The sequence below is a fragment of the Bacillus sp. AP8 genome, from assembly GCF_000321185.1.
GTDB classification, from domain to species: domain Bacteria; phylum Bacillota; class Bacilli; order Bacillales; family DSM-1321; genus Bacillus_AD; species Bacillus_AD massilioanorexius.
Genome location: NZ_CAPG01000029.1, coordinates 1 through 50,912, shown reverse-complemented (window position 1 = coordinate 50,912; position 50,912 = coordinate 1). Strand labels below are relative to the sequence as shown.

Below are 50,912 nucleotides of genomic sequence, written 5' to 3'. Positions count from 1 at the left end.
CTACTTGTTCATTATTAATTGTCTTTCTCTATCTACAGAATAGTGATAAGGCGAAAGACCATTTAACAGACCTTTTAAATAGACAAGAGTTTATGAAAGTATTGCAAAACAAGGTAAAAGATAAAAATAAAATTCCATTTACAGTGGTTCTTGTATCTTTAAAAGATTTAAAGTTTATTAATGAGCAATTTGGTTATGTTAGCGGAGATATTTTAATGAAAGAAATTGCATCTTATTTTAAAAAAATCGTAAATCCAGCTTCTCTATTTCGCTTTAGCGATAACGGTATTTCTATCATCATAGATCAAGAAGTAAATATAGGTAGTGTTATTGCAAGAATAAGAAATCGTTTTAACAATTCTTGGTGTATTAAGGAGTGTGATTATATACTTTCAGTTAGTATAGCTGCTGTTGCATATCCTAATATCGCGAAAAATATAGAAGATATAATTAATGGGATTAATCTTGCAATAGAGACTGCAAAAGAGAATAAAGATAATTATTCTTATTGTGATTTAAAGATGATACAACGAGCAAGAAGAAAAGGTGAAATATTAAAAGAAATTAAAGAAATCCCTATCGAAAAGAATTTTCAAATCTATATGCAGCCTATTTATTCTGTAAAAAAGAATCGATTTGAGATGGGAGAAATTCTCTTAAGAATGAATAACTCGCGGATAGGAACAATTAGACCTGACGAGTTTATCCCTATTTTAGAAGAGAGTGGTCAAATTATAGAAGTTACTTATTGGATATTAGAGGAGATATGTAAAACATTACAAAAGCAGCTAAAAAAGACTACCATTACTGGTGTTGCAATAAACTTTTCCTATATACAATTCTTACAAGAAGACTTATTGTTGAAGATTTTTTACATTATTAATAAATATAAAATACCTCCCTCAATGATTATTATTGAAATTACAGAAAGTACGCTTATTGAGGATATAGACAGGATGAAACAAATAATTAATCAAATGACTGAGAAGGGATTTAGATTTGAAATTGATGATTTTGGAACAGGTTATTCAAATATTTCAACAGTTATCGATCTTCCTGTAGAAACGGTCAAACTAGATAAGTATCTTATATGGGCGGCTGAAAAAATGCCAAAATCTAAAGTAATAGTAGAAAATATTAGTTTTGCACTTAAGAAAATGAATATTGATGTACTTGCAGAGGGTGTAGAGACGGAAAGCCAAAATAATCTTGCAAAAAAACTAGGTTGTGATTATATTCAAGGCTTCTTTTATGCAAAACCAATTCCACTTGATAAAGCGCTAGAATGTTTTATAACAAAGATAGATTATTAATTTGAGAGATGGAAATAAGACATTAAATAGAGAAACTGTATTAGAAGGTAGACTTTAAGTTTATTTTCAATTGGCTCAGCTTTTACAGAAAGAAGCTTATATCAATGCTAATAATACGAACGGGTGCTTTACTTCAATATCAAGAGCTGTGATCAGCTCTTTTTTGTTATTCCACAAATGGAGCAGGTTAGCTCCATAAGAAACAAATTTTGTATAAGGTATATTGTATATATTACCTGCAAATTGGTTGTAAGGTTGGATCTAGTTAACACAAAAAAGCCCTTTTATTGGTTAAATAAATAGGTGACTGACGAATATAAGGGCTATTATCTAAAAGTCAATCAATTTCAGTAATACAATTTTAAAAGAAAGAATCTAGTTGCAGTTCTTCCTACCTTGTAATGTTAGATTATGTAAGATAAATGAATGTGTTCTAGTTATTTATCGCATTTAAATACAGTAAACAAATATATTTATAAATATCCAATAGAGGTGATTATTTCGATAACAATACAGAGCTTAAGTACCTAGTAGAAAAATGCATATAGTTGTACCTTGTAGCAAATAAGGAGCAATAAGTTCAATACAATGTTCCAAATCATGGAGGGTCCTTTGACACCCATAAAAGCGATTATCAGACCAACTGAAGAAATAATAAAAACAATTTGAGCATTAAAGTAATACAATAAACCAAAGCTAATCGGGAATGTTGAAGCTTCCAAAAATAAAACTGCAAAATAAATTAGAAATGCTATTATACTAAGAATAAAAAAATATAAAGACAGATAAGTGAATTTAAGATTTTCCATTTACACACCACATTTTTAATAATTTTAAAGAATATAATATACATTATAATTGAATGATTTGCTAAATTTATAAAGATTAAATCAACAAAATGTGAAGTGAAAATTTGTTAGCTACAAGTCATATAACGTAGATTTTATGTAATAGAATCTAGTTTTCTTATGGAGCTAAAAGGACAGGTTAGTGCAATAAGAGAAAAAGAAAATGCAACTAAATGTTGAAAAATCAGAGGCACTATTTAGAGTTTACGCTAGTAATTCAAAGTACGAATGATGAGACATAAAAAAGGTTATAAAAAAGCAATGTGAGAAATGAAATCAACGAAAGAATATAGGGAGAACATAAATGAAATGATGAACTTTAATTGTCTAAACTGTAGGTAATAGATTCGATTTTATATCCAATAAAGTGTGATCATAGGACCTATCATCCATATACAAAGTGCCTAGCCATAATAATTGAAAGAATAAAAAATAGAACTAAAAATGACTCCTTTAGGTCTATTTGTCGTTTACTTGTTAAAACAAAATGGTGATTATTTCTAAAAATTAGTTTATTAAATTTATAAAATTCAAAAAACTAATTGAAATAATTTGGAAAGTAGTTATAATACAAAGTGAGAGGTGATTCATATGTCAGAAAAAATAATTCATGATGTTAAATCTTTGACTCAAAAAGGAATCGAAACAAGAGAGAAGCTATTATTAGCAGCGGAAGAAGTCTTTGGAAAGAAAGGATATTATGAAGCATCTATTGTAAATATTACACAAGCAGCTCAAATGGCTAATGGATCTTTTTATAATTACTTTCCATCGAAGAAAGATATATTCGATGAATTAATTCGTCAATATAGTCATGAATTACGTTTAACGATTAAAGATGAAATGGCAACTGGTTCTAGTTATGAAGATTCGCAGAAAAAAGGTTTTCAAGCATTTTTTAATTGGGTTAAGAATCGACCAAATTTGTATAGCGTTGTCCAACAAGCGGTTGTTGTGGATCAATCAATCTATCGCTGGTATTACGATAAATTAGCTGCTGGTTTTATTAAAAGCCTATCAGCAGGTATGGAAGCAGGTGAATTCAAGAAGATTGATCAAGAAACAGTCGCTTACTGTTTAATGTCTATTGGGCAGTTTATGGGAATGAGATGGGTTTATTGGGAAAAGCAAGACGTTCCTGAGGAAGCATTTGATGCAGCAATGATACTAATATTCCAAGGACTTAATAATCAATAAGGGGTGGTAAGCTATGCAAGGCATTGCCTATTGGATTGAGAAGAGAGCAGTTATACATCCAGAAAGCATTGCTATCATTACAGATAAAAAACAAATCACGTATAGAGAATTAAATGAGCAAATTAATAAAACAGCTACATTTATGAGAGCAGAACTTAGGTTGAATGCAGGAGAAAGGGTAGCGATTTTATCACAAAATCGTTATGAATATATCGTACTATTATTTGCTATTGCAAAGTTAGAATGTATTGCAGTGCCATTAAATATTCGTCTCACTATAAATGAACTTAGCTTTCAATTACAAGATAGTGAAACGAGGGTTTTATTTGGTGAAGAACAATTTAAAAAGGAAGCCACATTGTTAAAGGAAAATGGATCACTTCAAGTAATAGTAGATATAGATTCAGTAAATCATTTAGAGAATGAGCATAATTTTTTTGAACCTATAAATGAAAACGCTTCCTATTTGATTTGTTATACTTCTGGCACAACAGGTAAACCCAAAGGAGCGGTGTTGACGCAGGCTAATATGTTTTGGAATGCCATTAATAATACTACAGCAATAAACTTAACATCTAATGACCGAACGATAGTATTACTTCCATTATTTCACATTGGAGGAATTGGTCTTTTTGCTTTTCCAACGCTTTTCATGGGTGGAACGATAGTTATTCCAGGTAAATTCGAACCTGAAAAAGCGTTAACTATGATGGAAGAACATCAAGTTACTATTGTCATGGGGGTACCTGCAATCCATGATGCTTTATTGCATTCCCCGTCATTTGAATTGAGAAAATTAACTTCCGTTCGTTGGTTTTATAATGGGGGTGCTCCTTGTCCTCATGAATTAATAGATGCCTTTTTTGAAAAAGGATTTTTATTTGGGCAAGGTTTTGGCATGTCAGAAACATCGCCTACTGTGTTTATGCTTTTAAAAGAAGATGCTATGCGAAAAAAAGGGTCAATTGGTAAACCCGCTCTCTTTTGTGACTTTCAACTTGTCGATCAAGAAGGGAAGTTAGTTAAGCAAGGGGACGTTGGTGAAATTGTAATAAGTGGTCCTAATGTGATGAAGGGATACTGGAATCGACCGGAGGTAACGAAAGAAACGATTCGAAATGGCTGGCTTTATACAGGTGATTTAGCGCGTGTGGATGAAGAAGGTTTCGTATATATTGTTGGTAGAAAAAAAGACATGATTATATCAGGAGGGGAAAATATATATCCACTTGAAATAGAACAAGTTTTTAATAAAATATCAGGAATAAGTGAGGTCGCTGTTATTGGTAGAATTGATGAGAAATGGGGGGAGGTCCCAATAGCGTTTGTAGTTGCAGAGGAGGGTAGTTTCTTAACTTCTGAAGTGATTATCGAACATTGTAAGCATTATTTAGCAAAGTATAAGATTCCGAAAGAAATTATATTTATACAAGAATTGCCAAAGAATGCTACAGGAAAAGTCCAAAAAAATCTACTAGACCTTAAATAAAAAAAGAGGTGATTAGGTGTCTATATTTACAATTGGTCAGCATGCTTCATGCAGTAAAACGATTACAGAGTCTGATGTTGATGAAAGGAGTAGAAATATGAGTCATATTGGAATTGAAAAAACTGGTGTTTTTTTTCCGTCTGGGATTGAAACAGCGGCTAATTTAGCAGTGAAAACCGGTATACCTGAATCTATTATTGTTGAGAAGTTTGGTCTTTATCAAAAACATGTCGCTGATTCTTCAACACATGCTTCTGATTTAGCTGTTGAAGCAGCAAAATCTATATTGAAGCAAGTCGAGCCGATGTCTATTGATGTCGTCATTTACTTTGGAAGTCCTCATAAAGATTATTATGTGTGGTCTTGTGCTCATAAAATTCAACATGAAATTGGTGCTAAGAATGCTTATGCATTTGAAATAATGAATGTGAGTTCTTGTTTTCCAATAGCGTTAAAAGTTGCGAAAGATATGCTACGTTCAGATGATGGTATCAATAATATTCTCTTAGCAGGAGGTTGTAAGGAATCACAAATTCTTGATTATGATAATCCAAGATCGCGATTTATGTTCAATTTTGCTGATGGTGGAACTGCTGCTTTAGTTAGCAGAAATGCGAGCAATAGCGAAATTTTAGAAAGCGCTATCATTACAGATGGTTCTTTTTGGGAAGATGTTCGAATACCTGCTGGAGGGTCGAAACAATTTGCGAGTGTAGATTCTGTTACAAAACGTCAGCATTTTATCGATGTTGTAAATCCTTCAAATATGAAGGAAAGACTTGATCCGGTTTCCATCCCTAACTTTGAAAAAGTCATCCGTCAAGCTCTCCACAAAAGTGGGTTAACAACAAATGATATTAAATTATTGTTACCTCTACATACGAAACGCTCCATGTTAAAACAACTCTTACAATCCTTAAATTTATCGGAAGAAAACGCTATTTATCTAGATAACTATGGTCATATGTCATCACTTGATCCATGTGTTGGTCTTCATCTTGCAAACGAACAGGGAAAGTTAAAGGCAGGTGATGTTGCTGTCGCTGTTAGCGCTGGAACAGGTTACACTTGGGCTGCGACAGTTATATGTTGGAAAGGAAAGAGTTAAATGAAATATGCCAGGCATGTTATTCTTCTTATAGGGGAATGAAATTGATAATAATCAGTTACTACCATCGGTAGCATTAGTACAAGATTCAGAAGGTTACGTGTATATAGTAGATATGGGGAACCATATGATTTTAAAGTAAACTATTCTGGAACAATAATTGATACTTATGAATCAATTTAATAAAAAGCAAGGGAACTATGAATTAGTTTCACTTGCTTTTTAATCTATATGCTAATAATTTACCAAAATTACAAAACGTTACGAACTAAGTAGTTTAGCATACACTCACCTTTATATTAAAAAAAATAAAGCTGTATCTAAGAAAGCAAGGAGAAGCTCAAAATGTTAATTTAAGTTCTACTAATCTTTTATTCTGGTCTACGATGGACTATGAAAAAGGGTGAAATCCTGCGAATACATGAGTATTTAAGAGATATTTCTTATTTTTACGAGGGAGTTCAATATGATATCTATTAAAGGATTTCACATTCTTAAATCGAATTAGAATGGATATATATTTTTTGTGGAAGGAGTTTTTATTCCAGTAAAAGACCCTGAATTGTCAGCAAATTGGTATGAAGAAATACTTGGTTTTAAAGTACTTTACATTGAAGAAGAAGCTGCTGTGATGAAGATTGCAGAACAGTCTCAAACAGTAGTATTTCTTGTAAAAACCTTAAATCATCAACCAATGAAATTTCCAAGTAATAATTTTGGTGTGGGAAAATATTATAATTTTATCCCTCAAAATATGGAAGAAACTTACAATTTTTTACTTGAACAGAATGTCAAGGTGAATCCAATAGATGAAGAAGGAAAGACTAAATTTTTTACTTTCTATGACCCAGATGGTAATCCATTAGGGGTTTGTCAGTAAAAGAATTAAGTTGTTTGGTACTTAGGAAGATTGTTTCTAGCTGCTTTTCCTTATTCAACTACCGGGAGCTAGAGCTGAAGATCAAGGCTACTAATGAGTAGTCTTTTTTTGTTATAAAACTATTGGAGTAGTTTAGTGGAAGAATAATAAACTAAAAAATAGGAATATTATTTATAAAGAAGAAACTAATCGCATTTTTCTAGGCTATATTAATTAACGAACTCATTTTATGAAAGTTGGTATAGTTTTGAACTATAATACTAAACCTACTAGTCGATTAGAAATCAAACTCAAGTACAATATGTTATGAATTAGATAATATGAATTAGATAATTAGATAATTTGATTATTCCGAATGCATGGATAGAAAAAATGTCTATCGAAACATATAAATACTATTTTGACACAACGGGGACCTTTGAATAAAAATTGAGTATACATTTTTGTGTCACTAATCATGAAATAGGGAACCTAGTATTTTATTAATATTTTTCATTCTAGTTTACATAATATATATTATAGGAAGCAATACTAAAACAACTAAATCTAGTCTCAAACTACAAGTATACTTAAGAAAGTGAGACAAAATACAAATATTTAAATAACATTTGATATTTCTTTAATAACTCATGATTCCTCTAAATAAAAAAAGAACGTATTAATAACGTTCTTTTTGTTGGAAAAAAATTTAATTGGCATTTTTAAACTCATCAATTTCAATGATAATTTTTTTGAGTTCTTTTATAGATGCTATGACATTGTGATCATATTCTAAGCTATGATTTACGCCTGGTATTAGTTTTGTTCTAATATGTGAATTAGTTTTCAATGTATTAAATCTTTTTGTATTGTAATTTGGATCTGCGTCACCAATTATACAAAAACTCTTTTGTTTTCTATTTGTAATAGATTGGAAAACTTCATCTATTTTTAATAATGGAGTTAGCCAAATTAATTTAGCCTTTCTAAATATGTCCTTTTGTGAAATATCACTCAGAGCTATCGTACCAATTGATTTTCCAATTAGATTAAATTGTTCATAGTTATTCGTAGAATTAGCTAACAAATGTGAAATTGCTGCGTTTGTGTCATATTTAATGGCTGTTATGAATTCTTCTTTTGATTTTGCTTCAAAGTGATCTTGATCATATTTGTAGTTAACCTGTAGAACATCGTAATGACTATTTAAGTAGATTCCTGTAATGTAATGAAAAAGTGGTTTTTGAGTGGTGTAACCCCATCCAGGTAAAAGGATAGCAAGTTTATTTGACTTAGAATCATTTTTCAATAACGTATAAGTAAGATCAAAATCTTCGTAACCTTGAATATGATATGTTTGATTTTCAATCATATACCTCTTCCCTTCCCCGTTCTTTACATAAATAGTTCTTTTACAAATTTTAATCAAAAAAAGAAAAAAAATACGTTAAATAGCAAAATAATTACTAACATTTTATAAAAATTTGATAAATATGCGCTTTTTAAGTGTTGAGAACAAATGTTCTGGATGCTTACATTTTGTAAATAAGTGTATTTAATTTACATTTTACGGGTGTATTTTTATGTAAAAAACGTGTAATCTACCATGATTTTACATTCATTCTTGTTTAAAAATGCCCGTTTTTCACAAGTAGAACACATGTTCTTTTTGATGTTACTTTTATTTTTGATAATAAACCATTTGGTTAATTAGTGCCGGAATCTCACTTAAATCATCAATGCTATTATCTGTTTTGAAATCTGGATATTGAAAATCTTTTTTCCAAATTGTTTTCATTCCAACGTTTTGTGCAGCGACTATATCATTTTGTGGATGATCGCCTATATATATAGCTTCGTGTGCTTCTACAGAAAGTTTATTTAACATTCGTATAAAGATTTCAGGATTTGGCTTTTTGATTCCTTCCATTTCTGAAATCGAGATAACATCAAAATAGGTTTCAATTTCTAACGCTCTTATGTTGTTCATTTGAAATGAAGTATAGCCATTTGATATGATTCCAAGTTTATACTTGCTGTTTTTTAAAGTAGTCAACATATGATGAATATTTAGGAAAGGTACACACTGTTTAGAAAAATGCTCCATATAGTCTTGCAATAATGTCTTCCAGCTGATATCAATAGTAGGAAATTCCGCTACAATTTGCTGATAAACCTTGTCTTTCCAAACATATCCCCTTGCATCTAGTTCAATAAAACGTGTGGTATAACTTTCCTTCGATAGTTGTTTTAAATGATTGTAAAGCCGCTCAAATTGATTTGAAATAAAAAACTTAACAGATTCATCCCTGTTCAATAATGTTCCATCTAAATCAAATAATATCGCTTTAATCACATCGGTTTCCCCTTTTATGTATGATGATACTCATTTTATCAGTCCATAAAATAAAACACGATATCTTCTACAAGAAAATATCGTGTTCTTCACTATTTATTCTTTTTCTAATGTGTTAGTGATCTTGTATTCTTTCTTTTTCTTTTCTAACCAAGTTGGGTATTCTTCATTTAATTTACTATCAAATAAATTTTGTTTAATTTCTTTCTTATGGTCTTCATATTTAGCTGCTTTAGCCGCTTTTTTACCCGTTACTTTGATAATATGGTAACCATAGTCTGTTTTAACTGGATCACTAATTTCTCCTTCTTTTAATGAGAATGCGGCCGTTTCGAAGGCCTCAACCATATCTCCTTTAGAGAAATAATCTAAATCCCCACCTTTTTCTGCCGAACTAGTATCGGTTGAATTTTTCTTCGCTAGTTCAGCAAAATCAGCACCATTATCTAATTCTTTTTTAATTTTTTGTGCTGTAGCTAGATCATCAACTAGAATATGACTTGCTTTTACTTGTTCTTGTTCATCAAACGAATCTTTATTTTCTTCAAAATACTCCTTCATTTCTTCATCTGTTATCTTGATTGATGGTTTAAGAAGTTTTTCTAATTTTAAGAAGTTTTCTATATCTGTTTTAAATGTTTCTAATGAAATACCACTTTGCTCTAGGGAAGCATCAAAAGCCTCCTGACCACCATATGATTGAATGAAAGATTCTAGTTCTTTATCAATGGCTTTTTGCGAAATAGTAATGTTTTCTTTTTTTGCTTCTAATTCAATAATTTTATTTTTAATTAATGTATCAACTACAGATGAACCATATTGTCCAACCATCGCATCATATACTTCTTCTTTTTTTATCTTTTCTCCACCTACTGTTGCTACAACATTCCCTTTTGTTAAAAGTGGGCTAAATGCTATTGCTAAAGCAACGATAACAGCTCCACCAATTATTAGTATTGCTTTCTTATTTTTAAATTTTGCTTTTTTTGTTGGTGTTTGAGTTTCGTTTAATGTTTCTTCAGACACATGATCTGTTGAAGTTGCGGATTCTTTCTCAACATAATCCTCTAAGTTTTTGTCAAAATCTTGATTTTCAGTTGGTTCTAAATTTTTCATATTCTCGTTGTTTGTTTCTTTTGATTCTGTCATTATCATTTCTCCATTAATCATATTTTCTTTGGTTAGGTGAAACATTGCTTTTTAAGCGGATTCTTCGTCACCTTACATAATTTCTTTTTCAAGACATTGATAATAATAACGTGAAAATATTAACAAACTATTAACAAATCGTTAATAAAACAAAAAAATATATTTTAAGTAAACACAAAAATAGTATGGTATTCTGTTGCAGAGCTTAACAATTTCTACTTGGTTGTTTATTGTATCGATACTATTTCAGCTTGTATTTCTACTCCAGTCTAACGTTAATTGAATCTGGATTAACGAAAACACCATTCTCAATATGTTCAGGAAGGTTTTGTACATTGAAATTCAAGAATTTTTCTCTACCCTCTAGATATGCCCTTTCTCCTTTAACTTATTTCATAATTTTATTACTAATAGGTAGTACATCATAATTATGAAAAGCAACTCCTTAGATTAACAATGGCTACACTTTCAACTGTCGATTAACTCCGCTTTCGAGTAAGGTTCACCGAATATTAACGTAGACGTTTCGTAAATAAAAAACACGATATTTTTATATCGTGTTTTTCGTTATAAATTATTCAATTACTTTATTTTCTTTAACATATCGATAAAATAGTATACCACTTGCTAATAAAAGCATTCCAAATAAAAAGGTTTTTAGATCGGCCGTACCTGCAATTAGTACATATACGGAGTACAAGAACGCTAGCGTACCGACTATTATATCTGTAATTCTTCCCTGACCATTTTTATATGTTTCTCCAGTAATAACGAGTTTTACTTGGAATGTCGTAGCTATAAGATATGGAATTAAATAAGATAATGTAGCGATATAAATAATAAACTCAAAAGCTTGTGAAATAGAATTTGAAATCGTTGAAAAAATAAACATTTGGCCTAAAATATTCGTACAAATTAGTGAAAAGGATGGAAATCCTTTGCTATTTTCTTTCATAAATTTAGGAATGAATAGCCCTTGTTTTGCAGCTGCACTTGGCACTTCAGCTGTTAACATAGTCCAACCAATCGTTGAACCTAATAGACTGATCAATCCTAATGCTGCTAGTAGTTTACCGCCAATCGGACCCATAACCGTAATAATGGCATCGATTAATGGTTTTTCAGACATAAGTAATTCTTCTTTTGGTAGTAATCCCATAACTAATGAACTAATTCCAATATAAATGGCTAAGGCAATAAGTAATCCAAGAATTGTCGCTTTTTTTACATCAGTTGGTTTTTTCGCACGTGAGGAAAAGACTACTGCTGATTCAACTCCTACAAAAGCCCAAAGAGTTGCAACTGCAGCGGCATTTATTTGTCCTAATAGCCCAACAGAATGACCACTAGAATTAACATTTTCGGCAACGAAAGGTGTGATATTGGAAGCTTCAAATGCGGTTAAGCCAATGATAATGAAAAAGACAAAACCACTTACTTTAGCAATTGTTGCTAATAGGTTTAGTTTACCTGCACTGCCAACTCCTCGTATAACAATAAAATGTACACCCCATAGTAATAGACTACAAACGATAAAAGTTAAAGCATTTCCTACTTTTAGAGTAAAATTACCAATCGTAAATAGTTCAGCTTGGTTTGTTAATTGCGGGAAGAAAGTGGATAAATAACTAGCAAAAGTTGTAATAATAGCAATGTTTCCAGCTAAATTCCCAATCCAATAACCCCATGTTGCCATGAACCCGGATAATTGGGCCGCTTGTGATCCTTTTTTAAATAATTCTTTCGCGTATATTTGTGGACCACCATTTAGTTCGGGCTTTCTTTTACCTAAATTCCCAAAAACTAATGTTACAAAAAGAACGCCGAGTCCTGTAAATATCCAGGCTAGCATAACGCCTGCAGGGCTTGCCACCTCGGCTAATGTACGTGGTAACATGAAGATTCCCGATCCAACCATGTTTCCAACTACTAATGAAGTTAAAATCCAAAATCCTAATTTTTGTTGTTTCATCGTATACTCCCTCTATACTTTTATGTTGTAAAGTATATACATTAGTTGTTATTAATATAGAGTAGATATCCAAACATCAGTGGTAGAGTAATTGCTATTTTTACAATAAAAAACACACCAATAAGTTGGTGTGTAATAAGAGTACAAATCAAATGGACACCAGACTTTGTTGTGATAGCTCTTCATAGCATTTAAACTATGACAGTTCTACACCTATTATGATGTAGCCCCAGTTCACTATAGCCAGAAAACTATAGCACTTCGGCGATGGTTCCTTTCCATAAACGTCTTTGAGTTTTCTGTCTCTCTGTTTATGTACTATTAAACATCGCAACCTCTACCCCACCGTGATCTGATGGAGATTCTATCATTATTAATATAATAATATAGTAATTACTTAAGATGTATATGTCAACCATTTACGCCATATCCTTTATCTTTTTATTAATTTAAAACTATTCTGAATATATAGATAAGGTTAACTTGTTAAACAGTTTATCCGGAAAGTTATGAGTAGCCGCTAATTGCTTACTTTAATTGAATATTGTCTACTTTCCTTACAAAAGCTTTAAGGATATAATAAGTTAAGGAATTGAGAAAGGATGTTTAAGATGATTACTATTACAGAATATGAAATCCAATTGATTAACGATCAATTTGGAATTTTACCCGGAAATAGATATGAGTTTTTGTTATATTTAGATGTTCCTGAAGATGATGAATTACATCATGAAAACGGAGTATATGCTAAAGTGATTTTTCTTGTCGATGGAGACAAAGAAGAGATTCTTACATATGATTTGTTTGAACGTTCAGAAAATACGCTTTTGGATTTCGAATTAGAAGATGATGAAATCTCTGTACTGAACACATTTTGTAAAGATCATTATTCTGAAGAAATGTAAAAAAAGAGTACCAGACATTAATTCTGGTGCTCTTTTTTAATTTTAATTATAGATTTCGCATTTACAAAAATGATTCCTAGAGTTACTAATATCAATCCTATAATTGCTGTAATTCCTATTGCTTCATTTAAGAAAATCCCACTTAAGAAAACCCCGAATACTGGAATAAGAAAGTTAAATAACGTTACTTTCCCTACCTGATGATATTTCAAAATGTTGTTCCAAAGTAAGAAAGCAGCGGCTGATAAAAAGGCTAAATAAAGCAACATAATTAGATCTTTAATAGAAAATGTGAAAAATGTGAAATCGGTTAGAAACATACCTAATAGAAGGAGTAACACTGAACCAATTAACATTCCATAACCTGATAGATAATGTGCTCTCCAATTGGCCAATGCACGCTTCGTTACAATATTTCCATATGCAGCAATAACTATGGAAGCAAGTACCAGCCATTCTCCATAGCCAATTGTAAAACTTACATCACCCTTTGGAATATAAGTGATGATAACTCCACAAAAACCAACAAGTAGTCCAATTACTTTGGCAGGGTAAAGATGATCATCTTTTAGTAAAAAATGAGCAAAGATGATTTGGAAAAAAGAACTTGTACCAGAAATGATACTTCCTTGGATTCCCGTTGCATGTGACAAACCGATATAAAAGAAAAAGTATTGCAAAAATGTCATCAAAATTCCTAAAACGATGATGATTTTTACAGATGATTTTTCAAATCGTAATTCATTCTTTTTACCAATTATTAAATAGAATAAAAAGATTAATAGTGCTGAAAGAAAGAATCGATAGCCTGCAAATAAGATTTGTTCGCCGACATCTGCTGGACCTATACCTAATGATTGATAACTTAATTTAATAACAGGAAACGCGCTTCCCCATAGAAATGTTGCGGTTATGGCTGATAAAGCCATCCCCCACGGATTTTGAAAGAATTTTTCAGTTTGCATCTAATTTCATACCTCGTTATTCTTCTATAAAAATATTATATTTAGTATCACGAGATATATCATACAACAAAAATAATTATTCTCCTATACAATTGACTTTAAATATACAGATAAACGATTGTAAAGGATTGTTTTAACATAGCTTTTGCACACGTAAGAATGCTTTCCTATTTGGTTTATTTATAATCTAGTTGAAATCTTTTTTTCATATCACTGCATTGTCTAATAATTTTTTCAATATAACTTTTTACTTCATCTTCTGTAAATACATAACCTTCCTCAAATCCTTGTTTCCTAATCAAGAAGTTTCCAAATAACACATCTAATAATTCCATTTCATTCATTAGTTCACCGTTCACGTCACCTGGATATTTTTCATTATTTTTAAGGTATTTTTCGATATATAAGTCATACATTTTAGAATCAACATCAGAAACGAGTAAACTTGTTTGATAAATATACTTCATTGCTCCTTCTACATGTTTCACTAATTCTGGATCAAGTAGTTTTTTATCTATATTCGGTTTTTCTTCATCTAGTAATGCTGTAGAACTCTGATGTTCAAATGGTTTAGGTTCTTTTTTTCGTTTTTTCCAAAGACTAAATTTTTCTTTCATTTTTACTCCCTCCTAACACTTATATAATATATATATCCTTAAAATAAGCTCTCAAACTCATAATATGTAAAAAAAAGAACACCAAATAAGTATTTTAGAATAACTTTTGTGGTGTTCTTAATATAAGTTTCTTCTTGAAAGATCTATTAATCATTCGGATTGCTGACAAGCTTGTTTTGCTAACAAAGAAAGTGTCATATCATCCATTGGTGGATTATGAAGGCCAGCTCTTACATCACGGTAGTATCGTTGTAATGGATTATTTCTTTGTAAGCTCTGAGCTCCAACAATTCTCATTGCTTTGTCTACAATTGAAATCGCTGAATTTGTAACAGCTTTTTTTACAGCTCCTAATTGTGTTTTAATTGCTAGATGATTTTCAGGTTGTGCTTCCCACATCGCTGCGACACTATATAAAAAGTGTCTACTTTGCAAAAGTTCTAACTCCATTTCTCCAATTAATCTTTGAACGTTTGGAAGCTCACTAATGGTCCCTTTAATGCTATTTGGTGAGTACGTTGTAGCAAATTGAATGGCATAATTACGAGCCGCTCCTGCAATTCCAATATAACAAGCGGGAATGTGTAACAGCCAGCTGTCATCAAAGTTCACATCTTTTCTTCCTTTTTCAACAAGATATTTGTCTTCAATTTTAACATTTTCAAAAATAAAGTCCTCACTTGCAGTACCTTGCATAGATATGACATCCCAAGTTTTATTAATGGTAATTCCTTTAGTGTTTCGATCAATTAAAAACCAACCAAGCTCAGCATCTTCCGTAATCCACGCACTAACAATTAGTAAATCTAAAGCAGGTGCTAAAGATGAAAAAGTCTTTCTTCCATTTATAACCCAATGTCCATTTTCTTTAGTAGCCGTAGTAGCTGGCTTCCCACCACGAGTAGGACTACCTGTTTGCGGCTCTGTTGCCAGCCGATTTATTAGGGCTCCTTTTGAAATTTTTTCGAAGGTTTCTTTTATTATATCTTCATTCCAATTTCGTTTCTTATCTTGAATTTGTATAGTAATACCTACATGCCATCCGATGGATAATGCTGTAGGCCCACAGTGCATCGCTATTTTTTCTTGTCCTAACAGAAATTCATATAAGCCTTTTCCGCTACCTCCGTATTCTATAGGTAGGGTTAATTTGGTATATCCTAACTCCTTTAAATCAGCAATATTTTGAAAAGGAAACTCTCTTTTTTCATCTAATTCTTGAGCTCTCTTTGAAAAAGCATCAAGATTTTCAGATAATTTTTCTATAAACCTTTCTTCCCAATGGTTACGAATAAAACTCATCAAAAAACCCCCTGCAATGCCTGTTATTCAACTTCTTTATAAAATGCATACTACACATTATATGAAGGATAAACGGAAGTATAAAATATGATAATCCCTTCTAAATTCTTATAATTCCGATTAGTTTTGTTTGTTATAATAGTAAGCCTTTTGTTTTTATTTGTCAATATTATCAAATTATTCAGAAGTTATACGAAGTGATGCCGCCTTTTCCCTTTTCATTTTTGCTGTGAACAGAAATGGACTACCTACTAAAGTTATGATGGCTATAATAATAAAAGTGAAATGAGAGCTAATGGAACCGAACATACCAAGCATAAATCCTCCTAATACAGGTCCAATCACTTGTCCTATTGAGTTAAAGCCCATGGCTCCAAAATACATTCCTTTAAGATGCGTTGGAGCAATTTCATCTACAAAATAATCTGTTACAGTAAAAATCAATACTTCGCCTATGGTGAATACAATCATACAAGCATATAATACCCAAGCTTGTTGTGCTAAAGAAATTCCAATTAATCCAATGGCTATCGATATTAAACCTAAATTCATAGAAGTCAAAGCGGAATATTTTTTACAAATAGAGAGTAAAGGATATTGAACAACAATCACCGTTATCGCATTTAAGACGAGCATAAAAGTAAATATTTTAACTTCATCCTGAAAAAATAGGACTACTAGATAAATATTGTGGCAAGGTAGAACCAAATTGTGAATAACCTATTACACCGCAAATAATACCAATAATCGAAAGTGAAAATATTCGATCTTTTTTTAATACCGAAAGTGCTTGAGTTAAAGTTGTCGGTAACGACGATTTCCCTTCAGATTGAATAGGATATCGTTTAAATAACAGTACTAATGAAAGAAAATATAAAAAATACATAATTGATGTTATATAAAAAGGCGTTGTTGTTGATGAACTCCCTAGCAATAATCCTAGTAATGGTCCAACTGCTACACCGACATTAATAGCTGTATAGCGGAAATTAAATATCAAAAGCTTATTTTTTTCTTCAGTAAAATCAGACATCAACGCTCTTGATGAAGGTTCAAAAAAGGATCGACAAGCTCCATTAAGTGCGCTACAAACAAAAAACATAATGACCGAATCAGAAAGTGCAAAACCGATAAAAACAATTGAATGCATAAATAAAGACATAAGTAATATAATTTTCCTTCCAAATCGGTCAGATAAGTACCCTCCTAAAAAACTTGTAAACACACCAATAAGTGAACTAATGCCAATAATCGCTCCTGTTAGTACTGGCGATATTCCTTTTTCTTTCGTTAAGTAAATAGCAAGAAACGGCATAACCATCGAACTGGTTAATCGTGCAAAAAATGTTCCAATTATGATGTTAACAACAAATGGATGCATACGTAATACCTTCATTACTTCACTCCTTTCTTTCCGAATGATTACACATTATAGCATGAAAATTCAGAAAGAAAGGAGATCGTAAATAAAAAAAGGCAGCTGACTACTAGAGTGTAATCAGCTGCCTTTTCCATTTTATTGATAAAAAACTTTATCGATATTATATTTAGCATGTAATTTATTGATAATATATGTTTCGTAAATTTCACGCTCCATTGGATCATCAACAATACAAACATCTATAGAATAAATCTCATCACGATATTTCTTCATAGGTGAAACATTATCTTCAAGATGTTTTTTAATACGCTGTCTTAACTTTCTAGCTTTCCCAACGAAAAGGAGTTCATCATGAATGTTATAAAACATAAAGATTCCACCTTTATCTCTTGGAATTTGATGCAAATCAATAAAACCATTGATACTAGGAATTTGTATATCACCAGGTTTTAAAATTTGTTTACGTTGTGTAATGCTAACATCTACTTCAGGTATTTCAATTTTAATCATGTTCAATCACGTCCTCTATATGTGTAAAGGTAAATGTTATCATATTTATTTAGTAAATGCTATAGTTCTTATTTAAATGATTCACTATATAAATGTGTAGATTAGCTCGGAAACTTCAATCTTCTATGAGTAAATCTAGGATTTTGATTTGGATTCTTTTCCTTATAACTATTCCCTTTAGATATCATCCTAGTAACTAAAATCATGGATGCAACTAATGTTTTATTTTTTCTGTAGGTTAGATACTTTCCCTGCCACTGTGGGTGATATTTCTCTTTAAATTTTCTTAAGCCACTAAAACTATACATATATCGAACGTTATTAAATACATTCGCAGCAATTCTCTCGGCAAAGAATGCGTCATTTTGAGTTCCAACATTTGATAGAGGTGCCATACCTAAATTAAAATAGTGGAAACCTTGTTCCTTAGCGTATTGAAACAAGTAAATGAGCATAGCATCCATTGTTCCAACTGGAGCGTCTGGTAAATAACGCATTAAATCGATTGAGAATTTCCCCTTTTCATACATTGGCATGATAGTAGCAAAAGCAATAGCTTCATTGTTTGCATTTCGAAGTATGGCAATCTGTGAAGCGTTGATATACGGGCGATTAAATTCTCCAATAGAAAAACCTTTTTCTTTCTTTTTGCCTAACCATTGTTTCGAAATCGATTGTAATTCTGCATACTCATCATCGTTTATGCTATCCTTGATTTGTAATTGATAAGCTTCGCGCTCAAATCGATTGAATGTCGCTCTTAAGCCGGCTTTTTTCTTACCACTAAGTGAAAATTCATCGATATTTACGTATGCTTCTTCTCCTAATTTGAAAAATTGATATCCAAAATCATGGTATAAATGCATGTTTTTCTGATCAATTTGATAAAAAACAACTAAATATCCCATTTGATTAGCTTGATTCATAAACTCAGTTAATACGGTTACATATGAAGAGGGATCACCACTAGGGTCTCCCAATACAATCAAACGGTTTCTATATTTTCTAAACAGAATTAACGCTTTTCCATCGCTTGAAAAGAACATTCGTTTATCACCCATAAAACCTAGATATGTTAATGAATTACCAATATGAGTTGTAAGAAATTGTTTAAAGCGTTGGCAATCGAATTCTTCTCCTATTTCTTTCTTTCTCAATCTATTAAATAGATAAGAACCACCAATCATAATGAACGGAACAAAAATAAGACTAAATACAGTCGATTCTATTACTTCAGAAAAACTTCTGAAATCCTCTGTATTCTCTAATGTCGATAAGATTGTGCCGAAATAAAAATAAAGAGCTAAAATAAGTAAACCTAAAATTATTACACGGATATAGTAAAAAAACGTTACAAGCATATCTTCTACAATAAATTGTTTATGAACACTTAACAATACTGCCAAAACGATCCCCAATAATATCACTTCATGATAGTCCAAAGATTTTGCTAGATGAGCAATTATCGTTAAGGATAAAGCAAAACTGACAAATAAGAATGATTTTCTTGTGCGATGAAAAATTCCTTTTATATTTAAAATTAAAATAACTGAGCATGTTAGTATGATGTTATAGCATAGATCAAATATCGCTTTATTAAATAAAGAATCATTCACTGGGACTATTAAGACAGATGTTATATTGAGCCATGCAGCATAAAGTACAAGGATACTTAGTGCCCAGTATCCAATTTTAGAGAGAATATCACGATATATAGCCCAAACGACTCCTGTCGTTTCAATGGCAGGACCAATAATGGGCTTATCCTCAACTTTTCTAATGGTAATGCCCGTATATTCAAATACGGTAAATAATAAAGCGATTAAGAAAGGAATGATGTAATAAACAATTCGATACAATAAAATGACTGACAAGATATCTTCCTCGGCTACGCCGTAATAGCTCATACCTAAAAGATAAGTTAAATCAAATGATCCAAATCCTCCAGGAACAAAACTGATTACCCCAACAATAGCAGAAATAATAAATATCCCCATTGCTATCCGCCAAGATAATTGAATATCAAACATTTGTAAAAGAATAATTAAGATAATGGCTGCAAATGCCCACTCTATAATGCTAGCTAAAGTAAAACGAATATTCATAGAAAAAAAAGAAATTTCTTGATCCTTACTTTTTACTTTCTTTCTATTTATATAGGCAAGTATAAAATAAAATGGTAAAAATAATGCCATACCGATTATAACGAAAAACATCCATGGTTTATCCATTAACAACTTAGTTGCAGGAAATACATGAAGCAATATTAGAATAGAAAAAAATGATAATCCATTTAACGCAGATGTTGTCATCCATGTGATAGATTGCATTAAATCTTTATGATGATTTGTATAGGAGCGATACGTAACATGTCGTAAACTGGCCCCGGCTAATCCACCAAAACCCATAATAGAATTAATAGAGCTAGCTATAAAAGCCGTTTTAATATACTTTTTCTTAGGAATAGTTATCTTCATAGCACGAACTAATGTATCATCGTATAACGACATAACTAGAACCGAAAGAGTACCAAAGATAACGATTACAATCATGTCAAACCTATTCAGATTAGCTGCAGTTTGTAGCACTTCCTTAATGGATATGTTACGGAGTTCTTCCTCAGCTCGATAGATGATATAAACGATTACACATATCGGGAAAAGAACTTTAAATATTTTTTTCAATGATTTCATATGTATTAAAACTCCTCTGACGAATGTTTGCTGCATTTTATGTGAGGCCCTATATAAATTTAAACCAAATATTTAGTATTTTGAAACGAATTTTATGTGTATTTACATAATTTAACCTATTCAACGATTGCAAAGCTAGAAAATGATAGAGGAGTATCTATTAAATGATACTCCTCTGCTTTTAATCATTAGAATTGAAATACTAGTTCATTCAAATAAAAAAACCGCTGTCTAACAACGGTTTTATCTACTAAGCATTTTGTTTCAACGTGATTTTTTTTCTATAAATAACAATAACACATATTGCTAGAACAATTAAGAGTGGAAGAAAAACCATCCATAACTGCTTTACATAAAATTCAACGAGCATCCATTTACTACCTAAAACATTACCTAGAATAATAAAAGTAGATACCCATACAATTGCACCGGAAAAGGCAAACAACGAAAATCTTTTAAAAGAATAACCATGTACTGCTGCTAAATAGGCCGTTATATGTCGTACTCCTGGAATGAAAAATCCAATAAACAGTAAATATGATCCCATTTTTTTAAATAACTTACCTGAGTAGTGAAGTCTTTTTTCAGTTATATGAATTTTATGTCCGAATTTTTTAATAAAGGGTAAACCAAGTTTATATCCTAAAAGGTAACTAACTGTTATCCCTCCCATAGCCCCTAAAATCGAAACAATTAATGATGGGAATAATAATAAATGACCTTGGTAAACTGTATAGCCAACATATGTTAACAAAATTTCATCAGGAATAGGCAGACCAACCATACCACCTATTAACGCTATCACAATTCCAAAATACGCAAAATGTTCTATTAAAAATGGGATGCTTAAATTCAATATCGTAGCACTTCCTTTATGAGCGAATCCTAAATCAAAATTGTTCAAAGAACACTATTTTCAGAATACCATTTTTTTCTTAGAAATCCTAATAAAATCATTAGTTAACATAATATTATTATGTTACATTAGAGGTTTAAAGGGTTGTTTTCTAATACATGTCGAATCTCTTTGTCCTCAACATGTGTGTAAATTTGTGTTGTTGATACACTAGCATGCCCAAGAATGTATTGCAAACTTCTAATATCTGCTCCATTTTTATATAGTAAGGTTGCTGAGGTATGTCTAAGTTTATGTGGGGATAGTTTTTCCTTGTTTAACCCAGATTGTAGATTAATGCTAGCAACAATCCGCTCCACACTTCTTCTTGAAATTCTCGTTCTCTTTTGAGATAAAAAAACGGCTTTTTCATTTTCAATTCCTGTCAATTGATTTCGCTCATGATTTATATAGTCCTCTAGTGCTGACAAGCAAGATTGGTTTAAAAAAATCGTTCGTTCCTTATCTCCTTTACCTATTATATGAATGCTATCGCCGTGAATGGATTGTAAATTTAAATTACAGAGCTCTGATACTCGTAAACCTAAATTCAAGAAAAAAGTGATAATACAAGTATTTCGATAATAATGATTGCCTTTTTGTATTCCTTCTAGAAAAATTTTTGTTTCTTGAATATTCATATAAATGGGTGTCTTCTTACCGATCTTTGGACTTTCTAATTCATCTGCTGGATTATACTCTAATAAGCGTCGTTTGACCGTAACATATTTAAAAAAAGATTTAATAGAAGCCACTTTTCTTGCCCTAGAATGGGCGCTATTATGTCTCACCACTTCACAGTACTCCAAAAATCCATATAAATCTTCTAATGTTATTTCTTTAATTGTTTCAATCGTCACATCTTGAATACTAATTTGCTCGATATTTTCTTTTGTCATTTCTTCCATGTCTTCATCTTGAGATGCTTTATAGTATCGGAGAAATAAAATTATATCATACTGATACTCTTTTCTTGTACGGGGGGATTTTCCTTTAATTGTTGTTAAGTAAATTAAAAAATCTTTCAGTAGTTTTGGAAGTTTTACCTTCATGTCCTTATCCTCCGTAAAAATCGTGTCGTATTGTCCAATTATACCATAAAAAAACGTCGCCAAATAGCAATTTGGCGACGTTTTTAATTATTTTGGCATCAACATAAACTTCAAAATACTTTCTCTATAAAATTTTTGTCTTTTTTCTGTATAATGATTTTTTAAAATTTATTATCTTGATCTTGATGTTGGGATTTTTTAACAAATAATGGATGTTGCTGAGGGGCTCTGTAGCAAAATTACTTTTACTTTACACTACTAGTTGTATTTGATTGCAACCTTATTTCAACTTAATATCTTTCAAATCTACCCTTATCAAATCTTAATTCATGACCAAAATAAGATTTGGTAGTATGATTAATACATTATATATATTTCAAAATGGAAATGAGGTGAAAATATGGCACAATGTACAGAATGTTTTGATGGAAAAGTAATTGATGAAAAGCATGAACAATATGAAAACCTCGATAATGAATTGATCCGATTAATAGATGGTGGGCAATTTTCATATTATGAAGCATTCAAGCGAGCTACAAGATTATACCCTGCTATTAAAGATTGTGAGTCTTGTAATGGAACCGGAGAAAAATAAAAAGAAATGATTGGTATATGTAAAGGTGAAACAACAAATGAATAAAAATTATCCTTATGTCCTACTAGTAGTTGCAAATATATTTTGGGGTGGAAATTTTGTACTCGGAAGTATTGGTAAGGAATACTTTCCTCCATTCACATTCGCTTTTTTGCGTTGGTTGATTGCATTTTTGGTTTTAACTCCCTTTTTGTTTCAAGCTTTTTTAAGAGATCGACAAGTATTATGGAATCATAAATGGATTATCTTACTAATGTCTGCTACAGGAGTAGCTGGTTATAATACACTCATTTATATTTCGTTACATTGGACAACTTCTATAAATGCAGCGGTTATCAATCCGATAACCCCCATATTTATAGCCATTTTATCAATCATTATTTTGTCTGAAAAAATTACAAGATCTCAAGTGTTAGGAATTATCTTTTCTATTATTGGAGTTTTATTTACTATATCTAGAGGTTCATTAGATAATATCACTTCATTCACTTTTAACAAAGGTGATTTACTTGTTCTCATTGCTGTTTTAATTTGGGCGCTGTATTCAATCTATGTAAAAAAATATGCGAATATTTTGCCAACTTACACTAGTTTTTATATAACTACGTTTATTGGTCTAATCATGCTAGCTCCATTTTTCCTATATGAAATGGCTCGTTCAACTCAGCATATAATATGGAATCCTACATCCATAAGTATTATCTTCTATGTAGGATTTTTTGCAGCAGTTATTGCTTTTTTATGTTGGAATAATGGCGTTGCCAAAGTAGGTGCTGCTAAAGCTGGAATATATTTAAACCTCTTGCCTATTTTTGCAGCTATCTTAGCTCCTTTATTAACAGATGAAGTAATAAGATGGTATCAAATTGTAGGTGGAGTTATTGTTATTTTTAGTGTTATTATTTCTTCACGAACAAAGAAAAGTCAACATAATGAAGTGAAAATAGCCGAATAAAGTAAATTCGTAAAAGGAAGATGTTTTGTCTAATTCCTATTCTCACCAATAAGAAATATTAATATGATTAAGATCGTAAAAACAGCTTTTTTACAAAATATTTCTAATTAAAGTGTAGGGGCTGTCAAAAAAAGTGAATAAAAATCACCTTTTGAACAGCCCTTTTCATCATTATTTACTTGTTCTTACACGAACCAACTTTGCTAATTCCATAATAATAACCGTAAGTAAAGCTAATCCAGCAGCAATAGACCAATTGTTAAATCCGAATGACGAAGGGATAGAGAATACGCTACGGACACCAGGCAGTATTGTAATGGCATATAAACATAAACATACTGCCACTGCACCGAATACATATTTATTACTAAAGAAGCCTAATTGAATAGCTGTTTGCCTATTAGATCGAGCAGCAAAAGTTTGTAAAGTACGTGCTAAGATCAAAGTTGTGAATGCCATAGCTACACTTACTTCAGCAGATTCCTTCATACCGATATATTGAGAGATGATTACAGCAATTCCTATAAGAGCCCCCCTTATTATAACGGCCTGCATCGTTCCACCTGCAAAAATGCCTTCTTTTAAATCTCTAGGCTTTCGTTTCATAATATCTGGCTCAGCTTTTTCCATTCCTAATGCAATGGCAGGTAAAGAGTCATTAACTAAATTAATAAATAACAGTTGTAACGCTGTGAAAGGATTCACCCAATTGAAGAAAAGCGCAAAAAGGATGGCTATGATAGCACCTAAATTACCAGCGAATAGGTAGGCAATTGATTTTTTTATATTATCAAATACGGTTCTACCAACACCAACAGCATTAACGATGGAAACAAAATTATCATCAGTTAAAATCATTGCAGCGGCATCCTTAGCTACATCCGTCCCGCTACCCATTGCTATCCCGATGTCAGCTTGTTTTAATGCTGGAGCATCATTTACACCGTCTCCAGTCATAGCGGTAATATTTCCTTTTTTCTGCCATGCCTTAACAATACGAATTTTATTTTCGGGGGAAACACGAGCATAGACTGAAATATGTTCTAATTTTTGATTTAGTTCTTCTTCTGTCATATTATCTAAATCAGGTCCCGTTACTGCTACATCTCCGTCATTCATTAAGCCAATGTCTCTACCTATGGCTTGAGCAGTTGTTTTATGATCGCCTGTAATCATAATAGTTCGTATTCCTGCTTGTTTCGATTCCTCCATTGAGGCATATACAGCTTCCCTAGGTGGATCTATCATGGCTGTAAGTCCAACTAGAACAAGATTATCTTCATCTTCTATAGTTACTGATGTTTGGTTATTCGGTATCTTTTTATACGCATAAGCTAAAACACGCAATGCTTTATTAGAAAAATCTTCATTGGCTTGATGGAAAGTATCTAAAATCTGTTGAGTTATGGGAACTTCAGAATTTTCTATCAACGCATGTGAACAACGATTGAATAAAACATCTGGTCCACCTTTTACAAGCATTGTTTTTTGCTCATCAAATATATGTATCGTAGACATCAGTTTCCGGTCGGAATCGAATGGAATTTCAGCCTGACGTGGAAACGTTTCTCTAATAGAATTTGCATTCAAGTTATTTTTTAAGCCGTATGTGAGAAGAGCAACTTCTGTAGGATCACCTAATTCATTGCCCTCTTCGTTAATCGTTGAATCATTACAAAGTATTGCGATATGCAATAACCATCGTTCACTATCCGTCCATTTCTGTTGATTTAAATCAAATTTATTGGTTTTGTTAATAGGTAAAAAGCAATCAACGACTGTCATTTTATTTTGTGTTAATGTTCCTGTCTTATCGGTACAAATAACCGTTGTAGAACCTAGTGTTTCAACTGCAGGTAGCTTTCGTATTATAGCATTTTGTTTTGCCATTTTATTCATTCCTACAGCTAATACGATTGTCACGATTGAGGATAAAGCCTCTGGTATAGCAGCTACTGCAACGGCCACGGCGAACATAAGAGCTTGTAAAACGGATGTTGTTAAGTCAGGTGTATTATTTTCCATTAACACTCGTCCTACTTCTACTGCAAAAATCAAAACACATAGAATCAATATGGCAATGCCTAGCTTCTTACTAAATCTTTCTAGTTTTTGTTGTAGTGGTGTTTGTTTAGCAGCAGCACTTTCGAGTAAATTAGCAATTTTTCCAATTTCTGTGTTTTCAGCAATATCGGTGACTACAAATGTTCCTCTGCCATACACAATCATTGAGCCGCTAAATACCATGTTTAAACGATCTCCAAGTGGTACTTTATTTTCTATAACAGAGATGTTTTTTTCAATAGCTATTGACTCTCCAGTTAGCATTCCTTCATCTACTTTTAAACTGCCTGAATCTATTAAACGGCCATCAGCAGGTACATAATCACCTGCTTCTAAATATACGAGATCACCTACAACTAATTCTCTTGCTGGAATATTTTGTTTAATCCCATCTCGTATAACTTTAGCTTCAGGTGCCGATAATTCACTTAATACCTCTAATGAGCTTTCGGCTTTTTTTGTCTGTACGACACTAATGATAGAGTTTATCACTAATACAAGGAAAATAATAACGGATTCAACAATTTCTCCTAAAGCTATCTGTACGCCAGCTGCAATGAGTAAAACAATGACCATTGGGTCCTTAAAGTTTTCTAAAAATAGCTTCCATAATGGCACCTTTTCTTTTGCTTCCAATTCATTAAACCCGAACGTCTCTTGTCTAATTTGAATTTCCTTCGTCGACAGACCATTTTCCATTACTTCCTGTTTGTTTTAATATTTGATCAATACTAGTTTGATACGAGTTCACAACTAATCTCCTTTCTATATCACATACATTTACAAATTTTCCGTATATTTATTAGTTTGTTTTTATGTAATAGTTTGTTTTCTAAAAACTTTGTTGTTTTTAATAACCTCAGTGCATCGTATAAAAAAGAAACTTAGCTTTTATTTTATTATATCAAAATAATTAATCGCTATATTTTTATCTATAAAAGTTAACGAAATATTATTAAAGTAAACAAATTTAGTTATATTTTTCATTCTAATAAAAACAACATCAGCAAATTTCTCAAAATAAAAGAGCACCTTATACAGTGCTCTTACTATTATATATTAATCTTATTATATTGATTTGTCATTTCGTTGAATTCTTTTACTAGATTTGTTACTTCTTTGCCAACTTCATTTATGACATCAATATTATTAGATACAACCTTTAACTCTGAACCTTTCATTAATGAGCTGTACAATTCCTTCTCAAGATCTAATAAATAATCATATTTATCTAACGTTTTTACATAGATTGCTTGTCTATCCATAAATGTTTTATGAAGATTTTTTATTTTGTTATTTTGTTCGTTATCCTTCAATTTATTTAACATTTTTTCTGTATCTTTTAATTGATTATCCACTAAAGCAACGTTTGATTTCTCTTTATCTATTAACTTCTTACTATCTGAAATCACAGCTAAAACTTGATTAATTTTATCTGTCACATTTGAAATGTTATCTCTACCTTCTTCCATAATAATGGTAAAGAGGTCCTCTTCATCTTTGTTTAATTCCTTAAACAAAATTTGCTGTTTCGATTGTTGCAATGCGTTATTTACTATTTCTTCGTGTCTTTCTAAATATTTTTCTGCATAATTGCTACATCCACTTAATAGAAGACTAAAGATAATACCAACCGTTAAAACATATATTTTTTTCATATTTACTCTCCCGAAATCTCTTAAATTCTTTTATCTTTTGTAAAGTTTGCCATGAAATGCTTTGACTCCTCATAAACAGCAAACTCATAACCGGCTGCTTCAATTGTTTCAATGATTTGAGGTAATGCTTCAATTGTTCCTTTTTTGTCGTGAATTAAAATGATTTCAACTGGTTTGTCTAACTGGCGTTTTATCTCCGCCACTATTTGCGAGGGGTTATTTTGGTGTCTCCAATCATTTGAATCAATAGACCAATCCCATGTTTTTAATCCAGCCTGCGCCACTTGATCTCTTAATTTCTCAGATAATCCGGGGCTAGATCCATATGGAGAGCGGAATAGTACAGGTTCTTCCCCAGTGATTTCAGTGATTAACTTTTGCGTTTCTTTCATTTCTTTTACAATCTGACCTTGTGTATATAATTTGTTATAATTATGAGTCATAGAGTGCATTCCTACATAATCGCCACGTTCATAAAATTGTTTAACGTATTGAGGATATAATTTAATATTGCTCCCAATTAAAAAGAAAGTAGCAGGTACATTATATTGATCCAATATTTTGATCAATTGATCAGAGTATTTAGATGGACCATCATCAATCGTTAGAAACGCTATCTTTCGATATTGTCCGTTAAATACCAAAGGTGCATTCTTTTGTTTTTGATTGTATTCAATTGTAGGTAAAGAAATGAGATTTTGCTTTTGTTTTTTTGTAGCTGCTTCTGATGGTAATGGATTTAATAATCCACAAAGAACCACACCTGATAATATAGTTGCTGCCAATTTACTTTTTCTTTTTTTCATTTTTCTATCCTCTTCCTCTTTGTAAAACTTTTACGATAAACACATAATACTATTTAATTATATTGAAATAACATCGAACTTGTAAATAAGTTGTAAAACATAAAAAATATTTTAAAATGATCAATGTAAGTTACAAATAAATAAAAGCAATTCTACTTTGTAGAACTGCCTTTAAATTCCTTCTAATTTTGACAAAACACCTTTTGCATAGTAATTAATTTTTGGGGAGGTTTCAAAAATAAAAACATATAATAATTCATTTTCGACATTTTTATACGTATATAAATAGCCTGGCTGATACTCTAACTGAGCTTCTTTTTTTTCCACAAGTTCGGTTGGGGTTTTTTCTATATTTTGTATAAAATTATCGATTATTGTTTTTCCTGAATCAACAGATGTATGAATACGTTCGGTGTTACTACCGTCCACAGGATAGTAATCAAATTTTAATACATCCCCTGTTTTTGCAGAAAGTGCTAATTTAAAGGCCTTTATTATAAGACCGTATTTCATTATTTACGAATGTCACAATATAGTAGCCATTCTTCACATCTTCAATCTCTTTTTTGCTAAATTGAGTAAGAACTTTATTTATATATTCTTTACTATAATAGCTCATCCAAGTAGAATCGATATAATCAACATAACTGATGAATTTATCTAAATATATTTTTTGATCATAAGCATCTTCTAACCATTGTAGAGCTTTAATTTTTATTTCTTGTTCAGATAATATCGATGGTTTTTTCACTGTATCATTTATATCAATCTTCTCTATTACTACCTCATTTTTTTTAATTGGTAATGAAAGATCACTACAAGCTGTAAGGAATATTCCAACTAGAAAGATAAGACTAATACGAATATAATTCATTTATTTCTCCTACCATTATTTAGAATCAAAAAGTAAAGTAACAACTGTTCCTTTTCCTACTTCACTTTCAATCATGATGCTACCATGATGAATATCCATAATTCGTTTGCAAATAGCTAACCCTAACCCCGCACCATTATTATTTCTCGTTCTCGATTTATTGACCATAAAAAATGGTTCAAATACGTTTTTTATATGTTCTCTAGGGATACCACAACCATAGTCCTTAACTTCAATTTTAAAATCCTTATTATTTACATGAATTTCAATTGTTGTCCCTTCAGGAGAAGCTTTAATACTATTCGTAACTAAATTAGAAATAACAATTTTTATTAATTCTCTTTCCATATCAACTTTAAAATCTTTTCCTTCGATAAGTAAGTTCATATTTTTTTCGTTTAAATATGGGGTGATAGCTCCTTTAATATCAAGAATGACATCTAATATCGATTCATTTTTTAGCAATACATTTTCATCTTTATCTAATAAACGCATTAAGTGTGAAGCTAAGTCTTCAAGACGTTTACCTTCTTTGTATATATAATGCAGCCCTTCATTGAAAATCTTTTCATCATATTTAGTTTTCCTTAACAAATCAGAATAACCGATAATGGAGGTGAGAGGTGTTTTTAATTCATGGGTTAAATTATTTATAAATCTTTGTTTTTCTTCATTGTTTTTTTTTAATTCATTAATCTTCTCTTCAATCATGTCTGACATAGTATTAAAATGCTTTGCCAGTATAGCAAACTCATCTTTGGTTTGAACTCGAACTTTTTCTGAAAAATGACCTTTGGATATTCGTTTGGTTGCATCGATAAGATGATGAATAGGACGTGTTATGTAGCTACTTACAAAAAACATCATAACAACAAATAGTATTGTGGCAGCAAAATCAATTTTTAAAAATAATGAATAGTCATTTTTACGATCTTTAAAAACAGGTGATATATCGCGAATATAAGTTAAAATATAGTCCTCTTTTTCTATAGTAATGAGGTTTGAAATAAAAATATATGTTTTGTCATCTATATCTCGTATGATATAATGCCTAGTGTTTTCTTTTAAGTCTTCTATTTCCTTACGATTCGTGGGTATTTTAAAGGGAGCATTACTATATAAAATGGCCCCCTCTTTATCCATTACCTCTACAATTGCTTCATTTTTGCTGTTACTTTCAATATAGTTTTTTATAGAATTAGAAATGAGATTTTCCATTGAATATATATTGGTTGAATACAACTGCATCTGAGTATACAGAGGGATACTGACATTTAATCCTGAATAAAAACTAAATTGCTCTGCGAGGGCTAATTGAATATCATTATTAAGCATAGTACGGTATTTTTTTTCAATGATAAAGATATTAGTGGTATTAAAGATAATAAAAAAGATTAACACCGAAAAAATATATACCTTTTGCCAAATTTTCATGTTAGCTCTCCAGTCTATAACCAACTTTAAATACTGTTTTAATCTCTTTATTAAGGTCTAGCTTTTTTCTTAATGCACGTATATGCATGTCAACGGTTCTCGTTCCTCCTTCAAAATCAAAAGACCATACTTTTTCAAGTAAAGTAGCTCGTGATAATGCAATATTTACGTTTTGAACGAGAATACAGAGTAATTCGAATTCCTTTTTTGTTAAATCAACAAGCTGGTCTTGTTTCTTTACAACTCTTTCATTTAAGTTAATGGTAATATTTTTATATGAAAGTGTCGTTTCTTCACTTCCAAATCTACGTAGGACGGTTTCAATTCTTGCTAACAATTCCAGCGTTTCAAAAGGCTTCACGATATAATCTTCGGCACCCAAACGTAATCCAGTTACTTTATCCATTACCGTATTTTTTGCCGTTAAAAAAATGACCGGTACACCAATAAAATGAATTTTTTTCATGACTGAAAACCCATCTATTTCTGGAATCATAACGTCTAGGAGTACTAAATCAAAATGCTCTCTTTCAATAATATCGATTGCGGACTTCCCGTCGAAAACTTGCTCCGTTTCATAATTGGCTAAATTTAAATTTAATTTTATTAAATTGGAAATGGCAATTTCATCTTCTACAATTAAAATCCTTTTTTTCATACCTACTCTCCTCTATACAAAGTATGTCCATTTTCGATGTTGTAAATAAAATTTATTATTTCTATATAAAAAACTTAGATTTTCTAACAGAAATCATTATTATATCCTTTTTTTTATTTTTCTTGTATAACATTTTTCAAGAATACTTCTATTTATATAAATAAAAATAGGCTCTTCCATGATGATGGATGAACCTATCTTTTTTCGTAGTCTTTTGTATGTTCAACAATTTGTCTAGCTGTATCTTCAGTTGTCACTAAAACATTCAAATATCCACCATTTAGCGCACCAATTATGGCAGATACCTTTTCAGCAGATTCAGCAATCCCGATCGAATATCTTGTCTTTTTTAGTACATCTAATTGTATAGAAATGGTACGATCATATATACTTGTATTCACCTGATTTCCTAAAGCATCAAAAAATCGCGAACAAATATCTCCTACCACTTTTCCTTCTTCTAGTTCTTTAATAATAGCATCACCGTAGAAGGCACTCCAACTAGCTTTACTGGTAATATTTGCAGAACCAATTCCAAATATAGCAATATTAATCTGATTCCAAAGCTTAGCAATTTCTTGGAAATGATTCGATTGAATGATGTCATTTCTTGTTTCTTTTTTCCCTACAATCGCTGGCACGTCAATCATAACAGAATTTCCATGAAGTTTTAAAGATGCATTATAACAAATAGTATTTACATGGTACCTGCTTTCTAACACACCTGATGGGCCTCCAACCATAGGTATACAAATGATATTCTTCTTATCAAGTGTTTGAATTTCATTTACCATCTCAGCTAAACTACTACCCCAAGAAAAACCAATTATATCATTGTCTTTTAATATATTTCTAATGAATCTCGCAGAGGCTTGCCCCATTGCTTTTAGTCTACTCTTTTCAGGTTGTTCTGCTTCTATTGGTACAACAATAACATGCTTTAATCCAAACCTATTTTTAATGGTTTCTTCGTATGTATATGTTTCTTCAGTATCATATTGTATGGATATTTTTACAATTCCTTTTTCACGAGCTGTTTTTAACATTCTACTAATTGTCGTTCGATAGATACCTAATTCTTTAGAAATTTGACTTTGTGTTAAGTCTTGTTCGTAATACATTTGTGCTATTTTGATTAGTAACTTTTTTTCTTCTGATGGAATCATGCTTCTTCACTACCTTAAACACATATGTGTAAATATTTGCTTTGAGTATATAATTGTCTATCTGTTAAGTCAAATGATGAAAAAAGCACTTATATAAACGTTTGACAGTTTGTGAAAGCGAGTGTAGACTAAAAACGTGAATTGCACATATTTTATCGCGTTGCACATATGTGCGTTTAATAAGAGGAGTGAATTAGTATTGAATAACGATGATTCCAAAAAAAGGTGTGCCAAAGAAGCTTTAACATTGATTGAAAACAATAGCATTATAGGTCTTGGTGGTGGAATGACCATTTCTCATTTGATTCAGTATATTAAAGAGTCTAATGAGCTTGATGTTAAGGTTGTGACTCCTTCCTTTTAAACAAAAATGTTATGTTTAAAAAATGGATTAGAAGTTCTTCCAACTTCCGATATTAGTCACATTTCGATAGCCTTTGATGGGTGTGATGAAGTAGATGAGCAGTTTTGTGCTTTAAAAAGCGCTGGTGGGATTCATACAAAAGAAAAGTTAATTGCTCAAATGGCTGAAGAATACATTTTATTAATTGATACGACAAAACTAGTTCAAAGTTTAACGTTTAAACATCCTGTAGTATTAGAAGTACTTGAGGATGCGTTTTCATATGTTGAAAAAAGAATACGTGAATTAGGCGGAAAAGTTGTGGCGAGAACAAGTGCTGCTAAAGATGGTATGACCATAAGTGATAATGGACATTTATTACTAGATGCCTATTTTCAAAATGTAAACGATGTAATAGCACTTGAAACAAGTCTAAAAGGAATCGCTGGGGTTATTGAAACATCACTTTTTACAAATGTTGTAACGAAAATCATCATTTCAGATGATCAAGATATAAAAATAATGTCAAAAAAATAGTGAGGTATCATTATGAAAAAATTGAATTGGGCAATTCTTGGGCCAGGGATGATAGCGCGTGACTTTTCACAAGCATTAAACAACGATGGACAAACCATTTATGCCGTTGCTTCTAGAGATTTAAATAAAGCAATAACATTTGCAAATACTTATAATATAGAAAAAGCCTATGGCAGTTATGAAGAAATGCTGAATGATGATAATATTGATGTTGTATATATCGCAACACCTCATTGTAATCATTATGAATACATTATCAAATGTCTTCGCCAAAATAAACATGTATTATGTGAAAAAGCCATTACAGTAAATAGTAAACAATTAAATGAAATCATTACGTTAGCAAATAAGAAAAATCTCGTAGTGTGTGAAGCTATGACGATATTTCACATGCCTCTATATAAAAAATTGAAAGAAATCATAAACAGCGGAACACTTGGAAAAGTGAAAATGATACAAGTTTCATTTGGTAGTTGCAAAGAGTATGATGTAAAGAATCGTTTTTTCAATATGGGGTTAGCTGGTGGAGCCTTATTAGATATAGGCACATATGCTCTGTCTTTCACAAGGTATTTTCTTTCAAGTCAACCAAATGAAATCTTAACAACAGTTAAGAAATTCGAAACGGGTGTCGATGAACAATCTAGTATCCTTTTAAAAAATGACCATGGTGAAATGGCAGTTGTATCATTAACTATGAGATCTAAAATGCCTAAAAGAGGTATTGTTGCATGTGAACACGGTTTTATTACTGTTGATGATTTTCCGAGAGCGGATAAAGCCGTTATTACCTATACGAATGGTATAACAGAATTAATAGAAGCTGGAGACACTTCAAGAGCTCTTGAGTATGAGATTGATGATATGAACAATTATGTTCAAAACAAACAACAGAATAGCACATTACCATTAACCATGGATGTAATGGATATGATGACTCGTATTCGAGAAGATTGGGGTATTATATATCCTTTTGAATAAAAGAAACGAATTTTCCTATTTTCGTAGTCTCATCGTTTGATAAACATATAAGGGACGCATGAAGTCAATTTATTCTAGACTTTCTCGCATCCCTTTTTTTACAATTATCTATTCACTTTTCGTTCCAGGAAATAGTAGGTCTTGTATCAGGATATCCACATCTTGCACGGTATTCTTTTCGCTCCTGCGTAAAATCCCACCAACATTTATCACTTTCTGGATAATTTGTGTCCAGCTGAAGAAGATCAATCAATTTAATACGATTTGTCCTTAATCTTGTTCTTTCTTCTAAAGTTAACGGTAGTTTTGGAGAAGTTTTTTTATCGAGTCAATAACCTCCTCTGACTAATTCATATCTTGTGCATCCATTGTTAAATTATCTGCAGACATTGCCACTTCCTCAAACGCTTTTCCAATTTCTCTTACCAATAATACAAATGACTCTAATTCTTTTTCAATTTTTGAATTTTGTACTTTTGTTTTCATCATGGTTTGCGCAATTTCTTCAAAATGCTCTTGTGTTTCATTCATGCTCTCATTACCTTCTTTAACAGCTTGACTTATTTTTTCAAGAGATGTTTTCAATTTCTCTACTTGAACATTCGTATTTGTAATTAAAGAAGACACATTTGATACCGAGCGTTTGGTTTCTTCTGCTAGATTCCTTACCTCCCCTGCAACAACTGAAAAACCTCTACCATGTTCACCGGCTCTAGCAGCTTCGATGGCAGCATTTAGTGATAATAAATTTGTTTGGTCAGCAATATTTGTAACAATATTCACGATGTCTTGCATTTGATTAAGTATGTCTAAGAAAAGTTTTACGTCTTTAGAAATATCACTAACTGATTGATTAATATAATTCATGCTTATATTTTGCTTATGTATTTGTTCCTTACCAATACTTGCTCTTTTTTCTGCTAATTCAGATAGTTCTGATCCGCTTTTTGCATGAATAGCAATTTCTTTTGATTTCTCGTTTAATTGTTGAAAAGAAGCATTCGTTTCTTCAGAAATAGCAGCTAAATTTTGAGATGCACTCGCAACATTTTCCCTTAGTGAAATTTTTTGTTCCTCTACTATCCTTTGTAATCGTACTGACTCCGTATCATACGCTTCTAATACAATCTGCTGTTCTAGATTTATGATTTTGGTAATAGCACTTAAAATAGTAAAGCTTTCTTCTGTTGATGTAGAATACTGTGATACAAGCTGCCGTAATGTGTACAATATATCTTGAAACCCACACATATACCACTTTGTTTTCAAACCAATTTTCACATGTATATGAGCGATTTTTATTCGCTTATCTACATACTCATTATTTATAACTCCATCAAATATTTCTATAATATGTCTTCTTAAAGTTATTTTTAATCTTTCGATGGAACTTTTATTATTTATTAGACTTATTAACGAAGGCTCATGTTCCAAATTTTTGTAGAAATGATCGACTATTGTGTCAATATGATCAATGACAAAAGGCTGAAATTTTTTCAATGAAGATAATTCTTCTTTTGTAAGGCTAATCATTTTGATTTGCGTTTCTAATTCACTACCTTTTGTCACATTTAACTCAACATATTCTTGCATTTGCTGTTGATTTTCTTTATTTTTTTTCTTAAAAATAATCAAAGAAAACTCCCCTATCTCCCCAAATTGTATACATGAACATAATACCACATAAACATTGAAATAATTATTCTTTTAGTCATATTCAACCATTTTGATTGAATAAAAAGTACCATACTATTTAGATTGTTTTACGCTTACTTGGACATTTAGATAGGGTTCGGTTAATAAATCAAAAATAACGACATCTCCTAATTTAAAGGAAATAATTTGTAATCCTCATAACTTCATTATGTTCTTAACATATAGTACTTTTCTTAGAGGTTTCTCATTCTTTCCGTAAATAATTAATCACATTAACAATATGTTTAAAATACATTTACAAATAAAGATGACTATTTTGAATTCATGTATAATAGTTACAAAATGTAAGTAAGTATATAATTGTAGATAATATATAAATGAGGTGACAAAATGAGTGATAAAGCTAATCAATGTCAAGTAGATGTTGCTTTAGATATCATTGTAGGAAAATGGAAGCCTACTATTCTCTTACATTTACTTAATGGTGAACCAAAGCGATTTAACGAATTAAAACGATTAATACCTAATATTACTCAAAGAATGTTGACACTACAGCTTAGAGAACTTGAAGAACAAGAGATCATTAACAGAGTCGTTTATCCCCAAGTACCCCCTAAAGTAGAATATTCCATTACGGAGTATGGCAAAAGTTTAGAACCTATACTAACAGCTATGCATCAATGGGGAGTTAATCACATTGAACGTATGAATAGTAAGTCTAATGAGGCATCCAATTATTGAGGATTCTGAAATTCGTTGCTACCTTCTTTATATCTATATGCATATAAAAAGCTGACGAAATTTTTCGTCAGCTATATTTTTTAGGCTTTTTCTACAGCCTCAATATCTAGATTGATTTTTACTTTTTCTCCAATCATTACGCCACCAGTTTCTAGAGCGGAGTTAAATACCATGCCATAATCGCTACGATCAATACTTCCCTTTGCACTAAAACCTACCTTTAGATTTCCCCAAGGATCTTTTCCTTGACCTTCATAAGTGACTTTAAATTTTTCAGTCTTAGTTATTCCTAAGATTGTTAAGTCGCCAGTCATTTCATATTCATCATCATCTGTTTTTACAATTTTAGTAGCTTTAAACGTCATTTGTGGATGATTATCTACATCAAAGAAATCAGCTGAACGTAAATGATTATCACGATCTGAATTTCTTGTGTCGATACTATTCAAATCTACGTTAAACTCTATCTCTGCAGTAGTTAAATCAGATGGATCTGCAGAAATATCTGCAGTAAACGAAGTGAAAACTCCTTTAACTTTTGCAACCATCATATGTCTTACTGAAAATTCAACACTCGTATGTGCCTCGTCAATTGCCCATAATTTTTTAGTCATCTTATATGTCTCCTTTTTATTTATAATTATGAATATTAAAAATATACAGTCCATATGTTTCTTTACTATTAGATTTATAGAATCAATATGTGTGTTTTATTCCATCTAACATACCATCTGTAATTTTGGGTTGTTCTGAAGAACTAATATAATCGTAATATATATTTTCTTTTAAAAAAAGTAGGCACATTATTGTGGTCTAGTATACTTTTTGATACTGTTCCCATAATGTACCTACTTAAAATATTTATTGTATATACTTATTAATAAAAGTCGTCACTTGTTGTTCGTACTCTGTTGGATTCATATCATAAGCATTTCCATGCTCAGCACCAGGTACCAGATATAACTGTTTTTCAGTTTTAGCCGCTTTATATAATTCATGTACCATCTCTACAGGTACAAAGGTATCTGCATCACCATGTATAAATAGAATTGGAATGTTAGCTTTTTTCGCCTGTTCAAGTGCTGATGCTTCTTCAAATGAATAACCTGCTCGAATTTTTGTCATTAAACTTGTACTTTGAATAATTGGGAAGCTAGGTAAATGATACATTCTCTTTAATTGATAAGACAATACGCCTTTTGCAGAAGTATAACCACAATCTGCAACTACTACTTTCACCTGTTTAGGAAGTTTTTCACCGCTAGTCATTAGAACTGTAGATGCACCCATTGAAACACCATGAAGAGCAATTTCACTATTCTCTCCGTTTTGTTTTATGATAAGATCAATCCATTTCAGGTAATCTTTTCTCTCGTGCCAACCAAAACCAATGTAATTTCCTTCGCTCTGTCCATGACCTCGAGCATCAGGCATTAATACATTGTACCCTAGATTTTCGTGATAAAAATTTGCAAAACGTGCCATATCTTTCGCTTTTGCTGAATATCCATGTGCAATAATTACAGTTTTATTTGTCTTTTTCTTTGCTGCTAGATAGTATCCTTGTAGCTTTAATCCATCATTTGAAGTAATTGAAATTTCTTCGAAAGGCATTCTACCTAACCATTCTTTACCTTTATATATTAGGGTATGATCACTTGAAACTTCTAAATCCGGATTATCATCTAGAAAGTCTTTAGGTGCTCGTTCAACCGCTACACTATAAAAGTAAAAACTAGCTCCAATTAAAATAGTAAGTACAACAATGATGATAATAGATGCTATTTTTATCATTTTTTTCATATTCTTTCTTTAATGCTCCTGATAATATTTCAATGTTATATGATTCATTTGAAAATGATTTACTGTTTAACCAAATGAATAGGCTAATAATAAATCGTTTTTTAATAAATAACACTCTACACATACTATCAGGACTAGGTCATAATTGTACATACTAAATATCGAATTACAATTTATTTCCTATTAAAATTCTTTACCCTTTCTTTAAATTAGACTGCCATTTTATAGTTTCAATATACTCTATTATTGTGCTAACCAAATTAAATTTGTATCAGTAGAAAAATTAACAAGATTATAGAGAAATAACACATCTTTAATCCCATTTTGTTTTAGATATGTTGATATACTTAAATGGTAATATCGCAAATCTATAACATCAATCTCTTCAAAGTGGTTAGCTAAAAAAGGGATAAAAATATGTGCATAAGAATCTTTAATTACGGCAAGTCTTTTACCATTTTTAATGGAAGATTTTATTTTAACTAAACTATGATTTCCATTTAAAAAATAAGAATATTGATCTTTTTTTTGTAAATAGCTTGATTCAAATAATGTAGGTACGGTTATGTTTTTATCTGGATAATTGACAGAATAGGTCATTGGAAATTTGGGTGTAAATACTTCAATATAATCTGCGCTTTTACTATAAGCATTTACTTTAGAAAAATAGGTACCATAAAAATTTTTAGAAACGGTTTGTATGTTAAAATCCTTTTTTAAATAAGTTTCGAATCCTATCTCTTTTCCAATCGCTAAATAAGCTTCAAAAGCACCTCTCATCGTCCAATGATGATCCGTCTTAAAATAAATATAACTTTCGTTCGTACGTACTAGCTCATCATAGACATCTAGATATTTAACGGTTGAAGATAATTTTTTCTTAATTTCTTTAAGAACTTGCTTTTGATTATAAGTCGGTGCATACAATGGTAACTTATTCTTATAGATTGCAGTTGATGTAGGTGCTAAGAGTAAATATGTATTCCCACCTGTTCTTAACGAAAAGTCATTAATCCTTTCAATGTTCTTCTGAAGCTGATTTCCTGGTTGTTTATATCGTTCTAGTAAATATCCATCTTTCCCAAAATATATGCCATTATTTTCTTGCTTTAAAATCGTTCTCTCTGCTTTTGCTTTTATATTTAGCCATGTGCTTTTCCAAACAAATTGATCTGTCATATACTCTTCAAATTGTTTAGTAAAAGTACCAGAAAAAAAGCTTTTAATAGAGAAAATAGGCATTTGTGCTAAATAACGATTTTCTTGTTCTGAAAATATACGATCTTTTGTCGTAATATTTATAACAGCTATACCGAAGATAAAAATTAAAAATATAGAAATGATCCATTTTTCCTTAGTAAACATGATATCTAGCCTCCCTAAAAACGAAAATATAGAAATGGATTATATGATTCGTCTACTAAGTAAGCAGTAGATAGAACCAGAATCAATAAGTATAGCAATGGGATGGCTATATTATTTACATTTTTTCTTCTTGTAAATAAATCAGAAATACATTTCATTATGGGTGTTGCAGCGACAAGTCCAAATAGTAGCAAAATAATATTCGTATAAAAGTCATACAGAAATCCTTTATCAATGAAAGGATTATTATTAAGGGCAAACATACTTCCTAAATAATGAAGACCTTTTGAAATATCATCAAAGGCAAATAATACCCAACCTATTAAAATAAAGAAGATAAAATATAAATGTTGAACCATTGCATTCGTTCTAGCTAATATCCGTAACAAGATCGCTTTTTCCAGTGCGATTATTATTCCAAAATATAAACCCCAAATTATAAAATTCCAACTTGCTCCATGCCAAAATCCGGTTAAAGCCCAAACAATAAATAAGTTAACATATAATCTTGTTTTTCCTTTTTTACTTCCTCCTAAAGGAATATAGACATAATCACGGAACCAATTGCCTAATGTCATATGCCATCTGCGCCAAAACTCAGAAATATTCGTAGATATGTAAGGATAATTAAAATTTTGAGGAAAATGAAAACCAAACATCTTTCCTAACCCAATTGCCATATCTGAATAACCGCTAAAATCAAAATAGATTTGTAAAGCAAATGCAATAATGCCTAACCAAGCACTTAAAACAGATAAATCATGAAAAGATTGTGTTTCAATCCTATTCCAAAGAAGACCAATATTATTGGCAATGAGGACCTTTTTTCCTAAACCGATAATAAACAATTTGACACCTTCAGCAAAGTTTTCATTCGTAACGGATCTATTGATTACTTCTTTAGCAATTACTTGATATCGGACAATAGGACCTGCTATTAATTGTGGAAATAATGTTACGTATGTTGCCAAAGCAATTGGATTTCTTTGTGGTAGAACATCCCCACGATATACATCGATACTATACGACATGGTCTGAAATGTATAAAACGATATACCAATCGGCAGTGGAAGATTCAAAAGCTTTAGATCTGTATGTAAAAATAAGTTAAGATTAGTTATGAGAAAATCACTATATTTAAAAAATGACAGTAGACCAATATTAATGATTAAAGAAGAGATTAAGAAGCTCTTTGCGATAATCGGTTTAGATAATCTAAATTTATAGATCCATAATCCGTGCAGATAATCTGAACATGCTGAAAAAAGCATAATAACAATGTAAACCGGCTCGCCCCATGCATAGAATAATAAGCTTAATAGAAGTAAAACCAAGTTTTTTGCCTTATTGGGACTAAGAAAATAAACCAACAAAACGAAAGGGAGAAAACAAAATAAAAATGTTAAACTACTAAATACCAATTGTTCACATCCTTTTAGAAATTTAGGTATTTTTTAAAAAGGGCTGAATTAAAAGTAAGATTTACTTTTAATTCAGCCCTTTTTACATCTGTCATTTTACTTAAGACTGTTGTTAAATATATCAACTATTTTTTCTGGTTGATCATATGTTACATACAATAAGTATTTTCCTTTTGTTTTAATTACATTCTTCTTTACTTTTTCATATTGATCTGGCAAATACTTCTCCCAAGTATCAATCTGAGACTGTTTTTCTTTTTCTAATACTTTCTTTAAAGCTTCTACTTGTTTTTCATCTTTCGCTTTTAAAACAATGATTTCATCTGATTTTACATTCATCATTGGAGCTAAAATATACCCTTCTTCTAAGTCATCCATATTGATATTTAATTTTTCACTAAAAATGGCACTTTGTGGATTATTATCGTCTTTCTTTGTAAGATCTACCGTGACATATCCTTGTAATTCTCCGTCAACTAGCATCTCTTCTTCTGTTCCTTCTGCTTTAAAATCACTAGCTAACTGTTTTTTGAAATCCATCACCATATCAGATAAAGCTACATTTGATGTTTCTTCTTTTTTGTTGTTTGTATCCTTTCCACATCCAACTATCATGACAAAAACTATAGTTAGCATGAATAAACTATATACTTTTTTCATATTTTCCTCCCAATTTTAAAGTTTTATATGTGTTATTCTTAGTGATAGACGGTAAAGTATACAGTTAAGTTACATGATATTAATGAAAATTGTAGAATGCGAAAAAGTAATTTTATTCCATTTATTCTGATAATTCCACCTATATTAATAGAGGTTAAATCAACAACAAAAAACACAATTCATGGCTTGTATATGTAATTGTGTTTTTTGTTTCTATGATTGAGTAATCTCTAATTTCGGTACATCATAAAATCCTGAAAGTTTCTTCCATTTCATATTATGTTGGAAATTTTGTAAGGCATCTGAACAATCGATGTTTTCAAAATTAAGTTTTTCTAGTGTTTCTCGATCAATCCTAACTGAAAGAATAGTGCGTTCCTTCATATGACCGATAGAGGTATCCATTATTTCATCATTTGCATGAATATAGACCGTTTCAATCGGTAGTAATGCAAAAATATCTCTTGCAATTCGTATTATACACGAACAAACATAATCTTGTTGAATATCGTAGTACCTCCCTTTAGGCATAGCTTTTGTTGAAACTTTACCTGTCTTTGTTAAAGTCAACAACTCCGAAGGAACAACATCATGACTATGTACATCGAAATCAATTTCCATTGTTTTTGAATCTTCAGCAAAGAATTCAAATCCACTTCCAAAGGCACTAATATCATTAAATGGGGCCATTGTTTCGATTAACTGGAAATAAGTATCAACATCTCCTTCTAGTACCTTTTTAGCCACAGAAACTGTTTCTTCCCATGATTGCCTTGCAGCTATATCTTTTTGTTTGGCTTCTTTTAAATTTTGCTCTAAAATACTTCGCTCTTTTTCTTCTTTACGAAATAGTTTAGTGAAAAAAGAGGGCTTGTACTGTTGGATAATATTTGTAGCTTCTTTTTCATAAAAGGTATCTGGAGCATTGGATATAGCTATTGAGTGCCAATCTATAGGAATGTCAGCTTCGATATGAATAGATTTTAACATTCTTAATTTATTATTAAAAAGTTGAACCTGAAGTCTATTACTTTCAGCTTCCGCAAGTTTTTGATTTTCTCGTTCTTTTTTTAATAATTCTCGCTGTCTTTTATAAGCTCTACTATTTCTATTTTTAGTCGTTGTATAAGATAACCCTGTTCCAGGTATACTTGCAGTGGTTCTACTATGACCACTCGTATTCACACTGTATCTAAAACCTTTTATACCAGCACTTAGTCCGAGACCTTTTTTATTTACATTAAGTCGAACACCTGGAGCAATTTTAAAGCTTTTTCTAAATCCCAAAGCCATATTTATTCCTCCTCTATGTATACTAATCAATTATTTTAAAAGAAAATTATAAGCTTGTTATCTTTCATCGTTTTATAATGGACCATAATGATCACGTATCGCTTTATTCAATAAGCCCACACAGCGATCAAGCTCAACTTTCATTTGTTTTCGATATAAATCTGCTTCTTTCTTTCCACTTTCTGTTAAATGATAAATCACAATTTCTTGAAAATCGACTCCTGCCTCTCCCTTTATCTTTTTCTCTCTCCTAACACTTCCATCTTTATATAATTCATGAAGTGTTTTGTACAATTCAGAATGGGTTGGTGAATAACCAAATGGTTTAAATTCCGTTCTTAATTCATCAAGTATCTGTGAACCGTAACCTTTTTGTTTTTCAATAATATCTAAAAGATACAACTTTAAGAACGATCTCTGTTTTAATAAAAAACCTCGACTCTGTTGGTCACTCATTTTAATCATCCCTTCTTTAAATAATTATAAACTGATTTTTTTATATTTTTGTATTTTATTGCAATTTTTTATTTAGAATTATGTTTTTTCTTACTAACTATATTTTAACATCTATAGAAGATTTGGAACATAGTTTATTTAGAATATTTGTAAATAATAGTCTTTTCTATTATAAAAAAGCCGTCGTTTTCATATCGACGGCTTTTTAGACAATTATTTATTTTTGTTTTTTGTATTTGTTTGTTTCTTTTTTAGTTTATTTGATGGACTGTATGAATTTCCAAAAGCCATCAATGGTTTAGTATCTCTTTTTTTAGATTCTTCCTTACGTGCTGAAACAGTTTTTTTGGGGCGCTTTTTTGAATATGAATCTTGATTTCGTTTTTTCTTTATAGATGGTGAAGCATGATGAATATCTACTTCTTCTTTAACAAATTCAGATTTTTGTTTTTCAAGATTAATCTTTAATTCACGCTCAATACCATTTAGCATACCGAGATCATCACTATTGTAAAATGTGACTGCTAATCCTTCTGATCCAGCACGGCCAGTTCGACCAATCCTATGAATGTAGCTTTCTGTATCTTCTGGCATATCATAATTATAAACATGCGTTACACCTTCAACATCTAGACCTCTTGCTGCAACATCAGTAGCAACTAGAATTTGGAGTTTTGCACTGCGAAATAGCTTCATAATTCTTTCACGTTTAGCTTGTGATAAATCACTATGTAATTCATCACATACTATTCCATTGCTCTTAAGGACCCCAGTTAATTTGGTTACTCTTCGTTTAGTTCGGCAAAAAACGACTGCTAAAAATGGACGATGCTCCTCCAATAAAGATAATAGGGTTGGTTGTTTTGCACGGTCACTCGTATAAATAGCCAACTGTTTAATGGTGTCTGCTGTTCCTTGAAAACTCTCCACAGAAATGAATTTAGGATGATTCATATGTTTTTTAGCCAAACTTTGAACATCTTTCGTCATAGTAGCTGAGAATAACATAGTTTGTCTTGCTAAAGAAGTATGACTAATAATTTTTTCTACCTCTTTTAAAAATCCAATTTGTAACATTTGATCTGCTTCATCTAATACTAAAAAGGAGACTGTCGATAAATCAATCGTTTCTCTTCTTATGTGATCCAATAATCTACCTGGTGTAGCAACGACAATATGAATATTCTTATTTAGTCTCTTTATTTGCTTTTCAACATCTTGTCCGCCATATATCGGCAGTACATGTAAGTTGTCTTTTTCTAGTGCTACTTTTTCTATTTCATTAGTTATTTGAAGGGCTAATTCTCGAGTTGGTGTTACTATTAGCGCTTGAATTCCATTTTTATTTTGTTGGATTTTATCGAGAATCGGTAATAGAAAAGCTAATGTTTTTCCCGTTCCTGTTTGAGCTTGGCCAATTAGATCTTGTCCATCTAATAGAGTTGGAATGACTTCAATTTGAATTTTTGTTGGTTCTTTTATTTGGTTTTCTACTAATTTTTCTACTAAATCATCGGAAAGTCCTAATGATATGAAATCAGGCAAATATAATCCCTACTTCCTTTTTTGTTACAATTAAATTGTCTCTTAACTAATATTGCAGCTTTATACCTAAAATATCAAGTTTTCATTAATAAAAACAATCACAATTTTGTACAAAGAAAGCTGTGCTATCTACTTATACACGAACTTTTTTAATAACAAAAAGCTTTTAGAAAACAGTCTTGCTTGATTTTTTCTATTACAGACTTCGTAGTCTCTTAGTTATCATTTAATGTAACATGTACTAGTTTACATAATATAATTATTGTATATCAGATGATATATTTCATTTTAAGTTCGATCTATCGGTTCGTATAAAATCCAATTACCCTATTGTACCTGTGTTTATAAAAAGAGACCCCAAATCGATTGGGGTCTCACATTTACTTAACTTGATTTTCTTCCAAGATATGCTTCTACAATTTTTGGATCTTCAATTAAATCTTTTGCTTTTCCTGACATGATGATTTTGCCTGTTTCCATCACATAACCATAATCAGCGATTTTTAAAGCTTGTTTGGCATTTTGTTCAACCAATAATACTGTCGTTCCTGCTTCTTTAATTTCTGTAATAATTTTGAAAATATCTGCAACAATTAACGGTGCTAATCCCATTGAAGGCTCATCTAACAACAATAATTTTGGCTTTGATAATAACGCACGTGCTATCGCTAGCATTTGTTGTTGTCCACCCGATAATGTCCCTGCTAGTTGAGTTTCTCTTTCTTTTAATATCGGAAATCTTTTCATTACATTTTCGATATCTTGTGCAATCTCTTTATCTTTTCTATGATAGGCACCCATCTCAAGATTTTCTAACACCGTCATACCTGAAAGTATCGCTCTTCCTTCAGGAACTAAAGCGATACCTTTTCTTAATAGTTGATCAGGTCGTAAACCTGTTATTTTTCCCCCTAAAAATTCAATGCTGCCATTTTTAGGAGTTAACAAACCTGCAATTGATTTCATTGTTGTCGTTTTACCAGCCCCATTAGCTCCTAGTAAAGTAACGATTTTTCCTTGTTCAACATCCAAACTTATCCCTTTTAAAGCTTGAATGTTTCCGTAATAAGTTTCAATACCAGATACTTTAAGCAATATTATCTTCCTCCTCTGAACCGAGGTAGGCTTCAATAACAGCTTGGTTGTTTTGAATTTCCTCAGGTGTTCCTTCTGCAAGTTTTTTTCCGAAATTAAGAACAGCGATACGATCACATAACTTCATGACCAAAGGCATATCATGTTCAATTATAAGTACGGTTACTCCTCTTTGTTGAACAGTTTTTATTAAATCAAACAAGCTATCCGTTTCTTTTTCATTCATACCTGCTGCTGGTTCATCTAATAACAACAGTTTAGGGTTACTTGCTAACGCTCTTGCGATTTCGAGTCGTCTTTGCTGACCATAAGATAAATTTTCTGCAATGGTCTCTTCTTGGTTTGCTAATCCTACAAGGGCTAATAGTTCCAATGCTTTTTCTTTCATTTCAACTTCTTCTTTACGCTGTTTTCTCGTTCTAAAAACACTGCTAAAAACCCCAGATTTAGTACGACAATGCCCACCAACCATGACATTATCCATGACTGTCATTTGTGGAAATAGTTTTATATTTTGGAAAGTTCGACATATCCCTTTTTCAGTTATCTTAAAAGGTTTCGATCCAGTTATAGATCTTTCGCCAAATGTAATTTCACCCGTTGTTGGAGGAAACATGTTTGTAATGATATTAAACATTGTTGTTTTTCCAGCTCCATTTGGTCCAATTAAACCAAATATTTCACCTTCATTGATAGTAAATGATACATCAGTTAAAGCGGAAATGCCTCCAAATTGTTTAGAGATGTTTTTGATTTTTAGAACCATTTACGCTCCTCCTTTTTGAACCTAATTTATTTTTAAACCATTGTACGACATTCGTATCAATAAGACCTTGAGGTCGAACTGCCATCATGATAATTAAAATTACACCGTAAATCATGTAACGATACTCTGCTATAAAACGTAAGGCTTCAGGCATGATCGTTAAGAATGTTGCACCAAAAATAGAACCACCAATTACTTCACTGCCACCAAATACAGAGAAAATCAATATTTCCACTGCGCGATGATAAGCGAAATCAGATGGAGAGATATATCCCATTACGTGCGCAAAAAGTGCTCCGGCAAAACCAGCTAAAATCGCACCTTGTGTAAAGGATAGAACTTTGTAATAAGTAACGTTGATACCCATTGCTTCAGCTGCCTTTTCATCCATTTGTATAGCGGCAAAGGCTCTTCCAACACGTGATTTTTTTTGCCTTACAAAAAACCAAACGAGTAAAATAACAATAATTAAAAGTAATAGAAATACCATTAAAAAAACAAATTGATTGTTTCGTAAACCTAAAACGCTTGGGTCGAAACCCCAATCTCTAGTAAGTGTTAAAACTTCTCGTCCAATTTTCGGTATATTTGCAATACCAATAGCTCCCTTAGTAAGTGACTCCCAGTTTACAAAAATAACACGAATTACCTCACCAAACCCTAGGGTAGCTATCGCTAAGTGCACACCAGACAGTCTAAGTGATGGAATCCCAACAAGTATACCTATAATACCAGCAACAAGAGCACCTGCTATTATTCCTACTACTAGAGGTACTTCATAATTAATAGTTAAAATAGCCGATGTATATGCTCCAATTCCCATAAATCCAGCACTGCCTAGAGATAGCTGACCAGATGATAGAGTAACATAGACGCTTATAGCTAAAATGATATTGATTAAAATAAATGATGCGATTTGTAGTTGATATGGATCTATTAATTGCGCCAACATGTGATCACCTTCCCTCCGATGCTGTTTTTGAGCCAAAGATTCCTTGTGGCCTTAATAGAAGGATAACGATAATCATAATAAATGCGATGGCGTCACGATAACCAGAATCTCCATAAGCTACTAGCATAGTTTCAGACAATCCAAGTATTAATCCACCTGCCATGGCACCTTTTACATTTCCCATTCCGCCAAGAATAATAATGGCTAAGCCTTTTAAACCGATAGATAATCCCATTTGCGGATTAACAGAGTTAAAAGTCATCCCTACTAGAATACCTGCAATTCCACCCATTGCTGATGCGATTACAACTGTTAAAATAATGATTCTTTTTGTATCAACACCTAGAATACTTGCTGTTTCAAGATTTTCAGCAGTAGCACGTAATGCTTTTCCAGCTTTTGTTTTAGATAACCAATACGAAAGTGCCATCATCAATGCTACAGAGATAACAAATATGATGATTTGCACAAAATACACTGTGATCGAGCCAATTTGAAAACTCATCTCTGCAAAAGGAGTTCTAAAAGGATGATTTCCTGCTCCAAATAAATGATGAGATAAATTTTCAAGTAAAATCGATACCCCAATTGTACTTATTAACGGCGCTAGATGAGATACACCTTGCTTACCGCGTAATGGTCGTAAAGCCAACCTTTCTAGTAAATAACCTAAAATACTAGTTATACCAATGGCAATAAGAAATGCTAACCATAATGGCCAGCCTAATTTACTTGTAACGATTACACCTGTAAAGGCACCAATCATAAAAATTTCACCGTGTGCCATGTTAATAATACCTAGCACACCAAATACCAGAGTAAAACCTAATGCAACTATTGCATATATACTCCCTAAAGTTATACCGTTAATTAACTGCTCTAATAGCAATGCATATCATCCTTTAACATCAAATTTATCCCGTATTTACGGGCAGTTTATTCTTCACGAAAAAATAAAAAGAATACGGGAAGTAAATGAGAAATAAACTACCCGTAAACACCAGAATAATGAAAAGAAAGACAGCTTAGTATTGGTGAATAGTCATCGCTCTAAAAATTCAGACTACTTACAGTATTGAATGAAGCTGTACCATACTGTATACCAACACTAAGCATGAATCAGTCTATTCTAACAATTGGAATTTTCCGTCTTTAATTGTGATAACAGTAGGCTCCATATCTACATCGCCTTCTTCATCAAATGAGAACTTTCCAAGAATACCGTCATAATCTCTAATTTCAGCTAATGCATCTCTAAATGCATCACGATCTGTTTCACCAGCATTCACCAATGCTTCCGCATATAAATGAAGTGCGTCATATGCTTGTGCAGCAAATTGGTCTGGTAGTTTGTTGTATTCAGCTTTGTACGCTTCATTAAATGCTTTTACTTTTTCGTCATCCTTTTCACCGAACCAAGGAGTAGCAACGATTAAACCATCCGCAGATTTACCAGCAATTTCAATAATTTGTGGTGAGTTAAATCCATTACCGCCTACAAATGGAGTAGTAATTCCCATTTTTCTTGCTTGGTCAAGAATTACAGCACCTTCGTTATATAATGCTGAACATAAAATAATATCAGGGTTTAAACCTTTTATTTTCGTTAATTGAGCATTATAATCTGATTGTCCTTTTTGGAACGTTTCTTCTGTTAAAATTTTGAGTCCCATTTTTTCTGCTTCTTTTTTCATAGTGTCGAAACCTGACTTAGTAAATACATCATCATTTCCATATAATAATGCAACTGTTTTAGCATCATTCTTTTCTACTGCTTTAGATAATGCAGCTGGAATTGCTAAAGCTTCTGGAAGTGAATTTCTAAATACATATTCCCCGATTTGTGGAATACCTTCAGCAGTAGTTGAAGTACCCATAATTGTGATACCATTCATATCAGCTTCAGGTGCTACCACGTTAAATTCTGTACTTAAAGTAGGTCCTATAATTGCAAGTAAATCATCGTCTGCCATAATTTTTTGAGCAGCTGACAATGCTTGTTCTTGTTTCCCAGCTGAATCTTCTACTACAAGATCAAAGTTCACTTTGCCTTCTTTTTCAATATCCTTTTCAGCTAGTTTAAGTCCATTCGTAATTGCTTCCCCATAGGCAGCTCCTGGACCTGTTAAATATGAAATGACCCCAATCTTCGCAGAAATCTTTCCGCCTTCTTGTCCGCTTTCTCCTTTAGTATCTGTACTTTTGTTACCACATGCTGCCAAAACAACTAGCATAAGTACAGCGATTAAAAGAAATGACTTTTTAACGAACTTCATCATTTTTCCCCCTGATTTTTTAGAAAATTTAAAATACACACTCTATTAAATTACATTTTAGCAAGATTGTAAATATAATTGACAGAATTTTTATAATTTTTTATAATTTTATATGTTGCAATTTTACTATTTTGTATGATTAAGGTTATTTAATAGTTATAATAACTTATTTACAAATTGGAATTAAATAACAAATATAGC

At 31.5% G+C, this 50,912-nt stretch carries 45 protein-coding genes, 2 pseudogenes and 1 riboswitch; of the genes and pseudogenes, 12 read left to right on the top strand and 35 right to left on the bottom strand.

Annotated elements, in window-relative coordinates; all coding sequences use genetic code 11:
* From BN349_RS07430 to BN349_RS07405, 5 genes are all read left to right on the top strand, one after another.
* Positions 1–1,313, top strand: a 1,313-nt coding sequence (locus BN349_RS07430; RefSeq protein ID WP_019241657.1) for a bifunctional diguanylate cyclase/phosphodiesterase, incomplete at its 5' end; no start/stop codon positions are given.
* Positions 1,314–2,752: 1,439 nt separating this feature from the next.
* Positions 2,753–3,358, top strand: coding sequence for a TetR/AcrR family transcriptional regulator (locus BN349_RS07420; RefSeq protein WP_019241655.1), 606 nt, complete (start codon positions 2,753–2,755; stop codon positions 3,356–3,358).
* 13 nt (positions 3,359–3,371) lie between these two features.
* Positions 3,372–4,847, top strand: coding sequence for an o-succinylbenzoate--CoA ligase (locus BN349_RS07415; protein ID WP_019241654.1), 1,476 nt, complete (start codon positions 3,372–3,374; stop codon positions 4,845–4,847).
* Positions 4,848–4,944: 97 nt separating this feature from the next.
* Positions 4,945–5,955, top strand: coding sequence for a 3-oxoacyl-ACP synthase (locus BN349_RS07410; RefSeq protein WP_026089223.1), 1,011 nt, complete (start codon positions 4,945–4,947; stop codon positions 5,953–5,955).
* A 526-nt stretch (positions 5,956–6,481) separates the two neighbouring features.
* Positions 6,482–6,835: a VOC family protein gene (locus BN349_RS07405; protein ID WP_019241652.1), complete on the top strand. Its 354-nt coding sequence runs from the start codon at positions 6,482–6,484 to the stop codon at positions 6,833–6,835.
* Between the two features lie 688 nt (positions 6,836–7,523).
* On the opposite strand, the gene BN349_RS07400 is transcribed toward BN349_RS07405, so the two are convergent.
* The 4 genes from BN349_RS07400 to BN349_RS07385 form a co-directional block, all read right to left on the bottom strand.
* The gene (locus BN349_RS07400; RefSeq protein ID WP_019241651.1) at positions 7,524–8,186 is read right to left on the bottom strand and encodes a hypothetical protein; all 663 of its coding nucleotides are present in this window, start codon (positions 8,184–8,186) and stop codon (positions 7,524–7,526) included.
* A gap of 309 nt (positions 8,187–8,495) precedes the next feature.
* Positions 8,496–9,170 (bottom strand): HAD family hydrolase, encoded by a 675-nt coding sequence (locus tag BN349_RS07395; protein WP_019241650.1) that lies wholly within the window; start codon positions 9,168–9,170, stop codon positions 8,496–8,498.
* 96 nt (positions 9,171–9,266) lie between these two features.
* The gene (locus BN349_RS07390) at positions 9,267–10,319 is read right to left on the bottom strand and encodes a peptidylprolyl isomerase (RefSeq protein WP_019241649.1); all 1,053 of its coding nucleotides are present in this window, start codon (positions 10,317–10,319) and stop codon (positions 9,267–9,269) included.
* A gap of 574 nt (positions 10,320–10,893) precedes the next feature.
* Positions 10,894–12,291: an amino acid permease gene (locus BN349_RS07385; RefSeq protein ID WP_019241648.1), complete on the bottom strand. Its 1,398-nt coding sequence runs from the start codon at positions 12,289–12,291 to the stop codon at positions 10,894–10,896.
* Between the two features lie 167 nt (positions 12,292–12,458).
* A riboswitch (Lysine riboswitch) is annotated at positions 12,459–12,639 on the bottom strand.
* 263 nt (positions 12,640–12,902) lie between these two features.
* Here BN349_RS07385 and BN349_RS07380 point away from each other — a divergent pair.
* Positions 12,903–13,196 (top strand): DUF6509 family protein, encoded by a 294-nt coding sequence (locus tag BN349_RS07380; RefSeq protein WP_019241647.1) that lies wholly within the window; start codon positions 12,903–12,905, stop codon positions 13,194–13,196.
* 17 nt (positions 13,197–13,213) lie between these two features.
* Here BN349_RS07380 and BN349_RS07375 read toward each other — a convergent pair whose 3' ends face one another.
* The 8 genes and pseudogenes from BN349_RS07375 to BN349_RS07340 all read right to left on the bottom strand — a co-directional run bounded on the left by BN349_RS07375 (position 13,214) and on the right by BN349_RS07340 (position 22,611).
* A complete protein-coding gene (locus BN349_RS07375; RefSeq protein ID WP_019241646.1) occupies positions 13,214–14,161 on the bottom strand; it encodes a DMT family transporter in 948 nt (315 codons plus the stop codon).
* Between the two features lie 176 nt (positions 14,162–14,337).
* Entirely contained in the window at positions 14,338–14,778 is a 441-nt protein-coding gene (locus tag BN349_RS07370; protein ID WP_019241645.1) for a hypothetical protein, read from the bottom strand.
* Positions 14,779–14,928: 150 nt separating this feature from the next.
* Positions 14,929–16,080: an acyl-CoA dehydrogenase family protein gene (locus BN349_RS07365; protein WP_019241644.1), complete on the bottom strand. Its 1,152-nt coding sequence runs from the start codon at positions 16,078–16,080 to the stop codon at positions 14,929–14,931.
* 177 nt (positions 16,081–16,257) lie between these two features.
* Positions 16,258–17,476, bottom strand: a pseudogene (locus BN349_RS26865) (MDR family MFS transporter).
* Between the two features lie 120 nt (positions 17,477–17,596).
* Positions 17,597–17,977 (bottom strand): nucleotide excision repair endonuclease, encoded by a 381-nt coding sequence (locus BN349_RS07355; protein WP_026089221.1) that lies wholly within the window; start codon positions 17,975–17,977, stop codon positions 17,597–17,599.
* A gap of 95 nt (positions 17,978–18,072) precedes the next feature.
* A complete protein-coding gene (gene mprF / locus BN349_RS23585; protein WP_019241642.1) occupies positions 18,073–20,664 on the bottom strand; it encodes a bifunctional lysylphosphatidylglycerol flippase/synthetase MprF in 2,592 nt (863 codons plus the stop codon).
* A 250-nt stretch (positions 20,665–20,914) separates the two neighbouring features.
* On the bottom strand, positions 20,915–21,520 hold the full coding sequence (locus BN349_RS07345; protein WP_019241641.1) for a DedA family protein: 606 nt from the start codon (positions 21,518–21,520) through the stop codon (positions 20,915–20,917).
* Between the two features lie 128 nt (positions 21,521–21,648).
* Positions 21,649–22,611, bottom strand: a complete 963-nt coding sequence (locus BN349_RS07340; RefSeq protein ID WP_019241640.1) for a tyrosine recombinase XerC — start codon at positions 22,609–22,611, stop codon at positions 21,649–21,651.
* Positions 22,612–23,011: 400 nt separating this feature from the next.
* Here BN349_RS07340 and BN349_RS07335 point away from each other — a divergent pair, with 400 nt between their 5' ends.
* Positions 23,012–23,206 carry a hypothetical protein gene (locus tag BN349_RS07335; RefSeq protein WP_019241639.1) on the top strand — a complete coding sequence of 65 codons (195 nt, stop codon included), beginning with the start codon at positions 23,012–23,014 and terminating at the stop codon, positions 23,204–23,206.
* Positions 23,207–23,243: 37 nt separating this feature from the next.
* Positions 23,244–24,161 (top strand): DMT family transporter, encoded by a 918-nt coding sequence (locus BN349_RS07330; RefSeq protein ID WP_019241638.1) that lies wholly within the window; start codon positions 23,244–23,246, stop codon positions 24,159–24,161.
* A 171-nt stretch (positions 24,162–24,332) separates the two neighbouring features.
* Here the strand turns inward: BN349_RS07330 and BN349_RS23580 are convergent, their stop codons facing one another.
* The 8 genes from BN349_RS23580 to BN349_RS07290 form a co-directional block, all read right to left on the bottom strand.
* On the bottom strand, positions 24,333–26,924 hold the full coding sequence (locus BN349_RS23580; protein ID WP_019241637.1) for a cation-translocating P-type ATPase: 2,592 nt from the start codon (positions 26,922–26,924) through the stop codon (positions 24,333–24,335).
* Positions 26,925–27,277: 353 nt separating this feature from the next.
* The gene (locus tag BN349_RS07320; RefSeq protein WP_019241636.1) at positions 27,278–27,883 is read right to left on the bottom strand and encodes a YkyA family protein; all 606 of its coding nucleotides are present in this window, start codon (positions 27,881–27,883) and stop codon (positions 27,278–27,280) included.
* Positions 27,884–27,903: 20 nt separating this feature from the next.
* Positions 27,904–28,689, bottom strand: a complete 786-nt coding sequence (locus BN349_RS07315) for a polysaccharide deacetylase family protein (RefSeq protein ID WP_019241635.1) — start codon at positions 28,687–28,689, stop codon at positions 27,904–27,906.
* Positions 28,690–28,860: 171 nt separating this feature from the next.
* Positions 28,861–29,202 carry a hypothetical protein gene (locus BN349_RS07310; protein ID WP_019241634.1) on the bottom strand — a complete coding sequence of 114 codons (342 nt, stop codon included), beginning with the start codon at positions 29,200–29,202 and terminating at the stop codon, positions 28,861–28,863.
* The gene (locus BN349_RS07305; protein ID WP_019241633.1) at positions 29,171–29,563 is read right to left on the bottom strand and encodes a hypothetical protein; all 393 of its coding nucleotides are present in this window, start codon (positions 29,561–29,563) and stop codon (positions 29,171–29,173) included. The genes BN349_RS07310 and BN349_RS07305 overlap by 32 nt, the downstream gene beginning before the upstream one ends.
* A gap of 15 nt (positions 29,564–29,578) precedes the next feature.
* On the bottom strand, positions 29,579–30,997 hold the full coding sequence (locus tag BN349_RS07300; RefSeq protein ID WP_019241632.1) for a sensor histidine kinase: 1,419 nt from the start codon (positions 30,995–30,997) through the stop codon (positions 29,579–29,581).
* Between the two features lies 1 nt (position 30,998).
* Positions 30,999–31,655, bottom strand: a complete 657-nt coding sequence (locus BN349_RS07295) for a response regulator transcription factor (protein WP_019241631.1) — start codon at positions 31,653–31,655, stop codon at positions 30,999–31,001.
* Between the two features lie 194 nt (positions 31,656–31,849).
* Positions 31,850–32,821, bottom strand: coding sequence for a sugar-binding transcriptional regulator (locus BN349_RS07290; protein ID WP_019241630.1), 972 nt, complete (start codon positions 32,819–32,821; stop codon positions 31,850–31,852).
* 199 nt (positions 32,822–33,020) lie between these two features.
* Between BN349_RS07290 and BN349_RS26305 the strand changes: the two genes are divergently transcribed.
* Genes BN349_RS26305 through BN349_RS07280 form a run of 3 tightly spaced genes read left to right on the top strand, consistent with a single transcriptional unit; the run spans position 33,021 to position 34,682 of the window.
* Positions 33,021–33,185: a hypothetical protein gene (locus BN349_RS26305; protein WP_019241629.1), complete on the top strand. Its 165-nt coding sequence runs from the start codon at positions 33,021–33,023 to the stop codon at positions 33,183–33,185.
* Positions 33,186–33,191: 6 nt separating this feature from the next.
* Positions 33,192–33,701: a ribose-5-phosphate isomerase A gene (locus BN349_RS23575; protein WP_019241628.1), complete on the top strand. Its 510-nt coding sequence runs from the start codon at positions 33,192–33,194 to the stop codon at positions 33,699–33,701.
* 12 nt (positions 33,702–33,713) lie between these two features.
* Positions 33,714–34,682, top strand: a complete 969-nt coding sequence (locus BN349_RS07280) for a Gfo/Idh/MocA family protein (protein ID WP_019241627.1) — start codon at positions 33,714–33,716, stop codon at positions 34,680–34,682.
* 345 nt (positions 34,683–35,027) lie between these two features.
* On the opposite strand, the gene BN349_RS26860 is transcribed toward BN349_RS07280, so the two are convergent.
* Both BN349_RS26860 and BN349_RS26855 read right to left on the bottom strand, forming a co-directional pair.
* Complete coding sequence (locus BN349_RS26860; protein ID WP_425457733.1) at positions 35,028–35,570, bottom strand: methyl-accepting chemotaxis protein; 543 nt, start codon at positions 35,568–35,570, stop codon at positions 35,028–35,030.
* A 225-nt stretch (positions 35,571–35,795) separates the two neighbouring features.
* Positions 35,796–36,275: pseudogene (locus BN349_RS26855) on the bottom strand (protoglobin domain-containing protein); the annotation flags it as partial.
* Positions 36,276–36,728: 453 nt separating this feature from the next.
* Between BN349_RS26855 and BN349_RS07270 the strand changes: the two are divergent.
* Positions 36,729–37,079: a winged helix-turn-helix transcriptional regulator gene (locus BN349_RS07270; RefSeq protein ID WP_019241625.1), complete on the top strand. Its 351-nt coding sequence runs from the start codon at positions 36,729–36,731 to the stop codon at positions 37,077–37,079.
* 80 nt (positions 37,080–37,159) lie between these two features.
* On the opposite strand, the gene BN349_RS07265 is transcribed toward BN349_RS07270, so the two are convergent.
* From BN349_RS07265 to BN349_RS07205, 13 genes are all read right to left on the bottom strand, one after another.
* Positions 37,160–37,693, bottom strand: a complete 534-nt coding sequence (locus BN349_RS07265) for a YceI family protein (protein ID WP_019241624.1) — start codon at positions 37,691–37,693, stop codon at positions 37,160–37,162.
* 247 nt (positions 37,694–37,940) lie between these two features.
* Complete coding sequence (locus tag BN349_RS07260) at positions 37,941–38,882, bottom strand: alpha/beta hydrolase (protein ID WP_019241623.1); 942 nt, start codon at positions 38,880–38,882, stop codon at positions 37,941–37,943.
* A gap of 243 nt (positions 38,883–39,125) precedes the next feature.
* Positions 39,126–40,247, bottom strand: coding sequence for a DHHW family protein (locus BN349_RS07255; RefSeq protein ID WP_019241622.1), 1,122 nt, complete (start codon positions 40,245–40,247; stop codon positions 39,126–39,128).
* 14 nt (positions 40,248–40,261) lie between these two features.
* Positions 40,262–41,668, bottom strand: coding sequence for an MBOAT family O-acyltransferase (locus tag BN349_RS07250; protein ID WP_026089219.1), 1,407 nt, complete (start codon positions 41,666–41,668; stop codon positions 40,262–40,264).
* 96 nt (positions 41,669–41,764) lie between these two features.
* Positions 41,765–42,328, bottom strand: coding sequence for a DUF4358 domain-containing protein (locus BN349_RS24815; RefSeq protein WP_019241620.1), 564 nt, complete (start codon positions 42,326–42,328; stop codon positions 41,765–41,767).
* 213 nt (positions 42,329–42,541) lie between these two features.
* Positions 42,542–43,621: a DUF4236 domain-containing protein gene (locus tag BN349_RS07240; RefSeq protein WP_019241619.1), complete on the bottom strand. Its 1,080-nt coding sequence runs from the start codon at positions 43,619–43,621 to the stop codon at positions 42,542–42,544.
* A 72-nt stretch (positions 43,622–43,693) separates the two neighbouring features.
* On the bottom strand, positions 43,694–44,077 hold the full coding sequence (locus BN349_RS07235) for a helix-turn-helix transcriptional regulator (protein ID WP_019241618.1): 384 nt from the start codon (positions 44,075–44,077) through the stop codon (positions 43,694–43,696).
* A 213-nt stretch (positions 44,078–44,290) separates the two neighbouring features.
* Positions 44,291–45,622 (bottom strand): DEAD/DEAH box helicase, encoded by a 1,332-nt coding sequence (locus BN349_RS23565; RefSeq protein WP_019241617.1) that lies wholly within the window; start codon positions 45,620–45,622, stop codon positions 44,291–44,293.
* A 384-nt stretch (positions 45,623–46,006) separates the two neighbouring features.
* Positions 46,007–46,717, bottom strand: coding sequence for an ABC transporter ATP-binding protein (locus BN349_RS07225; RefSeq protein ID WP_019241616.1), 711 nt, complete (start codon positions 46,715–46,717; stop codon positions 46,007–46,009).
* Positions 46,710–47,483 carry an ABC transporter ATP-binding protein gene (locus BN349_RS07220; protein WP_019241615.1) on the bottom strand — a complete coding sequence of 258 codons (774 nt, stop codon included), beginning with the start codon at positions 47,481–47,483 and terminating at the stop codon, positions 46,710–46,712. Before BN349_RS07220 ends, BN349_RS07225 begins: the two co-directional genes overlap by 8 nt.
* Positions 47,455–48,435, bottom strand: coding sequence for a branched-chain amino acid ABC transporter permease (locus tag BN349_RS07215; protein ID WP_019241614.1), 981 nt, complete (start codon positions 48,433–48,435; stop codon positions 47,455–47,457). Before BN349_RS07215 ends, BN349_RS07220 begins: the two co-directional genes overlap by 29 nt.
* Positions 48,436–48,439: 4 nt before the next feature.
* Positions 48,440–49,324, bottom strand: a complete 885-nt coding sequence (locus BN349_RS07210) for a branched-chain amino acid ABC transporter permease (RefSeq protein ID WP_019241613.1) — start codon at positions 49,322–49,324, stop codon at positions 48,440–48,442.
* Positions 49,325–49,559: 235 nt separating this feature from the next.
* Positions 49,560–50,714: an ABC transporter substrate-binding protein gene (locus BN349_RS07205; protein ID WP_026089218.1), complete on the bottom strand. Its 1,155-nt coding sequence runs from the start codon at positions 50,712–50,714 to the stop codon at positions 49,560–49,562.
* Positions 50,715–50,912 lie beyond the last annotated feature (198 nt).

Coding starts and splice junctions, on each gene's coding strand:
- BN349_RS07280 (WP_019241627.1), top strand. CDS start 33,714: ATGAAAAAATTGAATTGGGCAATTCTTGGGCCAGGGATGATAGCGCGT.
- BN349_RS07385 (WP_019241648.1), bottom strand. CDS start 12,291: ATGAAACAACAAAAATTAGGATTTTGGATTTTAACTTCATTAGTAGTT.
- BN349_RS07420 (WP_019241655.1), top strand. CDS start 2,753: ATGTCAGAAAAAATAATTCATGATGTTAAATCTTTGACTCAAAAAGGA.
- BN349_RS07290 (WP_019241630.1), bottom strand. CDS start 32,821: ATGATTCCATCAGAAGAAAAAAAGTTACTAATCAAAATAGCACAAATG.
- BN349_RS07310 (WP_019241634.1), bottom strand. CDS start 29,202: ATGAAATACGGTCTTATAATAAAGGCCTTTAAATTAGCACTTTCTGCA.
- BN349_RS07380 (WP_019241647.1), top strand. CDS start 12,903: ATGATTACTATTACAGAATATGAAATCCAATTGATTAACGATCAATTT.
- BN349_RS07335 (WP_019241639.1), top strand. CDS start 23,012: ATGGCACAATGTACAGAATGTTTTGATGGAAAAGTAATTGATGAAAAG.
- BN349_RS07295 (WP_019241631.1), bottom strand. CDS start 31,655: ATGAAAAAAAGGATTTTAATTGTAGAAGATGAAATTGCCATTTCCAAT.
- BN349_RS24815 (WP_019241620.1), bottom strand. CDS start 42,328: ATGAAAAAAGTATATAGTTTATTCATGCTAACTATAGTTTTTGTCATG.
- BN349_RS23575 (WP_019241628.1), top strand. CDS start 33,192: ATGTTATGTTTAAAAAATGGATTAGAAGTTCTTCCAACTTCCGATATT.
- BN349_RS07315 (WP_019241635.1), bottom strand. CDS start 28,689: ATGAAAAAAAGAAAAAGTAAATTGGCAGCAACTATATTATCAGGTGTG.
- BN349_RS07365 (WP_019241644.1), bottom strand. CDS start 16,080: ATGAGTTTTATTCGTAACCATTGGGAAGAAAGGTTTATAGAAAAATTA.
- BN349_RS07330 (WP_019241638.1), top strand. CDS start 23,244: ATGAATAAAAATTATCCTTATGTCCTACTAGTAGTTGCAAATATATTT.
- BN349_RS23580 (WP_019241637.1), bottom strand. CDS start 26,924: ATGGAAAATGGTCTGTCGACGAAGGAAATTCAAATTAGACAAGAGACG.
- BN349_RS07265 (WP_019241624.1), bottom strand. CDS start 37,693: ATGACTAAAAAATTATGGGCAATTGACGAGGCACATACGAGTGTTGAA.
- BN349_RS07300 (WP_019241632.1), bottom strand. CDS start 30,997: ATGAAAATTTGGCAAAAGGTATATATTTTTTCGGTGTTAATCTTTTTT.
- mprF (WP_019241642.1), bottom strand. CDS start 20,664: ATGAAATCATTGAAAAAAATATTTAAAGTTCTTTTCCCGATATGTGTA.
- BN349_RS07340 (WP_019241640.1), bottom strand. CDS start 22,611: ATGAAGGTAAAACTTCCAAAACTACTGAAAGATTTTTTAATTTACTTA.
- BN349_RS07270 (WP_019241625.1), top strand. CDS start 36,729: ATGAGTGATAAAGCTAATCAATGTCAAGTAGATGTTGCTTTAGATATC.
- BN349_RS07410 (WP_026089223.1), top strand. CDS start 4,945: ATGAGTCATATTGGAATTGAAAAAACTGGTGTTTTTTTTCCGTCTGGG.
- BN349_RS07305 (WP_019241633.1), bottom strand. CDS start 29,563: ATGAATTATATTCGTATTAGTCTTATCTTTCTAGTTGGAATATTCCTT.
- BN349_RS07260 (WP_019241623.1), bottom strand. CDS start 38,882: ATGAAAAAAATGATAAAAATAGCATCTATTATCATCATTGTTGTACTT.
- BN349_RS07375 (WP_019241646.1), bottom strand. CDS start 14,161: ATGCAAACTGAAAAATTCTTTCAAAATCCGTGGGGGATGGCTTTATCA.
- BN349_RS07400 (WP_019241651.1), bottom strand. CDS start 8,186: ATGATTGAAAATCAAACATATCATATTCAAGGTTACGAAGATTTTGAT.
- BN349_RS07215 (WP_019241614.1), bottom strand. CDS start 48,435: ATGTTGGCGCAATTAATAGATCCATATCAACTACAAATCGCATCATTT.
- BN349_RS07240 (WP_019241619.1), bottom strand. CDS start 43,621: ATGGCTTTGGGATTTAGAAAAAGCTTTAAAATTGCTCCAGGTGTTCGA.
- BN349_RS07255 (WP_019241622.1), bottom strand. CDS start 40,247: ATGTTTACTAAGGAAAAATGGATCATTTCTATATTTTTAATTTTTATC.
- BN349_RS07370 (WP_019241645.1), bottom strand. CDS start 14,778: ATGAAAGAAAAATTTAGTCTTTGGAAAAAACGAAAAAAAGAACCTAAA.
- BN349_RS07320 (WP_019241636.1), bottom strand. CDS start 27,883: ATGAAAAAAATATATGTTTTAACGGTTGGTATTATCTTTAGTCTTCTA.
- BN349_RS07415 (WP_019241654.1), top strand. CDS start 3,372: ATGCAAGGCATTGCCTATTGGATTGAGAAGAGAGCAGTTATACATCCA.
- BN349_RS07205 (WP_026089218.1), bottom strand. CDS start 50,714: ATGATGAAGTTCGTTAAAAAGTCATTTCTTTTAATCGCTGTACTTATG.
- BN349_RS07235 (WP_019241618.1), bottom strand. CDS start 44,077: ATGAGTGACCAACAGAGTCGAGGTTTTTTATTAAAACAGAGATCGTTC.
- BN349_RS07220 (WP_019241615.1), bottom strand. CDS start 47,483: ATGGTTCTAAAAATCAAAAACATCTCTAAACAATTTGGAGGCATTTCC.
- BN349_RS07390 (WP_019241649.1), bottom strand. CDS start 10,319: ATGACAGAATCAAAAGAAACAAACAACGAGAATATGAAAAATTTAGAA.